The sequence below is a fragment of the Natrinema versiforme JCM 10478 genome (genome assembly GCF_000337195.1).
In the GTDB taxonomy this organism is placed as follows: domain Archaea; phylum Halobacteriota; class Halobacteria; order Halobacteriales; family Natrialbaceae; genus Natrinema; species Natrinema versiforme.
In genome coordinates, this window is the sequence record NZ_AOID01000032.1 from 1 (window position 1) to 45,740 (window position 45,740).

The 45,740-nt window shown below is 66.2% G+C and carries 45 protein-coding genes and 1 pseudogene; 23 read left to right on the plus strand and 23 right to left on the minus strand.

Features of this window, described 5'->3' with window-relative positions; genetic code table 11:
* The first annotated feature begins 101 nt into the window (after positions 1-101).
* Positions 102-1,946: a Na(+)/H(+) antiporter subunit D gene (locus C489_RS11725; RefSeq protein ID WP_006431487.1), complete on the plus strand. Its 1,845-nt coding sequence runs from the start codon at positions 102-104 to the stop codon at positions 1,944-1,946.
* A 78-nt stretch (positions 1,947-2,024) separates the two neighbouring features.
* On the opposite strand, the gene C489_RS11730 is transcribed toward C489_RS11725, so the two are convergent.
* Positions 2,025-3,137 (minus strand): tyrosine-type recombinase/integrase, encoded by a 1,113-nt coding sequence (locus tag C489_RS11730; RefSeq protein WP_006431488.1) that lies wholly within the window; start codon positions 3,135-3,137, stop codon positions 2,025-2,027.
* 509 nt (positions 3,138-3,646) lie between these two features.
* Entirely contained in the window at positions 3,647-3,811 is a 165-nt protein-coding gene (locus C489_RS22190; RefSeq protein WP_006431489.1) for a hypothetical protein, read from the minus strand.
* Positions 3,812-4,705: 894 nt separating this feature from the next.
* Here C489_RS22190 and C489_RS11735 point away from each other — a divergent pair.
* From C489_RS11735 to C489_RS11745, 3 genes are all read left to right on the plus strand, one after another.
* Positions 4,706-5,053, plus strand: coding sequence for an ArsR/SmtB family transcription factor (locus C489_RS11735; RefSeq protein WP_049890811.1), 348 nt, complete (start codon positions 4,706-4,708; stop codon positions 5,051-5,053).
* A complete protein-coding gene (locus C489_RS11740; RefSeq protein WP_006431491.1) occupies positions 5,050-5,361 on the plus strand; it encodes a DUF7521 family protein in 312 nt (103 codons plus the stop codon). Before C489_RS11735 ends, C489_RS11740 begins: the two co-directional genes overlap by 4 nt.
* A gap of 329 nt (positions 5,362-5,690) precedes the next feature.
* A complete protein-coding gene (locus C489_RS11745) occupies positions 5,691-6,068 on the plus strand; it encodes a universal stress protein (RefSeq protein ID WP_006431492.1) in 378 nt (125 codons plus the stop codon).
* A gap of 60 nt (positions 6,069-6,128) precedes the next feature.
* On the opposite strand, the gene C489_RS11750 is transcribed toward C489_RS11745, so the two are convergent.
* The 3 genes from C489_RS11750 to C489_RS11760 form a co-directional block, all read right to left on the minus strand.
* Positions 6,129-6,923 carry a VOC family protein gene (locus tag C489_RS11750; protein WP_006431493.1) on the minus strand — a complete coding sequence of 265 codons (795 nt, stop codon included), beginning with the start codon at positions 6,921-6,923 and terminating at the stop codon, positions 6,129-6,131.
* A 48-nt stretch (positions 6,924-6,971) separates the two neighbouring features.
* Positions 6,972-8,669 carry a Na+/H+ antiporter NhaC family protein gene (locus C489_RS11755; RefSeq protein ID WP_006431494.1) on the minus strand — a complete coding sequence of 566 codons (1,698 nt, stop codon included), beginning with the start codon at positions 8,667-8,669 and terminating at the stop codon, positions 6,972-6,974.
* 143 nt (positions 8,670-8,812) lie between these two features.
* Positions 8,813-9,925, minus strand: a complete 1,113-nt coding sequence (locus C489_RS11760) for an OBG GTPase family GTP-binding protein (protein WP_006431495.1) — start codon at positions 9,923-9,925, stop codon at positions 8,813-8,815.
* Between the two features lie 244 nt (positions 9,926-10,169).
* Between C489_RS11760 and C489_RS11765 the strand changes: the two genes are divergently transcribed.
* From C489_RS11765 to C489_RS11770, 3 genes and pseudogenes are all read left to right on the plus strand, one after another.
* A complete protein-coding gene (locus tag C489_RS11765) occupies positions 10,170-11,777 on the plus strand; it encodes a hypothetical protein (RefSeq protein ID WP_239642053.1) in 1,608 nt (535 codons plus the stop codon).
* Positions 11,778-12,059: 282 nt separating this feature from the next.
* Positions 12,060-12,152, plus strand: a pseudogene (locus C489_RS22615) (hypothetical protein); the annotation flags it as partial.
* 453 nt (positions 12,153-12,605) lie between these two features.
* The gene (locus C489_RS11770; RefSeq protein ID WP_006431497.1) at positions 12,606-12,809 is read left to right on the plus strand and encodes a VNG_1110C family protein; all 204 of its coding nucleotides are present in this window, start codon (positions 12,606-12,608) and stop codon (positions 12,807-12,809) included.
* Positions 12,810-12,881: 72 nt separating this feature from the next.
* Here the strand turns inward: C489_RS11770 and C489_RS11775 are convergent, their stop codons facing one another.
* Positions 12,882-14,213, minus strand: coding sequence for a tRNA(Ile)(2)-agmatinylcytidine synthase (locus tag C489_RS11775; protein WP_006431498.1), 1,332 nt, complete (start codon positions 14,211-14,213; stop codon positions 12,882-12,884).
* A 167-nt stretch (positions 14,214-14,380) separates the two neighbouring features.
* Here C489_RS11775 and C489_RS11780 point away from each other — a divergent pair, with 167 nt between their 5' ends.
* Together C489_RS11780 and C489_RS11785 are read left to right on the plus strand one after the other, a co-directional pair.
* Entirely contained in the window at positions 14,381-15,346 is a 966-nt protein-coding gene (locus C489_RS11780) for a transcriptional regulator (protein WP_006431499.1), read from the plus strand.
* Positions 15,347-15,398: 52 nt separating this feature from the next.
* Positions 15,399-15,608 carry a hypothetical protein gene (locus C489_RS11785; protein ID WP_006431500.1) on the plus strand — a complete coding sequence of 70 codons (210 nt, stop codon included), beginning with the start codon at positions 15,399-15,401 and terminating at the stop codon, positions 15,606-15,608.
* Positions 15,609-15,662: 54 nt separating this feature from the next.
* On the opposite strand, the gene C489_RS11790 is transcribed toward C489_RS11785, so the two are convergent.
* Both C489_RS11790 and C489_RS11795 read right to left on the minus strand, forming a co-directional pair.
* Positions 15,663-15,920, minus strand: coding sequence for a glutaredoxin family protein (locus C489_RS11790; RefSeq protein ID WP_006431501.1), 258 nt, complete (start codon positions 15,918-15,920; stop codon positions 15,663-15,665).
* A gap of 137 nt (positions 15,921-16,057) precedes the next feature.
* A complete protein-coding gene (locus tag C489_RS11795; protein ID WP_006431502.1) occupies positions 16,058-17,461 on the minus strand; it encodes an NCS2 family permease in 1,404 nt (467 codons plus the stop codon).
* A gap of 181 nt (positions 17,462-17,642) precedes the next feature.
* Between C489_RS11795 and C489_RS11800 the strand changes: the two genes are divergently transcribed.
* The gene (locus C489_RS11800; RefSeq protein ID WP_006431503.1) at positions 17,643-18,305 is read left to right on the plus strand and encodes a potassium channel family protein; all 663 of its coding nucleotides are present in this window, start codon (positions 17,643-17,645) and stop codon (positions 18,303-18,305) included.
* Positions 18,306-18,526: 221 nt separating this feature from the next.
* Here C489_RS11800 and C489_RS11805 read toward each other — a convergent pair whose 3' ends face one another.
* Positions 18,527-19,657: a DNA methyltransferase gene (locus tag C489_RS11805; RefSeq protein WP_006431504.1), complete on the minus strand. Its 1,131-nt coding sequence runs from the start codon at positions 19,655-19,657 to the stop codon at positions 18,527-18,529.
* A gap of 110 nt (positions 19,658-19,767) precedes the next feature.
* Here C489_RS11805 and C489_RS11810 point away from each other — a divergent pair, with 110 nt between their 5' ends.
* Both C489_RS11810 and C489_RS11815 read left to right on the plus strand, forming a co-directional pair.
* The gene (locus tag C489_RS11810; protein WP_006431505.1) at positions 19,768-20,745 is read left to right on the plus strand and encodes a calcium/sodium antiporter; all 978 of its coding nucleotides are present in this window, start codon (positions 19,768-19,770) and stop codon (positions 20,743-20,745) included.
* Between the two features lie 85 nt (positions 20,746-20,830).
* Complete coding sequence (locus C489_RS11815) at positions 20,831-21,964, plus strand: glutathione S-transferase family protein (protein ID WP_006431506.1); 1,134 nt, start codon at positions 20,831-20,833, stop codon at positions 21,962-21,964.
* A 62-nt stretch (positions 21,965-22,026) separates the two neighbouring features.
* On the opposite strand, the gene C489_RS11820 is transcribed toward C489_RS11815, so the two are convergent.
* The 3 genes from C489_RS11820 to C489_RS11830 all read right to left on the minus strand — a co-directional run bounded on the left by C489_RS11820 (position 22,027) and on the right by C489_RS11830 (position 24,439).
* Complete coding sequence (locus C489_RS11820) at positions 22,027-22,356, minus strand: DUF7535 family protein (protein WP_006431507.1); 330 nt, start codon at positions 22,354-22,356, stop codon at positions 22,027-22,029.
* A gap of 151 nt (positions 22,357-22,507) precedes the next feature.
* Positions 22,508-23,284 carry an NAD-dependent epimerase/dehydratase family protein gene (locus C489_RS11825; RefSeq protein WP_006431508.1) on the minus strand — a complete coding sequence of 259 codons (777 nt, stop codon included), beginning with the start codon at positions 23,282-23,284 and terminating at the stop codon, positions 22,508-22,510.
* A 141-nt stretch (positions 23,285-23,425) separates the two neighbouring features.
* Positions 23,426-24,439: an alcohol dehydrogenase catalytic domain-containing protein gene (locus tag C489_RS11830; protein ID WP_006431509.1), complete on the minus strand. Its 1,014-nt coding sequence runs from the start codon at positions 24,437-24,439 to the stop codon at positions 23,426-23,428.
* Between the two features lie 160 nt (positions 24,440-24,599).
* Between C489_RS11830 and C489_RS11835 the strand changes: the two genes are divergently transcribed.
* Both C489_RS11835 and C489_RS11840 read left to right on the plus strand, forming a co-directional pair.
* Complete coding sequence (locus C489_RS11835) at positions 24,600-24,974, plus strand: 2Fe-2S iron-sulfur cluster-binding protein (RefSeq protein WP_006431510.1); 375 nt, start codon at positions 24,600-24,602, stop codon at positions 24,972-24,974.
* 75 nt (positions 24,975-25,049) lie between these two features.
* The gene (locus tag C489_RS11840) at positions 25,050-25,490 is read left to right on the plus strand and encodes a thiol-disulfide oxidoreductase DCC family protein (protein ID WP_006431511.1); all 441 of its coding nucleotides are present in this window, start codon (positions 25,050-25,052) and stop codon (positions 25,488-25,490) included.
* Between the two features lie 29 nt (positions 25,491-25,519).
* On the opposite strand, the gene C489_RS11845 is transcribed toward C489_RS11840, so the two are convergent.
* Positions 25,520-26,803 carry a DUF7405 family protein gene (locus C489_RS11845; RefSeq protein ID WP_006431512.1) on the minus strand — a complete coding sequence of 428 codons (1,284 nt, stop codon included), beginning with the start codon at positions 26,801-26,803 and terminating at the stop codon, positions 25,520-25,522.
* A 157-nt stretch (positions 26,804-26,960) separates the two neighbouring features.
* Here C489_RS11845 and dps point away from each other — a divergent pair, with 157 nt between their 5' ends.
* Entirely contained in the window at positions 26,961-27,620 is a 660-nt protein-coding gene (dps, locus tag C489_RS11850; RefSeq protein ID WP_006431513.1) for a DNA protection during starvation protein, read from the plus strand.
* 122 nt (positions 27,621-27,742) lie between these two features.
* Entirely contained in the window at positions 27,743-28,195 is a 453-nt protein-coding gene (locus C489_RS11855; RefSeq protein WP_006431514.1) for an SRPBCC domain-containing protein, read from the plus strand.
* A gap of 69 nt (positions 28,196-28,264) precedes the next feature.
* Here the strand turns inward: C489_RS11855 and C489_RS11860 are convergent, their stop codons facing one another.
* Entirely contained in the window at positions 28,265-28,921 is a 657-nt protein-coding gene (locus C489_RS11860; protein ID WP_006431515.1) for an HAD family hydrolase, read from the minus strand.
* A 171-nt stretch (positions 28,922-29,092) separates the two neighbouring features.
* Here C489_RS11860 and C489_RS11865 point away from each other — a divergent pair, with 171 nt between their 5' ends.
* Both C489_RS11865 and C489_RS11870 read left to right on the plus strand, forming a co-directional pair.
* Positions 29,093-30,685, plus strand: a complete 1,593-nt coding sequence (locus tag C489_RS11865) for an HTTM domain-containing protein (RefSeq protein WP_006431516.1) — start codon at positions 29,093-29,095, stop codon at positions 30,683-30,685.
* A gap of 157 nt (positions 30,686-30,842) precedes the next feature.
* Positions 30,843-31,466 carry a DUF6735 family protein gene (locus C489_RS11870; RefSeq protein ID WP_006431517.1) on the plus strand — a complete coding sequence of 208 codons (624 nt, stop codon included), beginning with the start codon at positions 30,843-30,845 and terminating at the stop codon, positions 31,464-31,466.
* Between the two features lie 42 nt (positions 31,467-31,508).
* Here the strand turns inward: C489_RS11870 and C489_RS11875 are convergent, their stop codons facing one another.
* Both C489_RS11875 and C489_RS21890 read right to left on the minus strand, forming a co-directional pair.
* Complete coding sequence (locus C489_RS11875) at positions 31,509-33,284, minus strand: MutS-related protein (protein ID WP_006431518.1); 1,776 nt, start codon at positions 33,282-33,284, stop codon at positions 31,509-31,511.
* A 73-nt stretch (positions 33,285-33,357) separates the two neighbouring features.
* The gene (locus tag C489_RS21890; RefSeq protein WP_006431519.1) at positions 33,358-33,822 is read right to left on the minus strand and encodes a nuclear transport factor 2 family protein; all 465 of its coding nucleotides are present in this window, start codon (positions 33,820-33,822) and stop codon (positions 33,358-33,360) included.
* Positions 33,823-34,304: 482 nt separating this feature from the next.
* On the opposite strand from C489_RS21890, the gene purF reads away from it, so the two are divergent.
* Positions 34,305-35,777: an amidophosphoribosyltransferase gene (gene purF, locus C489_RS11885; protein WP_006431520.1), complete on the plus strand. Its 1,473-nt coding sequence runs from the start codon at positions 34,305-34,307 to the stop codon at positions 35,775-35,777.
* A 169-nt stretch (positions 35,778-35,946) separates the two neighbouring features.
* On the opposite strand, the gene C489_RS11890 is transcribed toward purF, so the two are convergent.
* Positions 35,947-37,863, minus strand: a complete 1,917-nt coding sequence (locus tag C489_RS11890; RefSeq protein WP_049890813.1) for an SLC13 family permease — start codon at positions 37,861-37,863, stop codon at positions 35,947-35,949.
* Positions 37,864-37,976: 113 nt separating this feature from the next.
* On the opposite strand from C489_RS11890, the gene C489_RS11895 reads away from it, so the two are divergent.
* Both C489_RS11895 and C489_RS11900 read left to right on the plus strand, forming a co-directional pair.
* Positions 37,977-38,372, plus strand: coding sequence for a hypothetical protein (locus C489_RS11895; RefSeq protein ID WP_006431522.1), 396 nt, complete (start codon positions 37,977-37,979; stop codon positions 38,370-38,372).
* Between the two features lie 91 nt (positions 38,373-38,463).
* Complete coding sequence (locus tag C489_RS11900; RefSeq protein ID WP_006431523.1) at positions 38,464-38,919, plus strand: universal stress protein; 456 nt, start codon at positions 38,464-38,466, stop codon at positions 38,917-38,919.
* A 153-nt stretch (positions 38,920-39,072) separates the two neighbouring features.
* Here the strand turns inward: C489_RS11900 and C489_RS11905 are convergent, their stop codons facing one another.
* The 4 genes from C489_RS11905 to C489_RS11920 form a co-directional block, all read right to left on the minus strand.
* On the minus strand, positions 39,073-39,744 hold the full coding sequence (locus C489_RS11905; RefSeq protein ID WP_006431524.1) for a DUF7847 domain-containing protein: 672 nt from the start codon (positions 39,742-39,744) through the stop codon (positions 39,073-39,075).
* Positions 39,745-39,816: 72 nt separating this feature from the next.
* The gene (locus C489_RS11910) at positions 39,817-41,070 is read right to left on the minus strand and encodes an ArsA family ATPase (RefSeq protein WP_006431525.1); all 1,254 of its coding nucleotides are present in this window, start codon (positions 41,068-41,070) and stop codon (positions 39,817-39,819) included.
* A 67-nt stretch (positions 41,071-41,137) separates the two neighbouring features.
* The gene (locus C489_RS11915) at positions 41,138-42,583 is read right to left on the minus strand and encodes a glycosyltransferase (RefSeq protein WP_006431526.1); all 1,446 of its coding nucleotides are present in this window, start codon (positions 42,581-42,583) and stop codon (positions 41,138-41,140) included.
* A 77-nt stretch (positions 42,584-42,660) separates the two neighbouring features.
* Positions 42,661-43,761 (minus strand): pyridoxal phosphate-dependent aminotransferase, encoded by a 1,101-nt coding sequence (locus tag C489_RS11920; protein ID WP_006431527.1) that lies wholly within the window; start codon positions 43,759-43,761, stop codon positions 42,661-42,663.
* Between the two features lie 156 nt (positions 43,762-43,917).
* Here C489_RS11920 and C489_RS11925 point away from each other — a divergent pair, with 156 nt between their 5' ends.
* Positions 43,918-44,430, plus strand: a complete 513-nt coding sequence (locus tag C489_RS11925; protein WP_006431528.1) for a CinA family protein — start codon at positions 43,918-43,920, stop codon at positions 44,428-44,430.
* Between the two features lie 120 nt (positions 44,431-44,550).
* Positions 44,551-45,036 (plus strand): metal-dependent hydrolase, encoded by a 486-nt coding sequence (locus C489_RS11930; RefSeq protein ID WP_006431529.1) that lies wholly within the window; start codon positions 44,551-44,553, stop codon positions 45,034-45,036.
* Between the two features lie 70 nt (positions 45,037-45,106).
* Here the strand turns inward: C489_RS11930 and C489_RS11935 are convergent, their stop codons facing one another.
* Both C489_RS11935 and C489_RS11940 read right to left on the minus strand, forming a co-directional pair.
* On the minus strand, positions 45,107-45,373 hold the full coding sequence (locus C489_RS11935) for a HalOD1 output domain-containing protein (RefSeq protein WP_006431530.1): 267 nt from the start codon (positions 45,371-45,373) through the stop codon (positions 45,107-45,109).
* A gap of 179 nt (positions 45,374-45,552) precedes the next feature.
* A partial coding sequence (locus tag C489_RS11940) for a DUF7140 domain-containing protein (protein ID WP_006431531.1) occupies positions 45,553-45,740 on the minus strand: 188 nt, incomplete at its 5' end.

Consider the following 45,740-nt stretch of genomic DNA (forward strand, 5'->3'; position numbering starts at 1 on the left):
TGCCAGCCCGCTCAGAGATGTGTATAAGAGACAGTCTTCGGGCTGCCCTTCGAGGAACTGGGCGGTCCGTTCGATGACCTCATCACGGAGGTGAGCGGCTAATGGCGGTCGAATCCCTGTCGCTCGCCTACCCGCCGCTTTTGGTCTTCGCGGCGGCGCTGCTCGTGCTCGTTCTGCCGCGGATCGCCGGCTTCACCGTCGGCGCGCTCAGTCTCGCGGCCGTGCTCGCGATCTCGCTGGTCGCGCCGGAGGGCCAACACTTGGCCGGGTCCTTCCTCGGATTCGACGTCGTCCCGTTCTACATCGACGACTTCTCCCGGATGGTAGGCATCGGACTCGGCTTTTTGGGCGTCTGTAGCGTCATCTACGCCTACTCGAGCGAGGCCAGTAAGACGTTAGTCGCGTTCGCACTCGTCTACGTCTCCTCGTCGATCGGGGCGGCCTTCGCCGGCGACTGGCTCGTGCTCCTGTTCATGTGGGAGCTGATGGCGGTGACGAGTACGCTCGTGGTCTGGCACTACGGTGGCGAGGCCGTTCGGGCCGGCTTCCGGTACGCGCTCTTCCACGGCACCGGCGGCGTGCTCGTGATGCTTGCGGTCGCCGTCCACTACGTCGAGGTCGGGTCGTTCCTCTATACGGCCACCGACGGAATCGCCACCGGAATCCCGGCGCTGCTCGCGGTGCTCGGGATGGGCGTCAACGTCGCCTTCATCGGTTTCCACACGTGGCTGCCCGACACCTATCCGCGACCGCACATCGCGGCCTCGGTGTTCCTCTCCGTGTACACGACGAAGACGAGCGCGTTCATCCTCTACCGGGCGTTCCCGGTAGAGGGCTCCCACGACCTCTCGATATACATCGCGTATATGGGCGGGCTGATGGCCGTCTACGGCGCGACCTTCGCCCTGCTGCAACACGACATGCGGGCGCTGCTATCCTATCACATCCAGGCCCAGCTCGGCTACATCGTCGCCGGAATCGGGATCGGATCGCAGCTGGCCGTCGCGGGGTCGATGAGCCACCTGTTCAACAACGTGCTGTTCAAGAGTCTGCTGTTCATGGCCGTCGGGGTCGTCATCTACCGGACCGGCGAGGAGGATCTCTATCACCTCGGCGGGCTCTGGCGCGAGATGCCCCTGACCGCGATCGGATTCGGGCTCGGCGCGCTCTCGATCACCGCGATCCCGGGGTTCAACGGCTACGTGAGCAAAGGGATGATCTTCGACGCTGCCAATCCAGGATACTACGGCCAACCCGAGTATCAAGCGCTGTACTGGCTGCTCTGGCTCGGCGCGATCGGGACGCTGCTGTCCTTTATCAAGCTCGGCTACTACGTCTTCTTCCACGGCGAGAGCGATATCGAGGTCGCCGACGCCAAACCCGGCCAGACCGTCGCGATGCTCGGGCTGGGCGGTGCCTGTCTCCTCTTCGGCGTCTGGTGGCAGGGATTGGCGGACCTCGCGCCGACGCTCCACGGCCACGGCGGTCACTTCACGTTCTCGTACTACGGCGGCGAGAGCGAACTCCATCCCTACAGTCTCTCCCACCTCGAGACGGCCGGTATCCTGACGGCGGTCGCCGCCGTCACGTTCGTCCTCGTCCGAAAACCGCTCTCGAAACTCGATCTGGGCGATCCGGCGATGGTCGTCTATCCGGCGACGTACACCTTCAGCCGCTGGACGATGCTCGCGGTGACCGAAACGTACGCGGCCGTCGATAAAGCCGTCGTCGGTGGAGTCAAACGCTGTTACTGGATCGGCAACAATCCCGTTCTCGCGGTCGACGCGGCCGCGGGCCGGCTCCCCGACTGGGTGGTCGATGTCGACGAGCGCCAGCCGACGGACGGCGGGCGTCCGTCCACGATCCACCTCCGGACGGGCATCGGCACCACCGTCTTACTGCTGACGCTCGTTCTGACGGCGATCCTGTGGCTCCTCGTCGTCTGAACGCAGTATCGACACCGACTCACACGCTGTCGCTCCCTATTTCGCTGTCCGATTCGTCGCGTCTCAACTGCGGTCCGGCTACTCGTCTCGCGACTGCCCATCGTCGTCGACGACTGACGGCTGTTCTCCCGAAACGACGATCGACTGGTCGAGTACCGACGCCCGAAGCGTCGGTTTCGACGCCGTCGCCTCGCGGCGGTACGCGTCACCGTCGCCGTCGTGCTCGGGGCCCACGCCCCGCGGCGTCAGGTAGTTGCCGTCGATATCCACGCCCGCGTCCTCACAGAGTCGTTTTAGGACTGATCGCGCTCCCTCGGTGGTAATCGCCGGCAGCGCGATGGCGTGTTCTCGAGCGAGTTCGGTCGCCGTCGCGCCCTCGAACAGCGCCTCGATCTCGTTCTCGTCGTACCCTCGATCGCGAAGCACCGATCGAACTCGCGCCGCGATCGACGGCGCGTGGCCCGTCGGAAACAGCGGCCAGTCGTTCGACGGCGGGTCGAGCACCACCCGATAGCGACGCAGCGGCGTCCGTGCACGGGCGGGAAGCGGGACGTCCTCGAGGCGCTGGGACTTCCCCAGCACGCGGATCGTCCCCGTATAGAAGTCGACATCGTCCCACGTCGCACCGGTGCGCCGGTCGTCTTCCGGCACCCGGAACAGTTCGGACCCACGGACGTTCGAGTGAGCGAGGACGGCGACCATCGCGTACTCGCGTAGCCGGGCCCGTCGATCGCTCGTCGATGGCGCGGCCTCGAGGGCTCGCTCGCGAACGGTGCGCTCGAGTTCGCGCCGTTGTCGCGCGGTCCACGAGTCGCTTTCCGAGCGCGTTTCGGCAGTCGGCAGCGCGGTCTCCGCGCGGTCGGTCGCGGCGGGGTTGTCCGGGAGAATCCCGCCGCGGACACACCACGAGAGGAACGCGCGGACGACCGCGTAGTAGGTGCCGGCCGTCGAGGCGGTGTACTCCCCGCGGTCGGTCCGCTGCTGGAGTTCTTCCGCGTACGCGCGCATGTGTTCGACCTCGAGTGCGAACAGGGCGGTGAGGTCGTGTTCTCGCTCGAGCCAGTCGGCCCACCGCCGAAGGATCGATTCCGCGTTGGACGCGTAGGCTCCGGCACCCGGCCCGTCGGGGTCCCCGACGGCCTTCCGCTGGAGATAGGCGTCGACCGCGTCCGTGATCGCGACCTCGGTCACGGAGCGATCACCCGTCCGGTGACCGCGCGACGACGCGGCGAGGGCCGTCGTCTCCCGCTTCGGCCGCTGCCCGGTTGCTCGAGGCGGCAATCACCGCGGCGAGAACTGATCGTATCGGTGTCGCCACGGGTCATCGGTTCGTCTCATACTGTTCCGCGATCCTAAATCCGTGTTTCGATCTCAGGGGGTCGGAAAAAACGCGACTCGGGCCGACCGGCGTGTGGTCGTTCCGGCGGCAGGCGGTCAATTTGTTGGGTCGAATCGGTGTCTCTCGACGTGATTACCGCTGTCGATCGTCCTCGAAGAGTCATCGGGAGGTAGCTGGGTTTCGAATCTACGATCGGCCAGCAGCGTTTCGTACCGGCGATTGTGCTTTCCGTGGTTGCTAGCTCGAGAACGATCGATCGCGAACACAGTGACGACCGTTCCGCAAAATTATACAATTCAATATATCGGAATGTAGTTTATGCCCCATAGTTGGTGGTATCGATCGGGATCTCAGACCTCGCTCAGGACGGATGCTGATGTCTGATCCTTTCGGCCGTCATCCCCGGAACCGGCGTCCCACAGTCTTTGCATTTCCAGTTCGGCGTCGGCGTCCCTCGTTCCTTTTCGAGGTCCTGCTTGAACTCGAGGCGTGCGCCACACGGACACCGATAGGTCGTGCGGGTCATGACCGAACTAACCTGGCGGGAACCGATAAACGGTTCGCCGAGTACCGGCGCGGGAGACGGTACTCGCTCGAGGCTGCTTTCCACTCGCCGGTATGAGATTGGCCGATCTAGGGGTGAGGGTATCTCGAGCGATTGTCGTCCACTTTCGAATCGGCCGCGAAACCGCGGTGGTCGAGTTGTTCTCCTGATACTGGTTTTTCCCGACTCGAGCCCAGGGTGTCTGCGACTGTGAGCCGTACCGCTCGACGAAATTTCCGCTCTTTCGGCACTAACTCTGGTCGACCAATCGCTGCCGACTCGTTCAGGACTGGTGTTTTCAGAGAATCGATGCTCGAGTCTTCCCCGTAAGCGGTAGAACCGCCGGAACCACGATTCCGATCATTACTGGAAACTCGAGTAGATCAAACGTTACCTGAGTTACAGACCGAGGGCACTCACCATCGCTGAGACTCATGGGAGGGCTCGTTTTGGTGACAGCACGTCTGGCCGAACCGAGCTTGCAGCGCGTGATCTTCGCGCCGAACACTCGTTTGCCGTTCCCGAGGACTCGAGACAATGTTCTTGCCGAGGATGTAGGCGGTGTTGATCGGAGCAGAGATCGGTCACTTTCTCGGCGGCAGAAATCGAGTTCGCAGTTGTTGGCCACCAGTACGGCCGTCTTTTGGCTTGAACCAAATTATAAACTCTATGCTGCGATATGGAATATGGCGGACGTACCGCGTGATTCCGGATCGGTGACCCGTCGTGTATCCCGTCGCTTGCCACCGCTTTTCGCGCCAAATGGGCCCGAATCGTCGTCTATCAACCGAGACACGTCTCTCGTGAGACGGTGTTTTCTCGTTCAGAAAAACCGGACTGCTTTTCATAGTTATACCGGAACGAACAGCTATACCAGTGAGTGAGGAACCTGACCTGTCTACATTGCTTGCGGTCCTCGACGACGAGTACGCACGGGATATCCTCACCCACACGAGCGTCGAACCCATGTCTGCCAGTACACTGAGCGAACGGTGTGACGCGTCCCTCCCGACGATCTACCGGCGGCTCGACCGTCTCGAGGAGTGTCACCTCGTCACCGAAGAGACGGAACTCGCACCGGACGGCAACCACTACAGCGTCTACAGTGCGAACCTCGATCGGCTCGAACTGTCGCTGGAGGACGGCTCGTTCGCCCTCGAGTTGACGTACAGCGAGGAAGACGTCGCCGACAAGTTCACCCGCATGTGGGAGGGGATGCGATGAGCCGGAGCGTCGTCCGAATCGACGAGGCGACGTTGTTCGAACTGTTGACCGTCACGAGTCTCTTCCTCGTCGCTCTCTTCGGGACGATAATCGCCTATCAGGCCTACCGTGGGTACCGACGCAATGATGCGTCGTCGATGCTCTATCTCTCGATCGGGCTCCTCCTGTTGACGATGTGTCCGTTCCTCGTCAACATCGCGGTCGCCACGCTGGTCAGTCCGGATCAAACGGTCATCGCACTGCTCGAGAACGTGAGTCGACTGGTCGGACTGGTTGCGATCACCTACTCGCTGTACGGACGGCATTGAGCGAGTACGGCGATCGACGAGTGGTAGGGCCGAAGCGATCCCGGGACACCGTTTCTGCGAACAGTGAGGGGGAGCGACGCGTCATCCCCGCGCGAGGGGGCTCGCGGGGACTGGGGCTGGCGTCGCACCCGTGGGGATGATCGGATGCGGGGATGCATCGGGGGACCATCAAGGCGTGCGGGGCTGACCTCTCGTCCCCCGCTTGGATCGTTTCGTGCCGACCTATTAGTGATACGAGCGCGTTTTCTGGGTCGGAAAATCCACGTCCGCCGGCGATCGCTCGCGTGTGGTTCCACAGCTTTCTTCGATCCCGTCGCCGTAGGACCGCTATGCAGTACCTTCTCGGCACCGACTCCGTTCACACGACGGCGGCGATCTGTGACTATCTCGGCGACCGAGTCACCGCCGACGACGCGGTGACCGCGATCGCGGTCGCCGACGACGCGACGACGCGCCGCGACGGCGAGGAGGCGTTGAACGTCGCGCCCGTTCGACTCGCGGCTGCAGGCGACGTCGAGACGGAGCTTCGATCGGGCACCCCCGCCGAGACGCTCCTCGAGGCGGCGGCCGAGTTCGACGCTGACGAACTCGTGATCGGCACACACAGCGGTAATCCCGGTTCGATCGGCGGCCTCGGCTCGACCGCACAGCAATTGCTCGCCGATGCGGGTCGCCCGGTGGTCGTCGTTCCGATTCCGGAGCTCTAACGCTGCAAGCGGCGCGGAAAAACGCAGAGAGCGCTCCCGGCGATACGGATCGGGGCCTGATCAGAACGGGAACAGCGAGTCGGCCTCGAGATCGCGTTCGATGAGTTCGATCTCGTGGCCGTCCTGACCCCTCGTGAACGCGTACATGTTATCGTTGCTCTCGGGGTCGCGGTAGTCGTCGGCCCCGCGCTCGACGAGTTGCTCCCAGTCGTCCTGGAGGTCGTCGACGCGGATACAGAGGTGGCCCCACGCGTCGCCCATGTCGTACGTGCGGCCGTCGTAGTTGTAGGTGAGTTCGACGGACATCGCCTCCGCGGGGGCGTCGCGGGGCTCGACGAAGTAGTTCGCGAAGGTGTCGGATTCCCAGCGGCCGACCTCGTCGTACTCGAACTTGCGGGTCCAGAAGCCGAGCGCCTCGTCGGCGTCCTCGACGCGGATCATGGTGTGATCGAGTGACCAGAGCGCGCCCTCGTCGGGGTCGCGCTGGACGATCTCGATCTCGTGGCCGTCGGGATCTTTGACGAAGGCGTAGTCGCCGCCGCAGGACTCCGGATCGCGGTAGTCGTCGACGCCCGCATCCATCAGCTGCTGGTAGTAGTCCTCGAGTTCGCCCTCGGGGACTCGCACCGCGATGTGGCCCCACGCGTCGCCCACTTCGGGCTCTTCGCCCTCGTTGTGGGTGATCTCGAGCATCGCCCCGTCCTCGTGCATCTCTTCGGGGCCGAGATAGACGATGGTGAAGCCGTCGCCCTCGAAGCGGTCTTTCTCCTCGTACTCGAGGTGGGTCTGATACCAGTCGAGCGATGCCTCGAGGTCAGCGACGCGGATCATCGTGTGATCGAGCGTTCCGTCCATACGCGAAACGACGCCTGCGAGTCCAAAAAACGTGGCGAACCCGGCGGTCTACTCGGGTCGCTCCGTCGAATCCGCGTCGATCTCGCTCTCGGGATCGGCGATGTCCGCGGCCGGGGTCGGCGCGACTGGCTCGAGACCCTTCCGGTTGGCGTCGAACCTCGAGAGGCCGGTGACGAGGCCGATCAGGGCGAGGACGCCGAGGGGAAGGAAGACAATCGGCGGGACGCCGAGATAGCCGTTGAGTAGGTAACAGCCGATGACAACGGCGAAGACGGTCAGCGCGTAGGGGAGTTGCGTGCGCACGTGATCGATCAGGTCCGCGCCGGAGAACGTCGCCGAGAGCACCGTCGTGTCGGAGATCGGCGAGGCGTGGTCGCCGAAGATCGCGCCGGAGAAGACGGCCCCGACGGCGACCGGCACGAGTTCGAACCCGGTCCCCAGTTCGTAGGCGACCTGTATCGCGATGGGCGTGACGAGTCCCATCGTCGCCCACGACGACCCCATGGTAAAGGCCACGAACGCTGCGGCAATCAGGATGAGGACAGGCAGCAATTCGGCCGAAAGGTAAGGCTCGACCAGACTCGCCACGTAGTCGCCCGTGCCGAGCGTCTCCGCGACGCTGCTGATCGTCCACGCGAGCACGAGGATCGTCACCGCCGTCAGCATGATGCCGAAGCCGTCGATGACGGTGTCGACCCCGTCGCCGATATCGAACAGGCCGTAGGCGATCCCGATCGCGATCGCCGACACGACCATGGCGGACGAACCCCAGGTCAGCGCCGTGGCGAAGTCACCCGCGCCGACGATGTCGATCAGGACCTGCGTGAGCCCCGCTTCGTCCGCGGCAGCGCCGAACGTCGTCGGCGCTCCCGCCTCGGCCTGACTCGAGAGCCACGACTGGTAGCCCGTCCAGAAGGCGCTCGCCAGCGTCACCGAGATCAGGACGACGACGGGCGCGAAAAAGGTCCGGAGCATCGGCCGGTCGGTGATCGGTTCGCCCAGATCCTCCTGGACCTTCTGGAGCGGCTGTGCGCCCTCGCGGTTGACCGCACCGGTCGTTCGCGACCGATGCTCGGCGTCTAACATCTCGCCGTAGTCCCGCCCGGACACCACGACGATCCCGACCATGACGATCGCCAGCAGCGCGTAGGTGTTGTACGGGATCGAGCCCACGAACGTCTCGAACGCGCTCGGCGCGTCGGCCGCGACCCCCATGTCCTCGTAGGCGCTACTGATCAGCGACAGCTGGAACGCCACCCAACTCGAGATGCCCAGCGTCGCGACGGGCGCGGCCGTCGAGTCGACGATGTAGGCGAGTTTCTCGCGCGAGACCCGCAGTTCGTCGGAGATCTCGCGCATCGTACTCCCGACGATGGCCGTATTGGCGTAGTCATCGAAGAACATGGCGAGCCCCAGTAGCCACGTCGTTAGCCCAACGGCCCGCTGGGTCTCGAGCCGTTCAGTCGCCCACCGGCGGACGGCGATCGCGCCGCCGAGTCGCCAGATGAGCGCGACGCCGGAGCCAAGCAGGAGCGTAAACAGCAGGATCTGGACGTGAAAGCCGTCGTCAGCGATGATCGCGCTGACGATCCAGTCGAAAGTCTGTGCGAGGCCGAGGCCCTCGGTGTGGATAACCGCGCCCGACCAGATGCCCAGAAACAGCGAGAGCATCGGTCGCCGGGTCACGATCGCGAGGACGATCGCGAGCACCGGCGGCACGAGCGAGAGCCACCCGATATCAACCATAGTTACCTAGTCTTCGGATCGCCGGATATTATTGATCGTTCCGATCCGAATAGTGTCGATTCAACGACCGTACTCGATCGAATACCGCCGAGAGGGCGAGGTCGCGTTCCGGCTCAGCACTTAGACCGTCGATATCAGGCCGGTTACCGCCGCAGAATCAGCTTCAGTACGTCCTCGTCCTCGAGGACGTGGTCCGTTCCGACCTGTTGCTGGTCGTGGGCCGCGCTGGGACCGGTCACGCGGGCGAAGCGGAACCGTTCTTCCATCTCGCCGCCGAGTTTCTCGATCGCCTCGCCGACGGTGGTTCCCTTCGGGACGACGAGAGGTTCCTCCCAGTCGATGCCGCGGCCGGGCTTTTCCATGTAGACTCTGATCAGCCCGAGTCGTTCCCAGATCCGATCCTTGAGTACGTCGAGGCCTTTCTCCTCCTCGGCGCTAATGAAGGTCACCTCCTCGGGATCGAGATCGCGCTGGCGCAACTGCTCGTCGACCGTCTCCTTGTAGTCGGGATCGATCAGGTCGACCTTGTTGACGCAGGTTATCGAGGGGATGTACTCTCGGTTGTCCATCAGGCCGTCGACCAGCCGGTCGATCGTGACGTTCTCCTGCAGGTTGACGACGGCGTTGACGTGGCCGTGTTCGCGGATGACCTGCTTGATCGTGTCCTCGTCTAGATCTTGGTCGGTACTCGAGGTGATCTTGATGCCGTCTTTGATCTTCGGACGGACCGTGACTTTCGGGGGCTCCTGATCGACGCGGATGTTGATGTCGTACAGCTCTTCTTGGAGCCGGTCGTACTGCTCGAGTTCGAACACCGAGAGCATGTAGATGATCAGATCGGCGTTGCGGACGACCGCCAGCACCTGCTGGCCGCCGCCCTTGCCTGCCGCCGCGCCCTCGATCAGTCCCGGCACGTCGAGCAGCTGGATGTTTGCCCCGCGGTGGTTCAGCATGCCCGGATTGACGTCGAGCGTCGTGAACTCGTAGGAGCCGGTCTCGCTTTCGGCGTTGGTCAGCGAGTTCAACAGCGACGACTTCCCGACGCTCGGGAACCCGACCAGCGCGACGGTCGCGTCGCCGTGTTTCTCGACGGAATACCCGCCGCCACCGCCCGACCCAGACTGCTGTTTCTCGAGTTTCTCCTTTTTCTCCGCGAGCTTTGACTTCAGCCGGCCGATGTGGGCCTCCGTCGACTTGTTGTAGGGCGTATTGGCTATTTCGTCTTCGATTTCCTCGATTTTATCCTCGAGCCCCATTTGTCAGTATGCAACCGGTCGCGCCGAAAAACCCTTTCGAGACACGCGTTGAGAACGCGCGGCGGCGGCCGTCGGTCGACTCTTCCCCGCGACTCGAGTGAACTCTCTGTGGCCTCGACGCTGGTTTCCCCGACGAATTGGACAATCGTTTCCTCGATTACGTTCCCCTCGTCAATGTTGTATTAGCTATACCGTCCTGTGAGGCATGTGATAGCATATGCGCAGGCGAGAATACGTTACGGCAGTGGGAAGTAGCGTGGGCGCGCTCGCGACGACGGGGGTGGGACACGCCCAGACGGGATCGCTCGAGCGGATCTGCCCGGCGGCGACCGCGACGACGGTCGGGCCCGGCGACGACGTGGTCTTCGAAGCCGCGGCGTCTCCGGGGGTCGAACCGCAGGCAGCCGACTGGCGGGTCGACGGTCCGGACGGGGACGCTATCACGCCGTACGACCCGTTTTACAGTTACACCTACGTCACGGGTAACCCGGCCGCCTACGGGCAGTTCGACGCGTCGGGCACCCACGAGGTCAGCGTGACCGTCGACGGGACGACCGTTATCTGGACGGTCGAGGTCACTGAGAGCGCGCCGGACCCACCGGACCTCGACGTGACGTGTGATCCGGGTCCGGACGCCACGATCACGGTCCGCGACGAGGTCGACGTGACTGCGTCGGCCGCCGACGATTCCGGGACGCTCCATCGGCTCTTCTGGCAGGAAGGGCGCAACGCCACGTACGTCGACCGGATCGACCTGTCGGGTTCGACGGGGACGACAACCTACTCGACGACCGGCGGCAACGCGCTCTGGTTCATCGGCGACTATCCGATGATCGCGTGGGTCGCCTGCTGGGACGGCCGGTTGGCGTCCGCCAGCGTCGATGGGCCGTCGGTTGTGGCGTTCCAAAACGTCGCAATCACTGGCACGAACGCGCCGATTCGAGCGGGCGAGGACCTCGTCGTCGAGGCCGAGATCGACGTCGAGGGCGATTCCACCTATCACGGGTTCGTCGACGTCGAAGCCGATCTGATCGTCGGCCACGATCCGACCCACGTCGACAGTCGGACAGTCGAGGTGTTCACTGCCCGGACCGAGACCGTCGAGCTTGCGTTCACGACGGCGACCGTCCGCAACACGCAGACGTTCCCCGTCCGCGTCGAGACGGCCCACGCTGCTTCCGAGACCAACGTGACCGTCATCGGAACCGCAGACGACGGAACGCAGGGCCACCTCGAGGTGACCGGCCTCGAGACGAACGCGCCGGTGACCGGCGGCGAGTGGCTCGAGGTGACGGCGACGCTCGCGAACACGGGCGACGGGCCGGCCGACCGCGATGTCGAACTCGTCGTCGGCCACGATCCGACGACGGTCGATACGCAGGGCGTGACCGTCGACGCGGGCGAGACGACGACGGTCTCACTGGGCTACGAGACTTATCCCGTCCGAAACGACGGCGAGTTCCCCGTGCAGGTGCGAACGGGCGACGATACCGCCTCGCGGACGGTACTGGTCTCCGGACGCAACGGAAACGACGGCGGCGAGGGCGAGTCGTCGTTCGCGGTGTCGATCACCGGAACGAACGCGCCGGTGACCGGCGGCGAGTGGCTCGAGGTGACCGCCGCCGTCGAAAACGTCGGCGACGCCGCCGGCACGCACGACGTGGAACTCGTCGTCGGCCGCTCGCCCGAGGTGGTCGATGCCGCGAGCGTGAGCCTTCCACCTGGCGGGACGGGAACGGTTTTGCTCGGCTACGAGACCTACCCGGTGACCAACGACGACGTGTTCCCGGTGATGGTTCGATCGCCCCACGCGAGCGACACGCGAACGGTGACGGTGCACGGAACGGGGTGATACTGCCGAGCCAGCCGACCGAACGTGGAACTCGAGGCCGGCCTCAGAGTCCGGACTCGAGTCTCGGCACGGTCCGGTCTCCCGGCGAGTTGCGGTTTCAGACCGGCGGTTCAGGCTCGACGGTCCACTGGCGGCCCGTGGCGATGCGTCACGACGAATGGATGAACCTCCACGCGTTACTGCGGGAGAGACGAGGAGAGTTGGAGATCGAGGGGACAGTTCCCGGACGCGTTCGCCGCGTACGACCATCAACGCACTCGACCGAAACATCTCCACCGGCGGAAACGCGAACACGAGCGAGCGACGCGGCTCCTCCTCTGGGGGATCGTCCGATCGATCGAGGCGGAGAGCGACCGTGCCGTCGTGCGCCGCTAAAGTCGATTCGGAGACGGTCTCGGCCGGACTTTTCGCGGCGAAAAGGGGTATCGCTGGTCAGCGGTCTCCCGTGCGGTTGCACTCGCCGGCCGCCGGGTAGCGTCACCGGTTTGCCGGCGAATCGGTGTTGCCAGTCGCCCGCGGTAGCACGATCCGACGCCGGTCCGTCCCCGATCGAACTGGAACGTGCGTTTCGGACTCCAGTTACCCCGGATGTCGGGAACGGACAACTGTATGTATGGTATCGACACACATAGTTTGGCTGCATGGCAGTGTCGGCACCGAAGAATAGATAGAGTGAGCCGCTCTATCGGTGATCGACTCGCTCTTCATCAGTTTACGCAACCGAGCGCCGACTCAACTGCGCTATTTCCTGCAGCTACCACACCAGTCCATTACCAATACCAACAGAACTTCGATACACATAAACGGCAGGCGGCGGGTGCTAGCTGTATGTCGAACGCGTCGCAGCTGCGTGATAGCACCCAGATCGTCCTTCCGCGGGCGGCACTCGAGGGGCTCGAGCCGCGGCTCGACGACGAGTTCACGGTCAGCGTCTTTCCCGACGGCGAGGACCGCTGCCGGATCATCGGCAGCCCGGTCGAAATCAAGGAAGCGAGCGAGTTCCTCGCCCGCCACGGCGTCACCGTGCGCTGATCGGGTTTCCGTCGCGCACGGCGGAATCTCGTTCGGTTCTGTTTTCGAGTCTATCCGGCCCTGGTCTCGCCGTTACCGCTCCGGATGCGTCGGCGCGTCGAACCCGCCCCGAACGAGCGGCTTCGCGATATGCCGACGCGCACACGGCGGGACCTCGTACCAACCCACCTCGAGGTCGCGCTCGAGCGACTGTGTCGCCTTCTCCGCCGTCCCGGTTCCGCAGTCCCGGCAGCGATACCCCTGATTCCGCCCCGCGCTCTTCATCGTTCGCCCGCAGTCGGGACAGGTCGGCGTGACCCGCTCGGTGCGGACGAGGTCGCGGACGGCGAACTTCTCCAGTTTGAGCGTGTCGCTCGTGACCTCGCCGCAGGCGGTGATCCGATCGCCGATGCGTAGCGCCCGCACTCGATCGCGGAATCGCTTGGTCGGCTCGAACGCGGCACAAGTCAGCCGGTCGGGGGCGGTCTCGTTCCCTCCCTTCCCCTCACCGTCTCCGTCCCTCGAGCCCGCCGTTTCCGGCGATTCGAGGTCGACGAAAACGTGACCCCCGCGTCTGGTTTCGGGCTCGCTCGCGACCCGCCCCTCGAGCCGGTAGGCGCGTCCGTCCTCGACGGCTCCGATCGAACCGTCTCGGAGGTGGATGTCGGTTCCCTGATTCGTCAGAAATAGCTGGCTCGCGGCGACCGGTTCGCTCTCGATCCGCCCTGCGACCGCCCGAACCGCGGCCGCCTCGTCGCCGCGGATCCCGTGCAGGATCGGGCCAGGCGTGTGCGGCACGCAGACGGTCTCGTCCTCCCCGCGATCGACGGTGTCCCAGACCGCGGGATAGCCCCGGTCGGCCGCCGCGAAGACGCTCTCTTGATCCACCTCGCGGGCGGTTCCCCAGCGGTCTTCCTCGCGGTAGGAGATGTACTCGTGGGTCCACTCCTCGAGGGCCGCCCACGCGCCGACGGCAGCGAGCGCGCCGATCCGGCCGCGGCCGTTCCCCGCGTGCCACGATCGATAGCCGTGGCGCTCGATCGCCGCCGCGGCGTCGGCCGGCTTGAGGTGGGCGCGAATCGCGCGCCACGCGAATCGCCCGATCTCGTCGGGAATCGCGTCCGCATCGGCGGCGTGGTCTGCGACGACGAGCCCCGGGTTCGTCCGCTCGTCCGCGGTTTCGGCAAGCGACTCGAGGCGCTCGCGGGCGACGGCCTCGGCGCGGTCGGGATCGCAGTCGGTGTGGATCGCCAGCGCGGCGTTCCCTCGCGTTTTGTACTCGACGGCGGGGTTGAGCCGGACGAGGAGGAGCCGTTCGATCGTCGCTCCCTCGCGACGCAGCCGCTCGGCGATCGTCGCGGCGACGTAGGTCGTACACATCCCTCGCTCTCGCGAGTCGGTATCGTCGATCCCGACGACGGTCATCGGCGGCTTTTAGCGGGGGATCGGGTAACCCCTTTCGGGACGCTGCGCCGCCGCCGATCAACGAGACCTGATATATAAGTATATTCCCGATACGCGATCGAATCGCGACACGGCACCCGGTCATCGCGGGGAAAACGTCTTATAGGAGGACTCGCTTACAACCCCGTATGTCCCGCTCCGCGCTAGTCGGCAACGTGACCGCGATGTTAGAGGACGCGGGATTCATGGTCAGTGATCGGTGTGCGATTCGACCGAAGAGCTTCGATATCGCCGCGCGCTGTGGTGAGGACCTGATCCTCGTCAAGATCCTCGCGAACATCGACGCGTTCAACCAGGCGACGGGCCAGGAGATGCGGCGACTTGGGACCTACCTCAACGCGACGCCGCTCGTCATCGGCCTGCGCAGCCGCGACGAGGATCTGAAACCGGACGTCGTCTACTTCCGACACGGCGTCCCCGTCTTCAGCCCCGATACGGCGTACAACCTGTTCATCGAGGAGGTCCCACCGCTGATCTACGCTGCCCCCGGTGGCCTCTACGTCAATATCGACGGTGACCTGTTAGCCGACGAGCGAGAGGATCGCGACTGGAGTCTCGGTCAACTCGCCAGCGAACTCGGCGTCTCCCGGCGGACCGTCTCGAAGTACGAAGACGGGATGAACGCCTCCGTCGAAGTCGCGATGAGCTTAGAGGAGATGTTCGACGCGCCGCTGACGAGCCCCGTCGACGTCCTCGAGGGGGCCGATGATGTCCACGAAAGCGAGACGACGCCCGATGACCCCGAGGCGGACCCGGACGACGAACAGGTCGTCGCCGTGCTCACGCGGGCCGGCTACAGCGTCCACCCAACGGCCCGGTCGCCGTTTACGGCCGTCAGCGAGGACGAAGACGACAGCGAAATCGTCCTGACGGGTCACTCGAAGTTCACGAAGGCCGCGGAGAAACGCGCCCGGATCATGAGTTCGATCGGGCAGGTCACTCGGACGCGATCCGTCTACGTCGTCGACCGCGCCAAACAGGAGTCCGTCGACGGCACCGCGCTGGTCGAGCGCGACGAACTCGCGAAGTTCCGGAACGCCGACGACCTCCGGGACGTCATCCGGGAGCGCTCCGAGCACGAAGAAGCGGCCTGAGAGCGCTGCTTCGAAACATGTAATCTCCTCCGTGGTGTCAGTACTATAACAGATGGGCGCGAATTTCGGCGTCGACATAATCAGCAGACACCGCGCGCTCCTCGTCTGCGTCATGGCGGCGCTCGGAATCGTGTTCAACTACGGAACGATCGTCACGACCGTCGCGGATGCAGCGGTCTTCTTCGTCCTCTCAGTCGTGATCGGCTATTTCCTGTTTACGCTGTTCAGCCTGCTCTCGCATCGGTTCTGGTGGGACCAATAATCGACACTGTCGCTGGAGAACGGCCGGCGAGGAAACTGGGATCGTGCCGTCGATTCAGGCCGCACCGCTGCCGTAGGTCTCCTCGAGGTACTCGACGATATCGTCGCTTTCGGGCATGCCTTCGACGCCGTGTGCTTCGTCGACGATGACCGGGACGCCGGTCTGGCCGCTGACCTTTTCGACTTCGGTGCGCTCGTCGTGTGAACGGGGCACCTCGATGATGTCGTAGTCGAGTTCGAGGTCGTCGAGTTTCGAGCGGACTTTGGCGCAGTACGGACAGCCGGGAAGCTCGTACATCGTGATGTCTGCCATGCGGGGATATTGCCGCGGAAGACGTATCAGCCCACCGGTTGACCGGGCGATTGCCGGTGTCGAGGCGGTTCGAGAGAATCCGACGCTGGATCGGGCAAGGCGGTATTGTCGGTGAAAAAGCGGACCGAACTGCCCCGTCAGAACGAGAGCATCTGGGCGTCGACGGCGAAGAAGACGGCGAAGTAGAGGATGAATGCGGCGGCGAGTGCCCACTGACCGAGCGAGACGTCGTCGGCCTCGCCCATCGAGGCTTTGACCAGCGGGTAGCTCATGATCCCGGCGGCGAGTCCGTTCGAGATCGACGCGGTCATCGGCATGACGGTGATCGTCAGCCCGCCCGAGATCGCCCACGCAGGGTGTTGCCAGTCGATGTCGGTGACGCCCTGGAGCATGATGATGCCGACGACGACCAGTGCGAGGTAGGACGCGTACTGCGGAATCGCGCTGATCAGCGGCACGAGCAGCAGGGACAGCAGGAAGAGGAGGCCGACGACGAGCGCGGTAAAGCCGGTCCGGCCGCCCTCCTCGACGCCGGTCGAGGATTCGATGTAGGTGGTCACCGTCGAGGTCCCGATCATCGCGCCGACGGTGGTCCCGATCGCGTCGGCCATCAGCGGCTTCTCGATCTCGGGGAGGTCCCCGTTCTCGTCTAAGAAGCCACCGATCTGGGAGACGCCGATGAGCGTCCCGGCCGTGTCAAAGAAGTCGACGAAGAAGAACGTAAAGACCACCAGCACGAAGACGAGCGGATCGTCGGTGATCATCCCGAGCCCGTCGATGAAGCCGGCGACGAGCGGCGTGAAGTCGTACTGGACGTTCGTGACGATGCTCTCCTGCGGGGTCAGCGTCCCGGGAGCGACGACGCCGAGGGCGGTCAGCAGCCAGCCAGCGGCGGCGGTGGCCAGGATCCCGATGACGATCGCTCCGCGAACGCCGCGCGCGTGAAGGATGAGCATCAGCGCGAGCCCAACGACCGAGAGCGCGGCGACGGCGCTGGTCGCGACGTTGCCCATCGTCACGAGCGTTTCGGGGTCTGCGACGACGATCTGCATCTCTTGGAGTCCCAAGAAGAGCAGATAGACGCCGATACCGGCTCCGACGGCGAATTTGACGGGTTCCGGGAAGAGTTCGATAATGTACCGACGCGCGCCGACCGCGGTCAAGAGGATGAAGACGATCCCTTCGACGAAAACCGCCGCGAGCGCGACCTGCCACGGCACGCCGAGGCTGAGGACGACCGTGTACGCGAAAAAGGCGTTCAGTCCCATCCCCGGCGCGAGGCCGAACGGCCTGTTCGCCCAGAACGCCATCACGAAGATCGCGACCGCCGACGAGAGAATCGTCGCGACGGTGATCATCTGCGTGACTTCGCCCGAACTGTAGCCCTCGAGCGCGATCGCCTCGCCGAGGATGTTCGGATTGACGACGATGATGTAGGACATCGCCAAGAACGTGGTCACCCCCGCGATCGATTCGGTCTCGAGGTCGGTATCGTGCTCGTCGAAGCCGAAGAACGTTGCGAGTGTCTCGATAGCCCCCATATTGGATGCTCGAGCATACCCACACCGATTAGTTAAACGTTCTTGTCCGCATTGACGCTTCGAGTATGCACGTTTGTGAATAGAGGGTGAGCGATCGCGACGGCTCGCTCGCCGATTGACTCGAGCCAGCGAGCGTCGACGGGACGAACGTATTTCACTCCCGAGCGCGTACCGTGGTACCATGAGGTTTGTCATCGTGGGATACGGCCGGGTCGGCTCGCGGACGGCAACCATCCTCGCCGAAGAGGGCCACGAGGTCGTCATCGTCGACGACGATGTCGGCCGCATCGAGCGTGCGAGCGACGCGGGGTTCGAGACGGTGCGAGGCGACGGGGCCGACGAGGACGCCCTCGTCGACGCGAAGATCGAGGCCGCCGACGCGATCGGCGCGTTCACGCCCGACCTCAACGTCAACTTCGCGGCGTGTATGGTCGGCACCCACCACGGCTGTCGGACCGTCCTGCGGATCGACGAGGACTACCGCGAGGACATCTACGAGAAATACGCCGAGGAGGTCGACGAGATCGTTTACCCCGAGCGGCTGGGCGCTGCGGGCGCGAAGACGGCCCTGCTCGGCGGCGACTTCAACGTCGTCGCCGACCTCGCCGCCAACCTCCAGTTGACCGTCCTCGAGATTCGGGAAGGGTCGCCGGCGGTCGGCAAGCGAATGAGCGAACTCGAACTGCCGGAATCCGCACGGATCTACGCTCACGGGCGCGCACGCGAACCGCTGACGATCCCGCTGCCGGGCACCGAACTCGCGGTCGGCGACGAGGTCGCGATCATCACCGAGACCGATCGCGCGTCCGCGGTTCGATCCGCGCTGTTGCCCGCAAGCGCCTGATTGGGCGTTCGACTCGATCCTGTCGCTGCGCTCGAGCACGGCTACTGCCGCTTACGAAAGGGTAGAAAACCGGGAGCAGGCGCGCTGACGGCTGGGATGGGGGGAGGTGGGGAGACCGTCGCGCGCCTGTTGCGTTCGTCACACCGGTGGCCAATAAAACCGCGTCAGACGATCGACGGACGAGAGTCAGACATCGCCGCCGGCGCGCGCCCGAACGCGGCTCAGGCCCCGTCCTCGAGCCGGAAGACGAGCACGTTCTGGTGGACCATCGAGGGGACAAAGGAGAACGGGTAGCCGTAGACGTGGAGGTCCTTCGTCGGATCGTACCAGATCAGGGTCGCCGCAAGCGTGAGTGGTGCGGTCGATTCGATCGCCCGCGCGAGATCCGCCGAGAGGAACTCGTAGGACTGCTCGCGGTACATGTCGCCGATGAAGACGACGACATGGCCGTCCGGCGCGACGGCCTCGGTGAACCGGTCGAACTTCCCGGCCATGTCCGCGAGCCACTCTGCTTTCGTTTGGTGGTCGTCGGACCCGTCGGTCGTTTCGAAATCGTCGTCGCCGTCGGCAGTATCGTCGATATCTGTAACGGCATCGCCAGTACCGCCGCCACGGTCGTCGATATCGCCACCGGCGGTCGCGGTCGTGGCCGCGCCGTCGAACGACCCCAGTTTGCTCTCCCGGGTCTCGCGTTCGTTGCGCGTCTGCTCGAGTTCGTCCATGTCCCAGTAGGGAACGTCGGTCAGCAGGAGGTCGACGGAATCGTCGGGGACGTCCTCGATCAGGTCGGCGCAGTCGCCGTGTCGCAGTTCCTGTTCGGCCAGCGGCGGCTCGCCGCGGGCGCGGCGCTCGTCGTTTTCCTGCTCGAGGACTTCCCGGTAGATCTCGATCCACCGCTCGGTGCGCTCGAAGCCGATGGCCTCTCGGAGTCCAGTGCCCTCGTGCTCGCAGAAACTCGCGCCGAGCAAGGTGCCGCCGACGCCCGCGAAGGGGTCGAGGACGGTATCGCCGGCCTTGCTGAACCGGTCGATCAGGTCCGCACAGAGCCGCGGCGGTTTCTGGCCGCCGTGTTCGCTGCGCAAGTCGTGTTGGACCGCGGGCGGGTAGCTCTCGTCGATCACGGACTTCGTGGCGAACTTCCATTCCTTGCCCGTGAGATCGTTGACCCGATTGCGCTCGTCGTAGACGCCGCGCCCCTCGATATAGCGCTGGTGATCGGCCAACTCGTCGGTATCGATCACCTCGCCGTCCTCGACCGGCAGGGATTCCTCCCGCGCACGATCCGCGTCGAAATCGCCGTCTTCGTCCGTGAACAGGCGGCTCTGGCGGTGTCGATCCCCGTCGTCTGCCATACCTCGAGTGCTCACGGGAGTCGCTTAAACGCTTGTCTTCGGTCACTGCCTCGAGCGCCGGCGGCCGTCCCCGCCGCTTTTCACGCCCCCGTGCGAAGGCGTCCGGTACGATGATACCCGTCGGAGACGTCGTCTCGTTGTCCCTCGGCGTCCTCGCCCTCTGGGTCGGCGCTCGCTTCCTCGTGACCGGCGCCTCGAGACTCGCCGGCGCGGCCGGGATCTCGGCGCTCGTCGTCGGGCTCACGGTGGTCGCGTTCGGCACGTCCGCACCGGAGATCGTCGTCTCGACGGGCGCCGCGCTCGAGGGCCAGGGCGACGTCGCGGTCGGCAACGTCGTCGGCTCGAACGTGTTCAATCTGGGCGTCATCCTCGGGCTCGTCGTCGTCATCGCGCCGTTTCGCGTCACCGAGCCGCTGCTCCGTCGGGACGTGCTGGCGATGGCCGCCTCGACGGTCGTCGCGGCCGCCGTCCTGGCGAACTTCCTCGTCTCGCGGCTCGAGGGGGCCGTCCTCCTCGCGCTGTTGGGGTGCTATCTGGCGGCGCTCGTGGTCGCGATCAGGAGCGGGGACGAGGCGGGCGACTCGATCGAGGCGACCGACGACGGGGCGTCGCCCGTCACGGCCGACGGCGACGGTCGGGAGGTCCGGTTCGGCCTCGAGGCCGGCCGCACCGCGGCGGGGCTCGCGATCGTGATCGTCGGCGGCCGACTGCTGGTCGACGCCGCGGTCGGACTGGCCCTCTCGGCGGGGATCTCGGAGTGGGTCGTCGGCGCGACGATCGTCGCGGCGGGCACGTCGCTGCCGGAGCTGGTGACCTCCGTCGTGGCCGCCCGTCGGGGCGATACCGGCATCGCCGCGGGCAACGTCGTCGGCTCGAACGTCTTCAACGTCCTCGGCGTGCTGGGGCTGGCCGCCGCGGTCCGCCCGCTGGCCGTCGATTCGGCGGTCGTTCTCGCCTTCGGGTGGCTCGTCGCCCTGACCGCGTTCGGAACGGTCGTCCTCGCGACGGGTCGGCGACTGACCCGCCTCGAGGGGGCCGCCCTCGTCGCGTTCGGCGCGAGCTACTGGGTCGTCAGCGCCCTCCTCTGAGACCGTCTCGCCGATCGACTTGCCCGCAGGCCGGGTGACGCGAGTGTTAGCGAGACCATTTGAACGTCCCGCCCCTAGCTCGGGTATGAACATGCTCGTCGACGGCGAGTGGCGGACTGACGCGTACGAGTCGACCGGTGACGACGGCTCGTTCGAACGCCAGACGACGCCGTTCCGCGACGAAATTCGCGACGATCCGGACGCTCGATTCCAACCCGAAGCGGGTCGGTATCACCTGTACGTTTCCCTCGCCTGCCCGTGGGCGCATCGAACGCTCGTGACGCGAGCGCTGAAGGGCCTCAAGGACGCGATCTCGGTCTCGATCGTCGATCCGTATCGCGGCGAGGGCGGCTGGCAGTTCACCCCCGACAAGGAGGGCTGTACGCCCGATCACGTCCACGACGCGGACTTCCTCCGGGAGCTATACGTCCGCGCCGATCCGGACGCGACCTGTCGCGTGACGGTGCCGGTGCTCTGGGACACGCAGGAAGACACCATCGTCAACAACGAGTCCGAAGAGATCATGCGGATGCTCGACACCGAGTTCGACGAGTACGCCGCTCGAGACGTCGATCTCTACCCGGAGGGCTACCGCGACGAGATCGACCGGGTCATCGACGAGATTTACGACCCGATCAACAACGGCGTCTACCGCGCCGGCTTCGCCACGAAACAGGGCCCCTACGACGAGGCGGTCGACGACCTCTTCGCCGCGCTCGACCACTGGGACGAGGTGTTGGCGGACCAGCGCTATCTCGCGGGCGACCGGCTCACCGAAGCCGACATCGCGATGTTCACGACGCTCGTCCGGTTCGACAACGTCTATCACACGCACTTCATGTGTAACGTCCAGTACATCCGAGAGTACGACAACCTCTGGCCGTACCTCCGGGATCTCTACCAGACCGGCGTTCCCGACCGGCGGGAGGGAACGGAACCGCGAGCAGGGAGCGGTGCGAGACGCGACCGCGGGGAGCGTCTCGACGGAGCGAACGGGGAGGAACGATCCGTGAGCGACGCGACCCGCGAGCACGGCGTCGCCGAGACGGTGAATATGGACCACATCAAGGAACACTACTACACGACCCATCCCGACGTGAACCCCCACCGGATCGTCGCCCGCGGGCCGGACCTCGCGTTCGACGCCCCCCACGACCGCGACGAACTCCCGGGCGGCCCGCCGTCGGACCTCGTCCCAACGGCGAGCGCCGGCGACTAAGAGAAAATCGGCCTCGAGCGAGCGAAACGAAAGCGCGGTGAAAAACGACTCGGGCAGACAGCTTACGATTCGGCTGCGGTCTGATCGGCTTCGGCCTGGTCTGCGTTTTCGGCGTCAGTTTCCGTGGCGTCTCCCTCGTCGGCATCGGCGGGCTCGGTATCGGCTTCCTTCGCCTCTCTCGAGCCGTTGTGACCGGTCTCGCGCCGCCAGGTCTCGAAGCTGTGTTCGAACTCGTCTTCCGCCACGAACACCTTCCAAAGGATCCAGACCGGCACGAGCACCGGGATCAGCGGGATCAGGATGATCACGAGTATCGCCGCCATGATATAGCCGAACAGGGACATCTGGGTGTTCGGCCCGTAGCCCGACGACTCGGACACCTTGGTTGACATGTGGGGAGCTACGAACGTGTCGGTATTCCGTCTTTCGATTCGATGGGTCCTCGCGGGAACGAATTCGGCCGAGAGATTATCGATTCGTGACAGTTCGGAGCAGCGACCGACAGTCAAACGGAGCCGGACGACTCGAGTCCGTTGTCCCCGCTCAGTCGTCGCCCAGAACCGCCTCGGAGTCGTCCTGCGGGCGGTAGCCGAGGTCGAGCATGGTCTCGGTAAGCGAGAGGAAGCGCTCGGAGTTGTCGGAGACGCCGTGGGCGATCAGGGGCGACTCGTCGAGGGTCGTCGTCGCCGCCGCGTTGAGCACCCGGCGGCAGTCGCCGGGGCTGAGCCACATCGCGCGGGCGTAGCGCTCGCCGGCGGCGTCTCGCTCGTCGCAGATCTCCCGGAGCTCGTCGCGGGTGAGCAGCCAGCCGATCCGCAGGCTCACCACGTCGAACCCGTGTCGCTTGGCGTAGTACGAGCCCATCGCCTCGCCGAAGACCTTCGTGACGCCGTAGTACGTGTCGGGGTTCGTCGGATCGGCCGGCCGGACGGCCTCGGGGCTGCCGCCGGTCGACTCCGGCCGGATCACCGAGGCGATGTTCCCCATGTTGACCGCGTGGTTCGAACTCGCGAAGACCACCCGCTCGAGGTCGTTTTTCTCGGCGGCCTCGAAGGCGTTGTACACCCCCTCGACGTTCGGCCCGCTGACCTCGTCCCACTCGGCCCGCGGCGAGGGGTTGGCCGCGAGGTGAATCAAGACGTCCTGGCCCTCGAGGGCGTCGATGAACCCCTCACGATCGGTGATCTCGAGGGGCTCCGCGTCCACGTCCTCGGTCTCGCTGTGGGTGAACAGCGTCAGGTCGTACTCGTCGTCCGGGAACGCGTCGATGGCCTCCCGGCCCACGTTACCCGCCGCGCCGGTGATGGCGATATTCGTCATATGGGCCATACAGCAACGGTGTAGAAATAATTCAGGGCGGCGCGTTCCAGTCTGAAAATCACCCTCTCGTTCCCGCCCAGCGGTGACAATACGGGTCGCTAATCCTATCTACGGTCGCGGTTACGCCCACCCCGATCCGGCCTACGGCTCGACGACGATCTTGCCGACGCTCTCGCGGTCCTGCATCGCCGCGAAGGCCGCGTCGGTGTCCGCGAGCGCGTACGTCTCGTCGATTTCGGGGTCCAGTTCGCCGTCGGCTACGAGGTCGACGAGTCGCCGCAGGTCGTCCTGGGTCCCCATCGTGGACCCGACGACGCGCTTGTGTCCGAGGAAGAGGTTCGCCACGTCGATCGTCGACTCGTTGCCCGCTGTGCGGCCGCAGATCGCCATCGTTCCGCCGCGGCGCATGACGGCCTGTCCGAGTTCGGTGAACTCGCCGCCGAGGTGGTTGATGACCGCGTCCGGCGCGCCGATCTCCTCGACTTCGCCACGGATCTCGTCGATGTCCGTCGATTCGATTCCGTGATCGAGTCCGAGGTCACGGACCCGCTCGAGTTTCTCGGCCGACGAGGACGTGCCGATCGTCCGTGCGCCGAAAATGTCCGCGAGTTGGATAGTCGCGACGCCGACGCCGCCGGTCGCGCCGGGGACGAAGACGAGGTCGCCGGGACCGACCTCGGCCCGCCGGAGCATGTGGAAGGCGGTCATGTACGCCGTCGGAATCGCGGCGGCGGTCGTCGCGTCCACGCCGTCGGGCAGCGGCATGAGCCGATCGGCTGTCACGCGGGCGGTTTCGGACAGCCCGCCGTGATAGAGCGAGAACCGTTCGCACATGTTCTCCGGGCCTTCGCGACAGAACCGACAGGAGTCACACGTCTCGTTTGGGCAGAGAACCACCCTGTCGCCGGGCTCGAGGCCCTGTACGTCTTCGCCGATCTCGCTGACGACGCCGGCCACGTCGAGCCCCGTGACGAAGGGCAGGTCGTCGGCGTCGACCATCGCCGAATCCCCCTCGAGGATCCAGAGATCGTGGCGATTGATCGCGCAGGCCTCGACATCGACCAGCGCCTCACCGGGCCCCGGTTCGGGCTCGTCGCGGTCGATCACGTCCACTCCCTCGGGACCGATCAGGTCGGTAAACGCTGCGGCTTTCATCGGTTTTCGGGTCGGCCTCAAGGGCAAAGACCCTAGGGAAGGCGGCACTGGGATCGGGGAACTCGAGCAGTCCCGCACTTCGATCCGTCTGTCAGCCCGCAGGACCCGCTTGCAACTGGCCGGCCGCAGCCCTTTCTCGCGGCCGGCCGTACATGTACCCGTGACAGCCCCTACTACGTGGGAGGTCGAGCTTCGCGTCCCGGCGGACGCCGATTTAGACGCCGCTGGCGAGACCCGTACCATCGAGGTCAGCGAGGACGAGGCGATCCTCGCGGCGGCCCGATCGGCGGGGCTCTGGCTGTCGGCCGACTGCCAGCAGGGGTGGTGTATCACCTGCGGCGCGAAGCTCCTCGAGGGCGAGGTCGACCACAGTCAGGCCAAGCGATACTACCCGTCGGACGAGGCGGCGAACTTCGTCCTCACCTGCGTCGCTCGCCCGCGCTCGGACTGCGTCATCGAAGTCGAGCGCTACGACGAACTGCTCCGGCAGCGCGCCGACCACGATCAGCCCCCGGGCCGGTCGAAGCTCGGGTAGCGACGGCGCGGTTCGACGACGAGAGACCGGCATCTGCTCGCCGAAGGTTTTCCGACCGCGCGTCGAAGACGCCGTATGAGCGAGCCGCAGTTCACCGGTATCCTGCTGTACGACGGCGACTGTCCGTTCTGCTCTGCGGCCTCGACCGCGGTGCGCCAACTCGAGGCCGTCGGCGTCGTTCCGTGGGACGAGCCGGCCGCACAGGACTTTCTCGAGGCCCAGTTCGGCGAGACGCCCTTTGCGCTGTTTTTCGCCGATATTGAGGCCGAGACAATCTGGGCGGGTCGAACCGCTGCGACCGAACTGTGCGAGCGAGCGGGCATGCCGGTCCTCGTCCGGGATATCGTCGACGAAAACTACGAGCAATTTGCGGACGCGATTCGGTTCGTCTCGAGCACCGACCGCGAGATCGACCCGTATCACGACGCGTATCCGCTGGCCGACGACGCCGCGGCGCTGTTCGACGAGCTAGCGGCCGCCGGGAATCGAACGCACGTGCCGACCGGCTCGAGGTGAGACTCGAGTCGCCGCCCGACCGGTCGCCGTTAGGCCGAGTCCGGGTTCGGCTCGGGCAGGGCCCGGAGCCCGCGCGGCGGCACGAGGTAGTTCGCCCGGTTGCGGACCCTGATGTACTGGAGGATACCGTTGTTCGTCCGCGAGCTGACCGACCCCTCGGTGAGGTCGCTCCCGGTCATCGCCTCGCGCGTTTTCACGAAGTCGGCGATCGAGCGCTGTAGCGAGAGGAAGTGGGTGGCTGCCGCGTCGTCGTCGGTCGAATCGAAGTCCCGGCGGAGGATGATCGGTTCGCCGTCCTCGCGGGCTCGCGCCGCCTTCTGGGCGTGGCCGACCGTTCCGCGTCGCGCGGCCTCGGCCGCGTCGCCGCCGACCTCGGCGATACGACTCGAGTCGCCGAGGTTGTCCCCGGCTCCGTCGACGAGCCCCTCATCGGCGTGGGTCGGCGAGAACATCTTGGAGACCCGGATATCGCGGCTGTCCTGTTCGTACCACTGGTGGAGGTGGAGCCGGATCTTCGAGAGGTGGATGGTCGTCCCGCTGGCGAAGGGACCGTCCTGAATCGTCACGCGGTCCTCGCTCGCCTGCGTCTTCCTGAAGCCGGATTTGAACCCCATGAACATCGGCGCGTCCTCGGGAACCGGCTCGCTGTCGGGGATGCCGCTGACACCGGACTGGCGCTCCGCCGGGAGGCCGCTGCCGATGAATCCCGCTCGGCGCTCGGCCACGTCGAAGACCCCCTCGAAAGAGTCCTCGACTTCGAGTCCGTTGATCTCCTCGAGTTCGCCTTTCAGCGCCTCTTCGGCGCTCAGTGTGACGTGGCCGTAGTCGCTGGCCAGATGGACCAGGGCGTCGTACTCGTCGAGTTCGGGGTCCTCGATCGGCGCGAGCGCTTCGGGGTCGGGCAGGTCGACGCTTTCGGGAAGGTCGGCCTCGAACCGGTCGAAGTAGGCCGGGCCGTAGCCGATCGTAAACGCCAGTCCCTCGTTTCCGCGTTTGTAGGCCGTCTCGAGGGTTCGGAACGCGGCCTCGAGTTGCTCGCGTTCGCCGTCGGCATCCGCGGGTCCGTCGCCGACGTACTCGAGGCCGAGCAGGAGGTGGTGTTCGGGCGGCTCGATGTTCCCGTGGTCGTCGGTCGCGAGGAACTCGTTCCACGCGTGCTGGCGGTCGGGGAGTTCTGCGGGGCTGAGCGCGGCCTGTGGCACGTCTTCGGTCTCCTCGCGCTGGAGGCAGGCGGCGAGGGCGCTCGCACCGCCGATGGCGACGGCGCTGCGGACGAACGCGCGACGTGAGAGCCCGCGGTCCGAACCGTTCATACACGCCCCTCGGGGGTTCGCGACTAAGGATATTGCGGTCACCGCGGTCGGCGAGCGGCGGCCAGTGAGTGAAAACCGATCGCAGCCGGCGTGTCGTGCGACTCTCGGCAGTTGCAAGCAAAGATTGAAGCAGCGAGTTATGGGAGTGGACCGGTGGATGTCCGACGAGAAACCACACGCTGCAGGCACCGTCGATGCAGGGGACACGAGCGAGCGCGTCGGGATGAACGTGCTTCGCGAGCGCGGGCTCGAGCCCGAGGAACTGCGCGAGAAACTGATCGATGCGATCGGGGCCGAATTCACGACCTATTACTACTACACCAATCTGCGGATGCATCTCGCGGGTCACGAGGACTACAAGGAAATCGCCGAGGACGCCCGGCTTGAAGACCGGGCCCACTTCGAACTCGTCGCACCGCGAGTGTACGAACTCGGCGGCGCGCTACCCAACGACATTCGGGCCTTCGCCGACCGGGCCTCCTGTCCCGACGCTGAGGTCCCGGCCTCGATGGCCGGCGACGGGAGCTTCGACACCGATTCGCTCAGCGCCGAGAGCATCCTCGAGGTCTTACTCGAGGCCGAACGCTGTGCGATCCGGACGTGGTCGGAGGTCTGTGATATGACTCAGGGGAAAGACCCGCGGACCTACGACATGGCATCGCGTATCTTACAGGAGGAGATCGAACACGAGGCGTGGTTCGTCGAACTCCTCTCGATGGAGCGGGACGGCGAGATCAACCCGGCGGGCCACTTCGTCCGGGGCGAACCCGGCGACGCGCCGCTCTCGACGAACCGGCGGTTTAACGATAGCGCGTAACGCGCGAGAGCGGTCCGAAACGCCCGCCCGCTCGAGGTCTCGCGCTCGGACCGGTGGTCCCGCCGCCAGCCGACGGGATCTGGATCGGTACAGCCATCCGTCCGAGCATGGTATAATATAGCATGATCCAGGTCGAAGTCTTCGCCGAGATCGATGCCCCGCCGTCGGTCGTCTGGGACGCGCTGCTCTCGTTCGACACCTATCCCGAGTGGGACCCGATCGGCCGCACGATCGAGGGCGTCGCCGTCGAGACGACGGCGCGTGCGGGCAGCGCCGAACCCCCCGATTTCACTCGGCTACTCGACGGTCCGATAGCCGTCACCGTCGACCCCGGCAGGCGACTTGCGTGGCTTGACCGGCTTGTCGTTCCCTTCGCGTTCGACCGCTACCACGAGTTCCACCTCGTGGCGATCGACGGCGGCGAGCGAACCCGACTGCTCCAGCGGGAGACGGTCCGGGGCGCGTTCGCCCCGCTCGCGTTCGACGAGGCCCGCGTCGAACGGGCGTTCGTCGAGATGAACGACGCGATCGCGGCCCGCGCCGAACGCCGGGCGAGCGCGAACGCGATCGCCTGATTCCCGATCCGTAACCGGTCGTCGCCTGCCGAATCAATCCCGTCCGCGCCATCAGACCAACTCGACTCGTCAGACCAACTCGAGCAGCGCCTCGAGGGACTCGATTTCGTGTGCCGGCTCGCTCGAGAGGTCGTACTCCCTGCGGTGGTCGCGCCGGATGAACGCCGCGTCGATGCCGGCCGCGTCGGCCGCGGCGATGTCGACGCGGCTGTCGCCCACGAACAGCGGGTTTTCGACCGCGAGGTCGGCGAGCGCCCGCTCGAGGTAGTACGGCGTCGGCTTCTTGCGCTCGATGCCCTCGAGGGTCGGCTCGCGACCGTACCAGACGTCGACCGCGAGGTCGCAATGCTCGAGAACGTTCCCGATCGTCTCGTGTTGGTTGTTACTGACGATCGCCGTCGGGGTCGACAGCGACTCGAGGGTCGCGACGTCGTCGTAGTGGCGTTTCCGACCGGCCCGAAGCTCGGCGAGTTGGGCCGCGATCGCGGCGTCTTCGCGGGCGCGCCAGAGGTCGTTTGGATCGATGCCGTGGCCGTCGGCGATTTGCCGCAGCGAGGACACGTCCGGACTGAGCAACGTCTCGATGTGATCCGTGGACGGATCGGCGACGCCGACGCTCTCGAAGGCGTCGGCCATCGCGTCGACCAATACGTCCCGATCCGTCGGCGTCGTCAGGACGCCGTCGTTGTCGAAAATAACCGCGTCGTACGCCGTTCGGGTTCCCATGTAGCCTGTCGTAGGACACGGAGGGCTTTCGGCGTTGTGTCCGACAGCGACCGCGGTTTCTCCGCACTTGCCCGACCGACCCGATAGTCGGCCTCGAGCCCCATCTATCGGACGACGAGAAAATACTTATACATCGCTTGACAATCCGCCAGCCACTTCACTGATCCCGCTATGACAGCCGCCCGATCCGATTCCGCGACGCCGACCGACGACTCGGTGACGACGCTCGAGTCGCTCCGAGCGGTCGTCCGGTTGCGCCTCGGGATCGATCCGCGAGCGCTCGCCGCGTTCCGGATCGGGCTGGGGCTCATCGTCCTGTGCGATCTCCTCGTCCTCCGGCTTCCGGGGCTGGTCACGTTCTACACGGACGCGGGCATCTTCCCGCGCTCCGCACTCAAGGGCCTCTCGCCCGCGCTCGCGAAGTGGTCCCTCCACGCCCTCTCGGGTTCGGCGTGGGCACAGGGGCTCTTGCTCGCGATCACCGGCATTTTCGCGGCGTGCGTGCTCGTCGGCTACCGACACCGGCTCGCGGCCGTCAGCACGGCGCTGCTGCTCGCGTCGCTTCACGCCCGCAACCCGTATCTGGTCAACGGCGGCGATACGATCCTCATCTCGTTGCTTCTTTTGGCGGCCGTTCTCCCGCTCGCGGCCCGGTGGTCGCTCCGCCCGCGTCGGCTCGAGTCCCGGTTCGCGAGCGGGGAGCACCGCGACGACTCCCGCGTGGTTTCGACGGCGACCGCGATCCTCTGTCTGCATATCGTCGTCATCTACGCGATCAACGCGATTCTCAAGTTCCGGAGCGACGCGTGGCTGTCCGGCGTGGCCGTCCAGCGGATCTTCCGGCTCGAGGACTTCGTCGACCACGCAGGGCCGACGGTCGCGGAGTTCCCCGCTCTCCTGACCGCGATCAACTGGCTCTGGATCGCGGTTCTCGCCGCGTCGGTGCTGCTCGTGGTCGCGCCCGGTCGGCTCCGGACCGCGACCGTCGCCGCCTTCGTCGGCGCTCACCTCAGCATGGCGGCGACGATGCGGCTGGGTGTCTTTCCGTTCGTCATGGTCGCCGTCCTGCTCGTCTTCCTGCCACCGCGGGTCTGGGACCGCCTCGAGCGCCTCGTTTCGGCAAGTGGGCTCGAGGGGCACCTCGAGTCCCTCATGGGGAGAGAGGCGACCGGAACAACGGGTCCGGAAGCGACTGCGAGCGGGATGAACAGGGGGACAGGTACGCTGGAGGCGGCGAACGCGGAAACTGGCCCGACTGCAGCCGGTTCGAGGGTCTCACCGCGGGTTCGGCGCGGCACCCGAATCGCTGCGTCGGCGCTCCTCGTCTGTCTGTTCCTCGCCGTGGTTAGCTGGCAGGTCGCCGCAGCGGGACTCGTCGATACCTCGGCCTCGAGCGACGACGGCGCGCTGGGGAGCGCGAGTTGGGCCTTCTTCGCGCCGGACCCGCCGGATTCCTACAGCTGGTACGTCGTCGAAGCGACCGACGAGTCCGGGACCGCAACCGATCTGGTCACCGGCGATCCGGCGACGTTCGAGCGCCCGGACAACGCCATGGATCGGTACCCGACGACGCTCTGGAAGCGGTACGGGACGAAGGGACAGGGCGCGGGCGACGCCGCCCTCGAGTCGGCGGGCGCGTACTTCTGTGACCGCGCTCCTGACGGAACCGAGTCGGTGACGATCTATCGCGTCGAACAGCCGGTCGACGCGGACGGGCCGGTCGGCGAGCCGATTCCCCACGAAAAAGTCACGCGGGCGTGTTGACAACCGGGTCCAGTGGGGAAACGGGAGCTGCCACTGGCGCACTGCTCCGACCGGAGGTTCAAGTACCGGCGGGCGACCAGAGCCGCCGTGAGCTACGAGATGAGTCCCGAGGCGCGCGTCGCGCAGTCCGATTCACGCCGTTCCGGCCGGGTGGACGATGGGCCATAGGGCGCTCGTCGCCTACCGGCGGCCGGATCGCCTCTACGACCTGCGGTACAGCCACTGGGGCGGCGAGGCGCTGTCGCTGGCCGACGAGATCACGGCGGCGGCCCCCCTCGCCGACGGTGCGATCGAGGGGTCCCTGCTTGCGGACTCGATCACTCGCGACCGCATCCTACAGGATTTCCTCGATCCCTGCGTCCACGAGGCGCTCTATCTCGTCGCGCCGGCCGACGACTACGCGGTCGACGCCTACCGCGTCTGCTGGCTCGAGTGGGGCGACGGCCGCGACGACGGCCGAGGTGCGATCGTCGCTGCTCGGTCCGACGACGAGGATGGAGCCGGGACCGGGACTGGCAACGAGGGCGAGCGTATCGAGACCTGGTTTCGCGCGACCAAGACCGCGCTGGCCGACATCATCGAGATGGGCGCGCTCTCTCGGCGGGCCGCACAGGCGTACCTCGAGGCTCGCGTCTGCGAGGATCAGGACGGTATCCTCTACACGTACGGCGATTCGATCGACGAGGAGTCGTCGTACACGCCGACGCCCGATCGCTGGCTCGGCGAGGGGAGCCACGAGCGCGACGAGGGGACCGGTGGTGCGGGCGAACCCGACGAGTAAGGTGAATGGACGAAACGAAACCGCGATCCGGGCTCGAGAGACTCACTCGCCGGTGGTCCAGCGCGCGTCCGCGAGCGTCCGCTGGACGACCTCGTTGCCGACCGCGTCCGCCAAGGTCTCGAACCCGGCCCGCTCGCTCCGGTCACCGGCGTTTGCCACCAGCCGCGAGACGATGAACTCCGGCGTCGAGCGGCCCACGGTATCGAACCGGGGCTGGTAGTCGACGAGCAATTCGAGGTCGGGATTGAGCCCCTCCGCGAAGATGCCGTCGACCCGCGCCTCTGGCGGGAGCGGCTCTAAGTCGTCCGCGAGGTGGGTGACGAACACGCCCAGCGCCTCGCGGTCGACGGAGAGCGTGACGAGGCCGTGGAGCAGGTCGGCCGCGCTGCCCGGTTCCGTGATCGCCTCGAACTCGTCGACCAGCATCAGCGTGCGCCCGCCGGTCGAGAGCGGCGGGACGATCGACTTGAGCGTCGACTCGAGGACGCCGGCGTTGAAACTCGCGTGCCGGCGGTGGAAGACCAGCGAGTCGACGGGCGTCACCTCGGCCCGGTCGGCTGGCACCGGCAGCCCCATCGCCGCCAGCAGGACGACCTGACACAGCGTCTCGAGCAGGGTCGTCTTCCCGCCGCTGTTCGCGCCGGTGAGGACGGCGACGCGTTCCCTGCTCGGAACCGAGTCGACGCCGGCCGGGACGCTCGTCACGCCGTGCTCGCCGAGGCCGTAGGTGACTGGCTGTACCGACTCCCCATCGTGTGCGGCGAGCGTGAGGTTGCGCGCGTTGACGACGGACACCGCGGCGTCGTCGCGGTCTCTGAACACGGGACGGGTACAGTCGTACTCGAGTGCGAAGCGAGCCAGCGAGAGGTGCAAGGCGATGTCGTCGACCGCCCCGACGGCCCGATCGATCGCGTCGCGGGCCGTTGCGAGCGTTTCCTCGAGTTCGCTCGCGACGGTCTGCTCGCGCTCGTCGACCGCTTCGGTGAGGTCGGACCGGAGCGCACGCAGGGTTCCGCCGACGAAGTCGGTCGCGTCTGTCGCGTCGGTCGGCATCGCGTCTCGAACCCGGTCGATCGTCGCGTCCGTCTCGGTCAACACGTGGTCCTCGAAGGACTGGCGGAACCCCTCGGCGTCGTGGACGCCCGCCGAGCGCAGGTCCTCGATCACCGCGAGCGCGTTCGCGTCCATGTCCTCGACCGCGCCCAGATCGTCCCGGAGCCGATCGAGTTCCTCGTCGGCACCGTCTCGGACCCTGCCGCCGTCGAGCGCCGAAAGAGCCTCGGCGGCCTCCGCGAGCGTTTCCGCCTCGAGGTCCGCGATCGCGGCGAACGGACCGGAGTCGACCCCGGCCTCGAGCAGCGCCAGCGCGGCCTCGACGGCCGCGTGCTCGCTCCCGTCGCGCTCGTCGTAGCGCTCGTAGGCCTCGAGTACGGCCTCGCGGTCTTCCTCGGTGAGATCGGCCCAGGCGTCCCGTGCCGCGAGCACGTCGTCGAGTCGCGATTCCATCGCCTCGCGCCCGTCGAGGGGCGTGAGCACCCGGATTCGATCGGCCGCCCGTTGGGTGACCGCATGTTCGACCGCGAAATCCAGTAGCTCCTTGTAGGCCGACCGCGCGTCACTGGTCGACAGGATGTCCATGCCCGCGCCGCCGGTCGCCCGCCGGAGGATGCGAGTCGCGCGGCCACGAGCGAGTCCGGCGTCGGCAAGCGCCCGCACGTCGCCGCTCTCGATCGCCCGAATCGCCGCCTCTCTTCCCAACTCGTCGACCAACGTCTCCCGCGTCTTCGGGCCGACCCCCCAGTACTCCTCGAGTCGCATACGCTGTTGACTCGAGGCGAGTGTCTTGAACACTGCGCCTCGTGCGGCCGGAGAGACCCACGCGACGGCCCCGCTACTCGTAGAGTTTCCACTCGCCGTTCTCGGTCCGGAGCTCGTACGTGAACGTCTCGGTACTTGACTCGCCGTCCGATTCCATCGTTATCTCGATTCGGACCTCGGCGACACCGTCGGACTCCGAGAGGATCTCCGTGTTCTCGATCGTGACGTCCGTCCCGTCGTAGTAGGACAGATCCGAATCGGTGACTTCGCCCTGGGGCGACTCAGAATGGACGAGCGCGTTCGCGGTCTCCCCGTCACCGTCGGCGAGCGCCCGATGGAACCGTTCGACGACTGTGTCCGGTCCGTCACTCGTTCCGTCGTCGGTCTCCCCTTCGGTACCGCCATCGGAGTCCCCATCGGTTCCTCCGTCAGTATCGCCGTCGGTGCTCTCAGCGGCATCGTCGCCGGAGGAACCAGCACAGCCGGCGAGCCCGGCGGACACCACCGCAGTGAGCCCGAGATATCGTCGTCGGTGCATCGATCGGTACCTGTGCAGACGGCCGGTTAGCCGTTTCGGCCGAATTGGCTGTCTGCTGCTAAATTTATTGCTATTCCCAAGAGATTATAGAGGAAAAAGCCGACAGGTACAACTACTACCGAGTTCGATGGACGAATACGATACGGACCAGCCACGTGTGCTTCGCTCCATCGTGACCCAGTCTATCGCCGTCACGGAGGCCAAGCGATTCGTGTCTCCTGTTCACATTCGTGTGTGGGGTTCCGGTTTCGATCGCGGCCTACTCGAGGCACACCGGTTTCGATGTCCCGCCGACTACCGTCAAGCACCGTCGTATCGATCGGACGCTGCCGTCGTGTGGTCTGCCACTGGTATCCACGAACGTGAATATTTCTCGAGTCCGATAGGAGTCGAAGCAGCACAAACACGGGGATTTTTATCGGCTCGGTGCCCTACTGACTCCCATGACTGATGGGCGGGGCGAAACTCCCCGGCGAACAGGGATGACCGAAAAGTGTGGCGTCGTTGGCGTCTCACTTGACGGTCGAGACGCGGCACGACCGTTGTACTACGCGCTCTATGCACTCCAGCACCGCGGACAGGAGTCCGCGGGGATCGTCACCCACGACGGATTTCAGCAGCACAGCCACGTCGAAATGGGGCTCGTGGGCGATGCCTTCGGCGAGGGAGACCTCGACGCGCTCAACGGGGCGGCGGGGATCGGCCACGTCCGGTATCCGACGGCCGGTTCGGTCGACTCCTCGTGTGCACAGCCCTTCTCCGTCTCCTTCAAGAGCGGCTCGCTCGGCCTGAGCCACAACGGCAACCTCGTCAACGCCGACGAGATCCGCGACGAACTCGCCGCCGCGGGCCACGCCTTCACCAGCGACGGCGACACCGAGGTCATCGCCCACGACCTCGCGCGCAACCTCCTCGAGGAGGACCTCGTCCGCGCCGTCAAGCGCACGATGGGGCGAATCCACGGCTCGTACTCGCTGACGATCACCCACGACGACACGGTCCTCGGCGTTCGGGACCCCCAAGGGAACCGCCCGCTCTGTATCGGGGAACTCGAGGATGGCTACATTCTCGCCTCGGAATCGGCGGCGATCGACACCTTAGACGGGGACCTCGTCCGTGACGTTCGGCCGGGCGAACTGGTCGTCCTGCAGGAAGACGGGGAGGGCTTCGACTCCTACCAGCTCGTCGAGAACGAGAACACCGCCCACTGCTTCTTCGAACACGTCTACTTCGCGCGACCCGACAGCGTCATCGACGACACGCTCGTCTACGAGGCCCGCCGGAACCTCGGGCGCAAGCTCTGGGAAGAGAGCGGCGTCGAGACCGACGTCGTGATGCCGGTCCCCGACTCCGGACGGGCGTTCGCGTCGGGCTACGCCGACGCGGCGAGCGAGACGACCGCCGACGGCGAGCCACGCGATGCCGACGACGACGGCGTCGAGTTCGCCGAGGGCCTGATGAAGAACCGCTACGTCGGCCGGACCTTCATCATGCCGACCCAAGACGAGCGCGAACGCGCGGTCCGACTGAAGCTCAACCCGATCAAATCCACGATCGAGGGCAAGACCGTCACCGTCATCGACGATTCGATCGTCCGCGGCACCACCTCGACCCAACTCGTCCAACTCCTCAAGGACTGCGGGGCCGAGGAGGTCCACGTCCGCATCGGCGCGCCCGCGATCGTCGCCCCCTGTTACATGGGCATCGACATGGCCACCCGCGAGGAACTCATCGCCTCGGACAAGTCCGTCGGCGAGATCCGTGACGAAATCGCCGCCGATAGCCTCGCCTATCTCTCGACCGACGCCGTCGCCGACGTGCTCGGGAAAGAGCGACTCGACCTCTGTCTGGGCTGTGTCACCGGCGAGTACCCCTACGACATCGAGGGCGAAGAGACCGACCGCGACGTCAGCCGACCCGACGTGGGTGACCAACGGCTCCCCGCGGACGACTAACAAACTTTTGCGCTGCGGGCACGCCGGAGGCGTGCCCTCGGCAAAACTTTGATGAAAAGCACTCCTCCTTCCCCTCCAGCCGCGCGTCGCGCGGCTTCCGGGTCAGTCGTCGGCCCGCTCGTTCGCGCCTGCGGCGCTCACTCGCGGTCGTAAACGTGTCTTCCCGTACCTATCCCTGGAACGCGTCCGCGAACTCCGCCGGGAGCGTGCCGATATCGATCCCCCACGCGATCGGGAGCCAGCCGACCGCGACCAGCGTGATCAGGACGATGCCGATGACGTTGAGCCCGACGCCGATCTTGGCCATCTGGGGCAGCGTGATGTAGCCGCTGCCGAAGACGATCGCGTTCGGCGGCGTCGCCACCGGGAGCATGAACGCGAACGAGGCCGCGGTCGCGCCCGCGATCATGAGTCCGAAGGGGTGGACGCCGATGCCGACCGCGACGCCCGCGAGGATCGGCATGAGCATCGCCGTCGTCGCCGTGTTCGAGGTCACCTCCGTCAGGAAGATCGTCATCACCACTACGGCGAACAGGATCGCGATCATCGGCACGCCCTCGAGGAGGCCGAGCCCCTCGCCGATCCACGCCGCGAGACCGGTCTCGCCGAAGGCGTTCGCGATGGAGAGTCCCCCGCCGAACAGGAGGATGACGCCCCACGGGATGTCCACGGCGTTTGTCCAGTCGAGCAGGAAGGTGTGGTCGCCCTCGGCGGTCGTCGTCGGCAGCGTAAACAGGACCAGCGCGCCGCCGATCGCGACGATCGTGTCGGCGTCTTCCGGCGGCGCGACGCCGAGGAGCGGATCGAGCAGGCTCGAGCCGATCCACGACACGGCCATCCCGACGAAGACCACGGCGACCAGCCGCTCCTGCCGGCTCATCGATCCGAGCCGCTCGAGTTCGCGGTCGATCGTGTCCGCGCCCGCGGGGAGTTCATCGAACTGCGGCGAGACGGCCCGCGTGACGTAGCCGTAGACGGCGACGAGGCCGACGATCGAGATGGGGACGCCGTAAAGCATCCACTCAGCGAACGACACCGATTGACCGAACAGCGCGTCGGCCTGTCCGGCGAAGAGGACGTTCGGCGGGGTCCCGATCAGCGTCGCGACGCCGCCCACGGATGCGCCGTAGGCGATACACAGCATCAGCGCGACACCGAACGAGAAGTTCCCCTCGCTGGTGTCGACCTCGAGCCCGGTCTTGTCGACCAGATCGGCGGTCTGATAGATGACCGCCAGCGCGATAGGGACCATCATCATCACGGTCGCGCTGTTCGAGACCCACATCGAGAGGAAGGCCGTCGCGAGCATGAAGCCGAGAATGAGCCGCGAGGGCTCGGTGCCGACGGCCTTGATCGTCCGCAGTGCGATCCGCCGGTGGAGGCCCCACCGCTGCATCGCCATCGCGAGGAAGAACCCGCCCATGAAGAGGAAGATCAGCGGGTGGCCGTAGGACGGCGTCGTGTCTGCGACCGGCAGCGCGCCGGTCAGCGGGAACAGAACGATCGGGAGCAACGACGTCGCGGGGATCGGAATCGCCTCGGACATCCACCAGACGGCGACCCACGCGGTGACGGCGGCGACGGCCTTCCCCGCGGCCGAGAGCCCGTCCGGCGTCGGCGAGAGGAAAATGAGCACGAACAGGATGGGTCCGAGGACGAATCCGATTCTCTGACGGAGCCGATAGGTGCCGCCGACATCGAACGGCGAGCCGCCGTCGTCGCCGCGGTCGCCGCGGTCACCACCGCCGGAGCCGCCGTCGTCGCCGCGGTCGCCGCGGTCACCACCGCCGGAGCCGCCGTCGTCGCCGCGGTCGCCGCGGTCACCACCGCCGGAGCCGCCGGAGTCCTCGCCACTGGAGGTCTCGTCGCCGGATCGATTCTCCTCACTCGTCGCCCGATCGCGACCGCCGTCGGGGAATACCCGCCGTGCGAGGCGTCGTTCTTCGGCCGTCAGATCGTCCATGTCCGCGATCATGGCCGGCGCGTCGAGCGCGAGATACGCCTTCGTCTGGGCGTTGACGGTCCACAGGTACGTCCACAACCGCCGAGAGGCCGATCCGGGGGCCGACTCTCGCTCCCTCACCATGCTCCGCGTTGCTCCCACGGGGAGCCGTATAAATAGTGATCGCTTACATCACCGAGCCGAACTGAAACGGAAGCGAACAGGACACACAAGACGCTGCACGGACAATCCGAGCTATGCCACTACTGCAGTTCGATACGACGCTGTCACTGTCGGACGCGGAGAAGACCACCCTCGCCGACCGGGTGACGGCCCTCTACACGGACGAGATGGCGACGACCGCGGGCCACGTCGCCGTGACGATCCGTAACCGCGAGCCAGCTGATCTCCACCTCGGGCGCGCCGTCGACGGCCCGTTAGTGTTTCTCGACGCCGAGATTCGACAGGGCCGATCGCTCGAGCGAAAGCGCTCGTTCGCGCTGGCAACCATGGCCTACCTCGGGGACACCTTCGACGTCCCCGATGAGAACATGAAGGTCGTGTTCACCGAGCATCCCGGCGAGTCGATGATGGGCGTCGACCGCGTCGGTGGCGAGTGGGACGAGGACGGCGACGGCGAGGACGACGACTGAGCCTCGAGTTTTGAGACTCGAGAGTGCCGTACGGACGGCGATACACACGACCGCTGAAACCACTATCCGTCTCGGTCTCGAACGCCGATACATGTACCGCGTGTTGCTTCCCGTCGACGACACCGAATCGCGAGCGCGGGCCCAAGCGGCGGCCGTCCGCGACCTCCCGAGCGCAGCGACCGATGTCTCGGTCGACGTGCTCCACGTCCGCGACGACGCCGGCGGCACGGACGCCGAGTGGGCGGCGGGCGGGTTCGCCGAGGAGTACGCCGACGAGATGGAGCGCCTGCAAGGAGACGATTCGCTCCCCGGGTCGGTCGAGGCGGCGGTCGACGTACTGGAAGAAGGGAATCTCGAGTGGACGGTCCGAACGGCGACGGGCGATTCCGCGGAGACGATCCTCGAGGCGGCCGCGGAGTACGACAGCGACGTGATCGTCATCGGCGTCCGCAGTCGGTCGCCGGTCGGCAAGGTGCTCTTCGGGAGCGTCGCGCAGGCGGTGATTCTCGATAGCGATCGCCCGGTAACCGTCGTCCCGGAGAACTGAACGGACCGATTCCGTCAGCGACGGCGAGCCAGCCCGGTCAGCGGTTTCGCTCGCTTCCGGAGTCAGTCGTTGTCTCTCCAGTGTCCCTCCCCACTCCGTTTGTGTTCCGTCGTCCGTCGCTCCTCACGATAGTCGGTTTCGCCATCGTTCCTCTCAGACCGTGGGACGGTTCTCGAGGTAGACGCGAGCATACGCGAGTTGGACGATCGGACTGCCGATCGCGGTCAAGACGACCGTGACGGCGAGGGACGCGGGAGCGAGGCCATCACCGAGATCGGTAACGCTGATATCGGTCCCGACGAGCACCATACCCACTCCGCCGACGAAAACGATCGCCCTCGCGAGGGAGATGCCGAACAGTTTCACGAGGTTTCCCTTGGCGGCGGTCCAACTCGTCTCGAGGCTCTCGATCGCGTCCTGGTCGTCGATGACGCACGCGGGGAACGCAAGCGAAAGTCGAACGGCGAGATAGAGTCCCGGGAGCAGGAGGAAGATCAGTCCGATCTCGACAGCCAGAACATAGACGACCGTGGCACCGAACAGCGACGGGTACTGCTGGCGGACGGCAGTCGATGCTCGAGCAATGTCACTCGACTCTCCGAGCGCTTCCTGTTCGCCGATCGCGTGAGCGAGCGCGTCAACGTATATCACGGCGAGGAAGGCGGCAACGGTGACGAGCAATCCGAGGGTACCCGGACCGTTACTGAACGCCTTGAGCAGCCCGCAGAGGAGGAAGACGACGATCAGAACCGGATTTCGACGGAGCCATTCGGTCGCAGTGACGAGGGTTCCGACCGTCCCTATTCTTCGGAGGACTTCGACCATATAATACGATATCCGAAACTATGTGTAAAAATACTGTCTTCGAGACGGATACGGCGATCCCGTTGCGCCGGGCTACCGCAGGCAGGCGGCGACGACCTCGAGCATTCCCTCTCCGCGGACCTCTTCCGCGAAGAGGGGGACCCGCCGAACGTCGGTGCCGCGGAAGAGGTCCTGTGCCTCGGCGAGCGCGTCCTGCTGGACGTCCCACCGCCGCTGACAGAACTCGCAGTCGTCGAGGTTCGGCTGCAGGAACGCGCCGTCTACGTCGTCGGTAACGTTCGACAGCGGCTCCATCACCCGGTTGACGACGACGGTCCCCACCGGAATCTCGAACTCGCGGAGCTGCTGGCGCAGGCGCTTCGATTCGAAGACGCTCATCTCCTCGGGGACCATGACGATCCGGAAGTCCGTCCGCGCGGGATCTCGCAGCGCCGCCCGCAGGCGCTCGATGCGTTCGCGCAGTACCTCTAAGTCCTCGAGGTCGTTGTCGTCATCGAGATCGTCGCCGCCGCCGAACATCCCCTTGACGCCGTCGAGCATGCCGCCGATGCGCTGGCGGAACTTCACGAGCCGGCCCATCATGGTGTCCATGATCTCGGGCAACTGCAACAGTCGAAGCGTGTGGCCCGTCGGGGCCGTGTCGACGATCACGCGCTCGAAGCGCTCGTCGTCCATGTACTCAAGCAGGAGTTGCATCGCCGCGGCCTCGTCCGCGCCGGGCATCGCGCCGCCGAAGAGGGCGTCCATCGGCGACTCGCCGCCGAGCATCTCGCCGAGGCCGCCGAGGGGGCCGCCCTCGGCTCCCTCGCCGCCGGGGAAGGGTGAACTTCCGCCGCCGATCCCGTCTGCGCCGCCGGCGAACGGGTCGTCCGCGTCCGCTCCCGTGTCTGTCCCCGAGCCCGCGCCCGCGCCGCCGAACGGCGTCTCGCCTCGCTCCATGGCGGCCTCCGGATCGATCTCGGCCGCGTAGAGGGGGATGTCGTCGCGGATGCGGCCGGGATCGGACGGGATGTCGGTCTCGAAGGTGTCCGAGAGCGAGTGGGCCGGGTCGGTCGAGACGACCAGCGTCCGGGTGCCGCCACGGGCGCTGTCGAGCGCGGTCGCGGCCGCCATCGTCGTTTTCCCGACGCCACCTTTCCCGCCGTAGAGGACGTACTCGGGGCCGCCGATCGGCTCGTCGGACGGTTCGACGTCGACGGTCTCGCGCTCACCCGTCTCCGCGTCGTCGACCGAGTCGGTCGGGGTCACCTCGATGGAGTGTGCGTCGTCGTCGTCGCTCTCCTCGTGCTCCTCCTCGTCGACCGGTTCGACGTCGATGCCGCTCATGCGTCCCGGTTCCCGGTCCGAACACGAGTATTCGTCGGTTGCTCGCGCGGCTGGCGGCCCGATGGAGCTACTCCTTGGGCGTCACGTCGAACGTCGGGGCGACGCCGCGGACGGCGTCGATAAGCGCCAGACAGACTGGAACGGCCCACAGCGTCGCGTACAGGGCCTGCGCGAGCGGGTTCGAAAGCAGCGAGTACCTGAGTTTCGCCCATCGGCTCTCGAAGCCAACCGCCTCCCACGCCGCACGGTAGGACTGCCAGCCGTAGTAGCACCAGACGACGCCGTTGAACAGGACCAGCGGCAACAGTGCCGCCGGAACGACGGCTCCCGACGATCCGGTGAGGGTCAGCCACAGGACGGCCAGCCCGACCGGCAGCCCGAGCACGTTCGTCACCGACAGGAGCTGTGTCAGCACGGTCCCCGCCCAGAACCGCCCGCGCTCGAGCCCGGACCAGCCCGGCGTCAGCAGGTGCCGGTACGGGCCGCGAACCCAGCGCCGTTTCTGGTTGACCCAGGCCTTGAGGTCGGCCGGACAGAGGTCCTGGACGTAGCGGTCCATGACGCCGAGCGTACAGCCCCGTTCGTGGGCGGCGACGCCCAGCGCCATGTCCTCGGTCACCGCGTCGAGCTGCCAGCGATCGAGGTCGTAGAGGACGCCGGCCGGGACGAAGTAGGCCTTCCCCAGCAGCTGGTAGGGGCCGTCGGCCGAGTTCGCATAGATCAGATCCGACCACGCCGCGATCCCCATCGACTCGAGCAGCGGGAGGAGGCCGTCGCCGACGTTTCGGGCGGTCTGTTTCGCTTGGACGATGTCGTACTCCACGAGGCCGGCGGCGGCGAGTTCGAACGTGTCGAGGGGAACCTGCGTGTCCGAGTCGAAGACGGTCACGACGTCGTCGGCCGCAAACGAGAGCGTCGTAAAGGCGTAGGTCAGGGCGGCGGCCTTCGTCTGCGGGACGCCCGTCCCCCTGAACGTCCAATCGCCGGGCGAGCGGTCGGCCGCGAGCGCCGCCCGGTCGACCGCGACGAACTCGACGGCGAGATTGCTCCGGCGGGCGGCGACCGCCTCGCGGACCGCCGAGACGGTCGGGTCGTCGGGTTCGTAGATGACGGACACGGTGACGTTCGCGGTCGGATACCGCTGGGCGGCGATGTTGTCCAGCGTCTCCTCGAGGACGGCCGGTCGCTCGCGGTAGATCGGCACCAGAACGCGGATTCGACGGACCGCCGACGCGGGGAGCCGACAGTCCGATGCGGCCCCGGGTTGGGACCCGTCTGCCGGCCGTTCCGTTCCCGATGGCGGAGACGTGATGCCCGACCCCGACCCACCGTCGGGCCGCGCCAGCGGCCGCTCCCGGTCGTGTTCGGCCGCCTCGGCGACCACTCGCTCGAGGGTTCGGTCGTCGACCACGGCATCGGATCGGCAAACGAGCAGCGTCGCCAGCGCGCAGTTGCCCACGAAGTACACCAGTTGGGTCAGGGCGAACACCGCGACGACGACCTCGAGCAGCATTGAGCGAAGGATCGGCCGCCCCGCGTATCGGTATTTCGGCCGGACTGTCACCGTCGCCGATCGGTCAGAAGCGGCCGTCAATCGAAGTAGGTTGCCAGCCGCTCGGCCGCCTCCTCGACGCGCGGGGTCACGAGAGCAAAGCGCAGCCACGCCGTCCGCGAGTCGCCGAAGGCCTCGCCGGGCATCCCTGCGACCCCGCCCTCGTCGATCAGCCGCTCAACGTTCGCGAGCGTCCCCGGGTAGCCGTCGAAGCGGGCCATCACGTAGAACGACCCGTCGGGGCGGGTGTACTCGGCACCCGCCGCCTCGAGCGCGTCGGTAAACGTCGTGACGCGTTCGCGGAGGCGCTCCCGGTTGCGCTCGTAGTAGTCGGGCCCGGTCTCGCGCAGGGCGTTCAGGACCGCGTACTGGCCGGGTCGGGTCGTCGCGACGTTGACCAGCATGTGGCGGCTCTTGGCGTCGTCGACCAGTTCCGGCGGGAGGATCGTGTAGCCCACCCGAACGCCGGTGATCGCCATCGACTTCGAAAACGCGTTCGTGACGATTCGATGGGCGGAATCGGTCTCGAGCGCGCTCGCGAACGCACCCGAGAGGTCGTAGTGGTCGTAGACCTCGTCGCTGATCAGGATGGCGTCGTATGCTTCGGCGACGGCGACGAGTTCCCGCATCGTCTCGGCGGGGTAGACCGCGCCGGTCGGATTGTTCGGCGTGGTCACGACGATCGCGGCGGTCTCCTCGCTTGCAGCCGCGCGGACGGCGGCGGGGTCGAGTTGGCCGTCGTCCTCGGTCGCGACGAACCGCTGGGTGCCGCCGAGCATCGTCGTCTTGCCGGGGTAGTAGGGATAGACGGGATCGGTCAGCAGGATCTCGTTTCCAGAGTCTCGCTCGAGGGCCCGCGCCATCGCGAGGTAGTTCGCCTCGCCCGCCCCGTTCGTGACGATGACCTGCTCGGCGTCGACGCCGCGGCGCGCGGCGATCTCCTCGCGCAACTCGAGCAGCCCCTCGCTGGGCGGGTACTGGAACCGGTCGGGCTCGAGGTCGGCGTACTCGCGCAGGCCGTCCCGGAGCGCCTCGGGGGGCTCCCAGTCGGGGTTCCCGCTGACCATGTCGACGACGTCGCGGTCCGCCGCGTCCGCGTACTCCATGACCCGGAAGAAAAGCGGCGTCTCGTAATCCATAGTCGGTACTGGACGGCCGCTGCTGGTTTGGCTTTTCGTTTCCGCGCCGAGCGCGACGGAACTCGGCCGCTCGAGTGTGGCCGAACCAGGTGGGCGGTGACTCACACTGGGCCGGCAACCCTCGCTTTCACAACGATTCCGCCCCTCGATTCGGGTATGAACGACGATATCGACCGCGAGCTGCCGATGGACATCGCCGACGCCCTGCGGGACGCCGAGGAGACGCTGGCCATCGCCGAGTCCTGTACCGGCGGCCTGATCGGTGCCGCGATCACCGCCGTTCCGGGCGCGAGCGACTACTTCGATTCGGGGCTGACGACCTACGCCTACGACGCCAAACGGCGCTACCTCGGCGTCAGCCGGGAAGCCCTCGACGAACACGGTGCCGTCTCCGAACCCGTGGCCCGCGAGATGGCACGGGGCGTCCGCGACGTGGCCGACGTGACGTGGGGGGTCTCGACGACCGGCGTCGCCGGCCCCACCGGCGGCACCGAAGCGAACCCGGTCGGAACCGTTTATATCGGCGTTTCCCACGCGGGACCGTGGGGGTCCGAGGACTCGTACGCGACCGTCTCCCGCTACGTCTTCGATGGCGACCGCGCGGACGTCCGCGCCGCGACCGTCGAGCAGGCACTCGCGGACCTGCTCGCGGAACTCGAGGCGCGCTGAACTGGAGAGACGGCCGATCGCCGACCTCAGTTTCGGAGGCATCACGCAGCCGAATTGACACGGATCAGTGACAGTCTCGAGAGTAAACTATTCCCCCGTCGGCTCCCCAGATGCGGGTAGATGAACAAGAAGGGCCACGTGCTCAACGCCGTGCTGTTGAGCATCGGACTGGGGTATCTGCTCGAGCCGACGGGGGATCTAGAGACGTTTCGAACGATGATCATGATCGGTGTGCCGGTCTCGCTGGGGGCGCTGTTCCCGGATGTCGACACCGCCTTCGGCAAGCACCGGAAGACGCTGCACAACCTGCCGATCCTCGCAGCGTTCGTCGCCTTTCCGTACGTGTTCGGCAACCTCGAGTACGTCTGGATCGGCGTGTTGACTCACTACGTCCTCGACGTCGCGGGGAGCAAACGCGGGATCGCTCTCTTCTATCCCCTCTGGAAGAAGGAGTTCGGGCTGCCGATCGGCGTCGCGGTCAGCAGCAAGCGCGCCGATCTAATGATGGTGCTCGTCACCGTCGCCGAACTGGTGCTGGTCGCCCTGGTCGTCTTCGAGATCCCCCAGTGGGGCTTCGAGATGGGCCGGAAGACGCTCGGTATCTAAGCTCGCGCCGTAAGCGGGTGCGGTCGACCGTCTCGCAGCCCGGCTGTCCGCGGCCGGAGTGGAGGCCGCTTTACCCGTCCGCAGCGATAATCGACAAGTTGTTCTCCTCGATTTCGACGCGGTAGCCGTCGACGGTAAACGCGATTTCGGGGTGCGTGCCGGTGCTGACGAGCGAGTCGAGTGCTTCCGGATCGATCTGTTCGTACAGGGTCGTGCCGAGCACCGTCGAGAGATCGGTCGGGTCGACGCCCTCGATGCCGGCGATCGCGTTGACGATGGCGACGGTCGGCGTCGTGTTCGACCACGTGTAGCGACCGGAAAATAATTCGTCTCCCATGGCTGTCCTGTTCGATAGACTATCGATATCCCACTTCACTATGCGGTGACTATCCACACGAAAACCGACGGTTATCGGAATCGGTAACACAGCCGAACGTTACCGTCCGTAATCGAGGACAGACAGACACCTGGGATGACTGTGCCGTCCCGAGTCGAAAAGACGGAATCCTCTCTCGCTTACCGGCGGTTCGGCGACCACTCGTCGCAGGCGTCCATGTCGTCCATCGCCGTCTCGTGGCGGGCACAGTAGGGAACCATCCCCTCCGAGGAGCGGACGTACTCGAAGTGCTCGCAGTTCCCGCAGTAGCGGTCCGTCGGTTCGGCCGGCGTCTCGGTCCCGGACCTGTCTCTTATACACATCTCTG

Bases quoted from the DNA above. Each gene is read 5' to 3' on its own strand.
- C489_RS11725 (WP_006431487.1), top strand. From the start codon at position 102: ATGGCGGTCGAATCCCTGTCGCTCGCCTACCCGCCGCTTTTGGTCTTC.
- C489_RS22190 (WP_006431489.1), bottom strand. From the start codon at position 3,811: ATGACCCGCACGACCTATCGGTGTCCGTGTGGCGCACGCCTCGAGTTC.
- C489_RS11740 (WP_006431491.1), top strand. From the start codon at position 5,050: ATGAGCCGGAGCGTCGTCCGAATCGACGAGGCGACGTTGTTCGAACTG.
- C489_RS11745 (WP_006431492.1), top strand. From the start codon at position 5,691: ATGCAGTACCTTCTCGGCACCGACTCCGTTCACACGACGGCGGCGATC.
- C489_RS11750 (WP_006431493.1), bottom strand. From the start codon at position 6,923: ATGGACGGAACGCTCGATCACACGATGATCCGCGTCGCTGACCTCGAG.
- C489_RS11755 (WP_006431494.1), bottom strand. From the start codon at position 8,669: ATGGTTGATATCGGGTGGCTCTCGCTCGTGCCGCCGGTGCTCGCGATC.
- C489_RS11760 (WP_006431495.1), bottom strand. From the start codon at position 9,925: ATGGGGCTCGAGGATAAAATCGAGGAAATCGAAGACGAAATAGCCAAT.
- C489_RS11770 (WP_006431497.1), top strand. From the start codon at position 12,606: ATGTCGAACGCGTCGCAGCTGCGTGATAGCACCCAGATCGTCCTTCCG.
- C489_RS11775 (WP_006431498.1), bottom strand. From the start codon at position 14,213: ATGACCGTCGTCGGGATCGACGATACCGACTCGCGAGAGCGAGGGATG.
- C489_RS11780 (WP_006431499.1), top strand. From the start codon at position 14,381: ATGTCCCGCTCCGCGCTAGTCGGCAACGTGACCGCGATGTTAGAGGAC.
- C489_RS11785 (WP_006431500.1), top strand. From the start codon at position 15,399: ATGGGCGCGAATTTCGGCGTCGACATAATCAGCAGACACCGCGCGCTC.
- C489_RS11790 (WP_006431501.1), bottom strand. From the start codon at position 15,920: ATGGCAGACATCACGATGTACGAGCTTCCCGGCTGTCCGTACTGCGCC.
- C489_RS11795 (WP_006431502.1), bottom strand. From the start codon at position 17,461: ATGGGGGCTATCGAGACACTCGCAACGTTCTTCGGCTTCGACGAGCAC.
- C489_RS11800 (WP_006431503.1), top strand. From the start codon at position 17,643: ATGAGGTTTGTCATCGTGGGATACGGCCGGGTCGGCTCGCGGACGGCA.
- C489_RS11805 (WP_006431504.1), bottom strand. From the start codon at position 19,657: ATGGCAGACGACGGGGATCGACACCGCCAGAGCCGCCTGTTCACGGAC.
- C489_RS11810 (WP_006431505.1), top strand. From the start codon at position 19,768: ATGATACCCGTCGGAGACGTCGTCTCGTTGTCCCTCGGCGTCCTCGCC.
- C489_RS11815 (WP_006431506.1), top strand. From the start codon at position 20,831: ATGAACATGCTCGTCGACGGCGAGTGGCGGACTGACGCGTACGAGTCG.
- C489_RS11820 (WP_006431507.1), bottom strand. From the start codon at position 22,356: ATGTCAACCAAGGTGTCCGAGTCGTCGGGCTACGGGCCGAACACCCAG.
- C489_RS11825 (WP_006431508.1), bottom strand. From the start codon at position 23,284: ATGACGAATATCGCCATCACCGGCGCGGCGGGTAACGTGGGCCGGGAG.
- C489_RS11830 (WP_006431509.1), bottom strand. From the start codon at position 24,439: ATGAAAGCCGCAGCGTTTACCGACCTGATCGGTCCCGAGGGAGTGGAC.
- C489_RS11840 (WP_006431511.1), top strand. From the start codon at position 25,050: ATGAGCGAGCCGCAGTTCACCGGTATCCTGCTGTACGACGGCGACTGT.
- C489_RS11845 (WP_006431512.1), bottom strand. From the start codon at position 26,803: ATGAACGGTTCGGACCGCGGGCTCTCACGTCGCGCGTTCGTCCGCAGC.
- dps (WP_006431513.1), top strand. From the start codon at position 26,961: ATGTCCGACGAGAAACCACACGCTGCAGGCACCGTCGATGCAGGGGAC.
- C489_RS11855 (WP_006431514.1), top strand. From the start codon at position 27,743: ATGATCCAGGTCGAAGTCTTCGCCGAGATCGATGCCCCGCCGTCGGTC.
- C489_RS11860 (WP_006431515.1), bottom strand. From the start codon at position 28,921: ATGGGAACCCGAACGGCGTACGACGCGGTTATTTTCGACAACGACGGC.
- C489_RS11865 (WP_006431516.1), top strand. From the start codon at position 29,093: ATGACAGCCGCCCGATCCGATTCCGCGACGCCGACCGACGACTCGGTG.
- C489_RS11870 (WP_006431517.1), top strand. From the start codon at position 30,843: ATGGGCCATAGGGCGCTCGTCGCCTACCGGCGGCCGGATCGCCTCTAC.
- C489_RS11875 (WP_006431518.1), bottom strand. From the start codon at position 33,284: ATGCGACTCGAGGAGTACTGGGGGGTCGGCCCGAAGACGCGGGAGACG.
- C489_RS21890 (WP_006431519.1), bottom strand. From the start codon at position 33,822: ATGCACCGACGACGATATCTCGGGCTCACTGCGGTGGTGTCCGCCGGG.
- purF (WP_006431520.1), top strand. From the start codon at position 34,305: ATGACCGAAAAGTGTGGCGTCGTTGGCGTCTCACTTGACGGTCGAGAC.
- C489_RS11890 (WP_049890813.1), bottom strand. From the start codon at position 37,863: ATGGTGAGGGAGCGAGAGTCGGCCCCCGGATCGGCCTCTCGGCGGTTG.
- C489_RS11895 (WP_006431522.1), top strand. From the start codon at position 37,977: ATGCCACTACTGCAGTTCGATACGACGCTGTCACTGTCGGACGCGGAG.
- C489_RS11900 (WP_006431523.1), top strand. From the start codon at position 38,464: ATGTACCGCGTGTTGCTTCCCGTCGACGACACCGAATCGCGAGCGCGG.
- C489_RS11905 (WP_006431524.1), bottom strand. From the start codon at position 39,744: ATGGTCGAAGTCCTCCGAAGAATAGGGACGGTCGGAACCCTCGTCACT.
- C489_RS11910 (WP_006431525.1), bottom strand. From the start codon at position 41,070: ATGAGCGGCATCGACGTCGAACCGGTCGACGAGGAGGAGCACGAGGAG.
- C489_RS11915 (WP_006431526.1), bottom strand. From the start codon at position 42,583: ATGCTGCTCGAGGTCGTCGTCGCGGTGTTCGCCCTGACCCAACTGGTG.
- C489_RS11920 (WP_006431527.1), bottom strand. From the start codon at position 43,761: ATGGATTACGAGACGCCGCTTTTCTTCCGGGTCATGGAGTACGCGGAC.
- C489_RS11925 (WP_006431528.1), top strand. From the start codon at position 43,918: ATGAACGACGATATCGACCGCGAGCTGCCGATGGACATCGCCGACGCC.
- C489_RS11930 (WP_006431529.1), top strand. From the start codon at position 44,551: ATGAACAAGAAGGGCCACGTGCTCAACGCCGTGCTGTTGAGCATCGGA.
- C489_RS11935 (WP_006431530.1), bottom strand. From the start codon at position 45,373: ATGGGAGACGAATTATTTTCCGGTCGCTACACGTGGTCGAACACGACG.